The 56301-nt window shown below is 72.5% G+C and carries 50 protein-coding genes and 1 riboswitch (1 of these 51 cut by a window edge); of the genes, 13 read left to right on the top strand and 37 right to left on the bottom strand.

What is annotated here, in order from left to right; genetic code table 11:
- On the bottom strand, positions 1-716 hold the 5' portion of the coding sequence (locus tag ACZ6EG_RS18775; RefSeq protein ID WP_469605807.1) for a GNAT family N-acetyltransferase. The gene continues 268 nt to the left of window position 1, outside the view; the window shows 716 of its 984 coding nt (coding positions 1-716); it begins with the start codon at positions 714-716; its stop codon lies off the left edge, out of view.
- A gap of 102 nt (positions 717-818) precedes the next feature.
- On the opposite strand from ACZ6EG_RS18775, the gene ACZ6EG_RS18770 reads away from it, so the two are divergent.
- The gene (locus ACZ6EG_RS18770) at positions 819-1505 is read left to right on the top strand and encodes a TetR/AcrR family transcriptional regulator (protein WP_469605804.1); all 687 of its coding nucleotides are present in this window, start codon (positions 819-821) and stop codon (positions 1503-1505) included.
- A gap of 522 nt (positions 1506-2027) precedes the next feature.
- Here ACZ6EG_RS18770 and ACZ6EG_RS18765 read toward each other — a convergent pair.
- Positions 2028-3221 carry an MBL fold metallo-hydrolase gene (locus tag ACZ6EG_RS18765; RefSeq protein ID WP_469605801.1) on the bottom strand — a complete coding sequence of 398 codons (1194 nt, stop codon included), beginning with the start codon at positions 3219-3221 and terminating at the stop codon, positions 2028-2030.
- Positions 3222-3388: 167 nt separating this feature from the next.
- Here ACZ6EG_RS18765 and ACZ6EG_RS18760 point away from each other — a divergent pair, with 167 nt between their 5' ends.
- Positions 3389-3973, top strand: coding sequence for a carboxymuconolactone decarboxylase family protein (locus ACZ6EG_RS18760; RefSeq protein WP_391972815.1), 585 nt, complete (start codon positions 3389-3391; stop codon positions 3971-3973).
- A 55-nt stretch (positions 3974-4028) separates the two neighbouring features.
- Positions 4029-4688 (top strand): TetR/AcrR family transcriptional regulator, encoded by a 660-nt coding sequence (locus tag ACZ6EG_RS18755; RefSeq protein WP_391972816.1) that lies wholly within the window; start codon positions 4029-4031, stop codon positions 4686-4688.
- A 39-nt stretch (positions 4689-4727) separates the two neighbouring features.
- On the opposite strand, the gene ACZ6EG_RS18750 is transcribed toward ACZ6EG_RS18755, so the two are convergent.
- Both ACZ6EG_RS18750 and ACZ6EG_RS18745 read right to left on the bottom strand, forming a co-directional pair.
- Complete coding sequence (locus ACZ6EG_RS18750) at positions 4728-5513, bottom strand: SGNH/GDSL hydrolase family protein (protein WP_391972825.1); 786 nt, start codon at positions 5511-5513, stop codon at positions 4728-4730.
- Between the two features lie 249 nt (positions 5514-5762).
- Complete coding sequence (locus ACZ6EG_RS18745) at positions 5763-6731, bottom strand: M23 family metallopeptidase (RefSeq protein ID WP_469605796.1); 969 nt, start codon at positions 6729-6731, stop codon at positions 5763-5765.
- A 4-nt stretch (positions 6732-6735) separates the two neighbouring features.
- Positions 6736-6898: riboswitch (cyclic di-AMP (ydaO/yuaA leader) on the bottom strand.
- A gap of 419 nt (positions 6899-7317) precedes the next feature.
- Here ACZ6EG_RS18745 and ACZ6EG_RS18740 point away from each other — a divergent pair.
- Entirely contained in the window at positions 7318-8115 is a 798-nt protein-coding gene (locus tag ACZ6EG_RS18740; RefSeq protein ID WP_356611939.1) for a tyrosine-protein phosphatase, read from the top strand.
- Between the two features lie 8 nt (positions 8116-8123).
- Here ACZ6EG_RS18740 and ACZ6EG_RS18735 read toward each other — a convergent pair whose 3' ends face one another.
- The 20 genes from ACZ6EG_RS18735 to ACZ6EG_RS18640 all read right to left on the bottom strand — a co-directional run bounded on the left by ACZ6EG_RS18735 (position 8124) and on the right by ACZ6EG_RS18640 (position 29320).
- Positions 8124-8246, bottom strand: a complete 123-nt coding sequence (locus tag ACZ6EG_RS18735) for a DUF6126 family protein (RefSeq protein ID WP_356611941.1) — start codon at positions 8244-8246, stop codon at positions 8124-8126.
- The gene (locus tag ACZ6EG_RS18730; protein WP_391972818.1) at positions 8243-8881 is read right to left on the bottom strand and encodes a helix-turn-helix domain-containing protein; all 639 of its coding nucleotides are present in this window, start codon (positions 8879-8881) and stop codon (positions 8243-8245) included. Before ACZ6EG_RS18730 ends, ACZ6EG_RS18735 begins: the two co-directional genes overlap by 4 nt.
- A gap of 64 nt (positions 8882-8945) precedes the next feature.
- On the bottom strand, positions 8946-10331 hold the full coding sequence (locus ACZ6EG_RS18725; RefSeq protein WP_391972819.1) for an aspartate aminotransferase family protein: 1386 nt from the start codon (positions 10329-10331) through the stop codon (positions 8946-8948).
- The gene (dxs, locus tag ACZ6EG_RS18720) at positions 10332-12272 is read right to left on the bottom strand and encodes a 1-deoxy-D-xylulose-5-phosphate synthase (protein ID WP_469605790.1); all 1941 of its coding nucleotides are present in this window, start codon (positions 12270-12272) and stop codon (positions 10332-10334) included.
- Between the two features lie 27 nt (positions 12273-12299).
- On the bottom strand, positions 12300-13454 hold the full coding sequence (gene ispG, locus ACZ6EG_RS18715) for a flavodoxin-dependent (E)-4-hydroxy-3-methylbut-2-enyl-diphosphate synthase (protein ID WP_469605787.1): 1155 nt from the start codon (positions 13452-13454) through the stop codon (positions 12300-12302).
- Between the two features lie 4 nt (positions 13455-13458).
- Positions 13459-14481 (bottom strand): adenosyl-hopene transferase HpnH, encoded by a 1023-nt coding sequence (gene hpnH / locus ACZ6EG_RS18710; RefSeq protein WP_356612740.1) that lies wholly within the window; start codon positions 14479-14481, stop codon positions 13459-13461.
- Between the two features lie 6 nt (positions 14482-14487).
- A complete protein-coding gene (locus ACZ6EG_RS18705) occupies positions 14488-15132 on the bottom strand; it encodes a phosphorylase family protein (protein WP_391972368.1) in 645 nt (214 codons plus the stop codon).
- The gene (shc, locus tag ACZ6EG_RS18700) at positions 15132-17198 is read right to left on the bottom strand and encodes a squalene--hopene cyclase (protein WP_469605783.1); all 2067 of its coding nucleotides are present in this window, start codon (positions 17196-17198) and stop codon (positions 15132-15134) included. Before shc ends, ACZ6EG_RS18705 begins: the two co-directional genes overlap by 1 nt.
- Before the next feature lie 118 nt (positions 17199-17316).
- Positions 17317-18375: a polyprenyl synthetase family protein gene (locus tag ACZ6EG_RS18695; RefSeq protein WP_391972477.1), complete on the bottom strand. Its 1059-nt coding sequence runs from the start codon at positions 18373-18375 to the stop codon at positions 17317-17319.
- Between the two features lie 68 nt (positions 18376-18443).
- Entirely contained in the window at positions 18444-19880 is a 1437-nt protein-coding gene (gene hpnE, locus ACZ6EG_RS18690; protein WP_391972370.1) for a hydroxysqualene dehydroxylase HpnE, read from the bottom strand.
- Positions 19877-20035, bottom strand: a complete 159-nt coding sequence (locus tag ACZ6EG_RS18685; RefSeq protein WP_391972371.1) for a DUF6380 family protein — start codon at positions 20033-20035, stop codon at positions 19877-19879. Before ACZ6EG_RS18685 ends, hpnE begins: the two co-directional genes overlap by 4 nt.
- On the bottom strand, positions 20035-20985 hold the full coding sequence (hpnD, locus tag ACZ6EG_RS18680; RefSeq protein ID WP_356612732.1) for a presqualene diphosphate synthase HpnD: 951 nt from the start codon (positions 20983-20985) through the stop codon (positions 20035-20037). The genes ACZ6EG_RS18685 and hpnD overlap by 1 nt, the downstream gene beginning before the upstream one ends.
- Complete coding sequence (gene hpnC, locus ACZ6EG_RS18675) at positions 20982-21884, bottom strand: squalene synthase HpnC (protein ID WP_469605778.1); 903 nt, start codon at positions 21882-21884, stop codon at positions 20982-20984. The genes hpnD and hpnC overlap by 4 nt, the downstream gene beginning before the upstream one ends.
- 360 nt (positions 21885-22244) lie before the next feature.
- The gene (locus tag ACZ6EG_RS18670; protein ID WP_391972374.1) at positions 22245-23024 is read right to left on the bottom strand and encodes an ABC transporter ATP-binding protein; all 780 of its coding nucleotides are present in this window, start codon (positions 23022-23024) and stop codon (positions 22245-22247) included.
- Complete coding sequence (locus ACZ6EG_RS18665; protein ID WP_391972375.1) at positions 23017-23946, bottom strand: ABC transporter permease; 930 nt, start codon at positions 23944-23946, stop codon at positions 23017-23019. Before ACZ6EG_RS18665 ends, ACZ6EG_RS18670 begins: the two co-directional genes overlap by 8 nt.
- A gap of 96 nt (positions 23947-24042) precedes the next feature.
- Complete coding sequence (locus tag ACZ6EG_RS18660; protein WP_361018338.1) at positions 24043-24915, bottom strand: glycosyltransferase family 2 protein; 873 nt, start codon at positions 24913-24915, stop codon at positions 24043-24045.
- An 8-nt stretch (positions 24916-24923) separates the two neighbouring features.
- Positions 24924-25703, bottom strand: a complete 780-nt coding sequence (locus ACZ6EG_RS18655; protein WP_391972376.1) for a CDP-alcohol phosphatidyltransferase family protein — start codon at positions 25701-25703, stop codon at positions 24924-24926.
- The gene (locus ACZ6EG_RS18650) at positions 25681-26742 is read right to left on the bottom strand and encodes an iron-containing alcohol dehydrogenase family protein (protein ID WP_391972377.1); all 1062 of its coding nucleotides are present in this window, start codon (positions 26740-26742) and stop codon (positions 25681-25683) included. Before ACZ6EG_RS18650 ends, ACZ6EG_RS18655 begins: the two co-directional genes overlap by 23 nt.
- Positions 26730-27482 (bottom strand): phosphocholine cytidylyltransferase family protein, encoded by a 753-nt coding sequence (locus ACZ6EG_RS18645; RefSeq protein ID WP_391972378.1) that lies wholly within the window; start codon positions 27480-27482, stop codon positions 26730-26732. The genes ACZ6EG_RS18650 and ACZ6EG_RS18645 overlap by 13 nt, the downstream gene beginning before the upstream one ends.
- A complete protein-coding gene (locus ACZ6EG_RS18640) occupies positions 27479-29320 on the bottom strand; it encodes a DUF5941 domain-containing protein (RefSeq protein WP_469605770.1) in 1842 nt (613 codons plus the stop codon). Before ACZ6EG_RS18640 ends, ACZ6EG_RS18645 begins: the two co-directional genes overlap by 4 nt.
- Positions 29321-29785: 465 nt before the next feature.
- Here ACZ6EG_RS18640 and ACZ6EG_RS18635 point away from each other — a divergent pair, with 465 nt between their 5' ends.
- Positions 29786-30724 (top strand): cation diffusion facilitator family transporter, encoded by a 939-nt coding sequence (locus tag ACZ6EG_RS18635; protein WP_391972380.1) that lies wholly within the window; start codon positions 29786-29788, stop codon positions 30722-30724.
- A gap of 296 nt (positions 30725-31020) precedes the next feature.
- Positions 31021-31614: an isopentenyl-diphosphate Delta-isomerase gene (gene idi / locus ACZ6EG_RS18630; protein WP_391972381.1), complete on the top strand. Its 594-nt coding sequence runs from the start codon at positions 31021-31023 to the stop codon at positions 31612-31614.
- 18 nt (positions 31615-31632) lie between these two features.
- Here the strand turns inward: idi and ACZ6EG_RS18625 are convergent, their stop codons facing one another.
- Positions 31633-32085 carry an ATP-binding protein gene (locus ACZ6EG_RS18625; protein ID WP_391972478.1) on the bottom strand — a complete coding sequence of 151 codons (453 nt, stop codon included), beginning with the start codon at positions 32083-32085 and terminating at the stop codon, positions 31633-31635.
- A gap of 203 nt (positions 32086-32288) precedes the next feature.
- On the opposite strand from ACZ6EG_RS18625, the gene ACZ6EG_RS18620 reads away from it, so the two are divergent.
- The gene (locus ACZ6EG_RS18620; RefSeq protein WP_469605766.1) at positions 32289-33056 is read left to right on the top strand and encodes an enoyl-CoA hydratase/isomerase family protein; all 768 of its coding nucleotides are present in this window, start codon (positions 32289-32291) and stop codon (positions 33054-33056) included.
- Here the strand turns inward: ACZ6EG_RS18620 and ACZ6EG_RS18615 are convergent.
- Together ACZ6EG_RS18615 and ACZ6EG_RS18610 are read right to left on the bottom strand one after the other, a co-directional pair.
- The gene (locus tag ACZ6EG_RS18615; RefSeq protein ID WP_469605764.1) at positions 33043-33678 is read right to left on the bottom strand and encodes a DJ-1/PfpI family protein; all 636 of its coding nucleotides are present in this window, start codon (positions 33676-33678) and stop codon (positions 33043-33045) included. The two genes, ACZ6EG_RS18620 and ACZ6EG_RS18615, sit on opposite strands and share 14 nt — an antisense overlap.
- Before the next feature lie 117 nt (positions 33679-33795).
- A complete protein-coding gene (locus tag ACZ6EG_RS18610) occupies positions 33796-34824 on the bottom strand; it encodes a GlxA family transcriptional regulator (RefSeq protein ID WP_391972384.1) in 1029 nt (342 codons plus the stop codon).
- 136 nt (positions 34825-34960) lie between these two features.
- Between ACZ6EG_RS18610 and ACZ6EG_RS18605 the strand changes: the two genes are divergently transcribed.
- From ACZ6EG_RS18605 to ACZ6EG_RS18595, 3 genes are all read left to right on the top strand, one after another.
- Positions 34961-35830, top strand: coding sequence for an SCO6745 family protein (locus tag ACZ6EG_RS18605; protein ID WP_391972385.1), 870 nt, complete (start codon positions 34961-34963; stop codon positions 35828-35830).
- A 95-nt stretch (positions 35831-35925) separates the two neighbouring features.
- Positions 35926-36057, top strand: coding sequence for an LPFR motif small protein (locus ACZ6EG_RS18600; protein ID WP_252100479.1), 132 nt, complete (start codon positions 35926-35928; stop codon positions 36055-36057).
- 115 nt (positions 36058-36172) lie between these two features.
- A complete protein-coding gene (locus ACZ6EG_RS18595) occupies positions 36173-38533 on the top strand; it encodes a Tex family protein (protein ID WP_469605760.1) in 2361 nt (786 codons plus the stop codon).
- 31 nt (positions 38534-38564) lie between these two features.
- On the opposite strand, the gene ACZ6EG_RS18590 is transcribed toward ACZ6EG_RS18595, so the two are convergent.
- Both ACZ6EG_RS18590 and ACZ6EG_RS18585 read right to left on the bottom strand, forming a co-directional pair.
- The gene (locus tag ACZ6EG_RS18590; protein ID WP_469605758.1) at positions 38565-40208 is read right to left on the bottom strand and encodes an ABC-F family ATP-binding cassette domain-containing protein; all 1644 of its coding nucleotides are present in this window, start codon (positions 40206-40208) and stop codon (positions 38565-38567) included.
- A gap of 35 nt (positions 40209-40243) precedes the next feature.
- Positions 40244-41275, bottom strand: a complete 1032-nt coding sequence (locus ACZ6EG_RS18585; RefSeq protein WP_469605755.1) for an oxidoreductase — start codon at positions 41273-41275, stop codon at positions 40244-40246.
- Between the two features lie 66 nt (positions 41276-41341).
- Here ACZ6EG_RS18585 and ACZ6EG_RS18580 point away from each other — a divergent pair, with 66 nt between their 5' ends.
- Positions 41342-42295: an FAD-dependent oxidoreductase gene (locus ACZ6EG_RS18580; RefSeq protein ID WP_391972389.1), complete on the top strand. Its 954-nt coding sequence runs from the start codon at positions 41342-41344 to the stop codon at positions 42293-42295.
- Between the two features lie 92 nt (positions 42296-42387).
- Here the strand turns inward: ACZ6EG_RS18580 and ACZ6EG_RS18575 are convergent, their stop codons facing one another.
- The 4 genes from ACZ6EG_RS18575 to ACZ6EG_RS18560 form a co-directional block, all read right to left on the bottom strand.
- Complete coding sequence (locus tag ACZ6EG_RS18575; protein ID WP_391972390.1) at positions 42388-44118, bottom strand: BCCT family transporter; 1731 nt, start codon at positions 44116-44118, stop codon at positions 42388-42390.
- Between the two features lie 80 nt (positions 44119-44198).
- Positions 44199-45482: a M14 family metallopeptidase gene (locus ACZ6EG_RS18570; protein ID WP_469605752.1), complete on the bottom strand. Its 1284-nt coding sequence runs from the start codon at positions 45480-45482 to the stop codon at positions 44199-44201.
- Positions 45479-47437 (bottom strand): Xaa-Pro dipeptidyl-peptidase, encoded by a 1959-nt coding sequence (locus ACZ6EG_RS18565; protein WP_391972392.1) that lies wholly within the window; start codon positions 47435-47437, stop codon positions 45479-45481. Before ACZ6EG_RS18565 ends, ACZ6EG_RS18570 begins: the two co-directional genes overlap by 4 nt.
- 105 nt (positions 47438-47542) lie before the next feature.
- Positions 47543-49012, bottom strand: coding sequence for an amino acid permease (locus ACZ6EG_RS18560; RefSeq protein WP_391972393.1), 1470 nt, complete (start codon positions 49010-49012; stop codon positions 47543-47545).
- 232 nt (positions 49013-49244) lie between these two features.
- Between ACZ6EG_RS18560 and ACZ6EG_RS18555 the strand changes: the two genes are divergently transcribed.
- Positions 49245-50072 (top strand): MerR family transcriptional regulator, encoded by an 828-nt coding sequence (locus ACZ6EG_RS18555; RefSeq protein ID WP_469605747.1) that lies wholly within the window; start codon positions 49245-49247, stop codon positions 50070-50072.
- A gap of 9 nt (positions 50073-50081) precedes the next feature.
- Here the strand turns inward: ACZ6EG_RS18555 and ACZ6EG_RS18550 are convergent, their stop codons facing one another.
- Genes ACZ6EG_RS18550 through ACZ6EG_RS18540 form a run of 3 tightly spaced genes read right to left on the bottom strand, consistent with a single transcriptional unit; the run spans position 50082 to position 54723 of the window.
- The gene (locus ACZ6EG_RS18550) at positions 50082-52268 is read right to left on the bottom strand and encodes a 3-hydroxyacyl-CoA dehydrogenase NAD-binding domain-containing protein (protein WP_469605744.1); all 2187 of its coding nucleotides are present in this window, start codon (positions 52266-52268) and stop codon (positions 50082-50084) included.
- 47 nt (positions 52269-52315) lie between these two features.
- Positions 52316-53530, bottom strand: coding sequence for an acetyl-CoA C-acetyltransferase (locus tag ACZ6EG_RS18545; protein ID WP_391972396.1), 1215 nt, complete (start codon positions 53528-53530; stop codon positions 52316-52318).
- An 11-nt stretch (positions 53531-53541) separates the two neighbouring features.
- The gene (locus tag ACZ6EG_RS18540) at positions 53542-54723 is read right to left on the bottom strand and encodes a CaiB/BaiF CoA transferase family protein (RefSeq protein ID WP_469606190.1); all 1182 of its coding nucleotides are present in this window, start codon (positions 54721-54723) and stop codon (positions 53542-53544) included.
- Positions 54724-54928: 205 nt separating this feature from the next.
- Here ACZ6EG_RS18540 and ACZ6EG_RS18535 point away from each other — a divergent pair, with 205 nt between their 5' ends.
- Complete coding sequence (locus ACZ6EG_RS18535; protein ID WP_391972397.1) at positions 54929-56107, top strand: saccharopine dehydrogenase family protein; 1179 nt, start codon at positions 54929-54931, stop codon at positions 56105-56107.
- 34 nt (positions 56108-56141) lie between these two features.
- Here the strand turns inward: ACZ6EG_RS18535 and mmpA are convergent, their stop codons facing one another.
- Positions 56142-56291: a morphogenic membrane protein MmpA gene (gene mmpA / locus ACZ6EG_RS18530; RefSeq protein ID WP_356610817.1), complete on the bottom strand. Its 150-nt coding sequence runs from the start codon at positions 56289-56291 to the stop codon at positions 56142-56144.
- Between the last annotated feature and the right edge of the window lie 10 nt (positions 56292-56301).

The raw sequence follows: 56301 nt of genomic DNA, 5'->3' as shown, positions 1-56301 counted from the left end.
ATCACCGGGTCGTCTCCGATGTTCGAGATGATCCTCCCCTCCGGGACGAACAGTTCGCGGATCACCTGGAGATCAGGGTGCCTTCCACCGGTGTTGGTGAAGGAATCCATGAACACCCCCGTCAGCCGGTCGATCTCCGCCCGGTCGCCGGACGAGGGTGCGGACCGGTCCTCCGCCGGCGGCCACTCCTGGGCCAGGACGGACCACACCTCGCTGTCGTGCCGCAGTCCGCGGTACGGGTAACGCTGCCGGAGCACGCCGTCCCGGGTCATGCCGAGACGGCGCGCGGACGCGATGCTGCGGGTGTTGCCGGCGGCTACCCACCACTCGACCCTGCTCATCCCGCGCTCGGTGAAGGCCCAGTCGATCAGTGCCCTGCACGCTCGGGTCACGAGCCCGTGGCCCTGCCCGGCCTCCTCCAGCCAGCAGCCGAGCTCGCACACCCCCGAGGAGGTGTCGAAGCGGGTGAACATGACGCCGCCGACGAGCACTCCGTCCAGCCAGATCCCGTATATCCGCCCACTGTCGGTGGACGAGAGGTCGGCGTAGCGCTGGAGGGTGGCCGTGGCCGTGGCCAGGTCGGTGGTGAGCGACGCCCAGGGAATCCACGGGTCGACCAGCGGGCGGGCCCGGTCGATGTGCGCCAGGAACTCCGGTGCCTGCCAGGGCTCCAGGGGGCGGAGCTGCGCGTGGTCGTCGAGCGGGGCGGTGAACATGGGTGTTCCGCCTTCCAGGTTGAGCCGGCCGGAAGGCCGGCAGGGAGACTCGCATGCGGCCAGGAGGGTGCGTAACAAGCGTTTGGTACGTAGGCTAGCGCCATGCCGCCGCCCGCACCCGGAGATCACGAAGCCCGCCGCAAGGACGTGTCCGAGGCGGTGTGGCGCGTCCTCGCCGTCAAAGGGTTCGGTGGTCTGACACTGCGCGCCGTGGCCGCCGCGATGGGTGTCTCGACCGGCATGCTGACGCACTACTTCCCGAGCAAACGGGCCCTTGTCACGCATGCGCTGGACCTGCTGGAACAGGACACGGCGGGGCGCCCGCGCCGGACTCCTCCCGCCGACGGCCTGCCCACCGTGCGGGCCGCACTGCTCGACATCCTGCCGCTCACGCCGGCCGACACCGCCCGCAACCGCATCTGGGTCAGCTCCTGGGACCTGTCCCTCGCCGACGAGACGCTGGCCGCCCAACAGGGCGACCGGTACACGAGGTTGCGCGACCGTTTCCGCCCGCATCTCGAGACGGCACGCGGCCTCGGGCAGATCCCCTCGCACGCCGACACCGGCCAACTGGCCGCTGCCGCCGTCGCCTTCGTCCACGGGCTCGTCGTCCAGGCTCTCTTCGACCCCGGACGGTTTCCCGAGGACGTGCAGATCGCCCTGGTCGACGGCTTCGTCGCCCGGCTCGCCGGGCCGGGGCCCGGCACGGCCCCAGGCACCGTACGGGACACCTCGCCGGACGGTGATCGGCTGCAACCGTTCCCGACGCCTCCGCCGCCCGCCGCCTGAGGCGGGCGGTCGTGCCGAGCCCGTTCGGCAAGGTGGCCGCCGCACTGTACGACGTCGGCGGCATCGGTCCCGTCTCGGTTTCCGCTCCTGGCAACTCACCTGGTCCGACGGGCCCGGCGGCCGGGGGCTGCGCCGTCGCTGCGCGCGGCGTTCGCGGCGAACCCGCGGCGGACCCTGATCACGGGCCTCGGGCCGGCGGTGTACCAGACGGCCTGCCGCGCCTCCGTGCAGCGGGCCGGGCTGACCGTGGCCACGGTGGTGACCCTGGGCGCGGGTCCGGTACTGGTGGCTGTCGGAGCCCGGCTCACGTCGGGCGAGCACACCGGCGCCGCCGGAACCGCCGCGATGGCGAGCGGTCGCCGGTCTGGCGCTGCTGACGGGCGGTGCGGACGGGCGGTGCGGGCGGGAGCACCGGACCGGCTCCCCTACCGGGCAGCTGCTCCGCGCTGCTCTCCGCCACCGGCTACGCGGGCGTGGCGTTCTCGGGCCGCCTCTCCGGCCCGGAGAAGTCCCCGACCGGCCTCACCGCTCACCCGCGAGGTCCAGATCCCCCTTGCTCGTCCCGGGCATGCCCTCAGTGCTCCGGGAACTCCGCCACGGACGCGAGATCGGCGGCGACACCGCACGCCACCACGGCTCCCCCGGCAGCTCCCCCGCCGGCTCGAACGGCTCACCCGGCCGCGGGGACGCCACCGCCTGACCGACCTCCTCGGCCGCGTCCCTCGTCCACTCCCCCGGCTCCGCCCACGCGTGCGGTGCCAGGTTGAAGGTCCCCCAGTGGATGGGCAGCAGCACGCCGCCCTGCCCACCCCCCTGGAGGTCGAGGTGGGCCCGTACGCCTTCCTCGGGCGTCATGTGGATGTCCGGCCAGAAGTCGGAGTACGCACCCAGCTGGATCATCGTGGCGTCGAACGGGCCGTGGGCGGCGCCGATCTCCCGGAAGCCGTCGAAGTAGCCCGTGTCCCCGCTGTGGTAGATCCGGTGCTCCTCGCCGGCGACGACCCAGGAGGCCCAGAGGGTGTGCTGGGTGTTGCGCAGGCCGCGTCCGCAGAAGTGGCGGGCCGGGGTGGCGGTGAGGGTGAGTCCGCCGACGCGCGTCGACTCGTGCCAGTCCAGTTCGCGCAGCCGGTCGGCGGACACGCCCCAGCGTTCGAGGTGCGCGCCGACGCCGAGCGACACGGCGAAGAGGGTGCCCGTGCCCGCCAGCGCCTTGATCGTGGGCATGTCCAGGTGGTCGTAGTGGTCGTGGGAAATCACGACCACGTCGACCGGGCCCAGCGCGGCCAGGGGCACCGGGACCGGATGCAGTCGCTTGGGGCCGGCGAAGGGGAACGGGGAGCAGCGCTCGCCCCAGACGGGGTCGAAGAGCACCCGCTGCCCGTCGATCTCGGCGAGCACGCTGGAGTGCCCCATCCAGGTCAGCCGCAGTCCGGTGGCGGGCGGGCGGGCGAGGTCGGCCAGTGTGGTGGCGTGCACCGGGACCGTGCCCCGCGGGGCGCGGTTGCCCCGCGACTCCCGGTCGAAGTAGGTCTTCGCGAACTCGCGGGCCGATCCGGAGGGGCGGGTCCGGGCGGCGCCCCCGGGATTCTGGAAGACGCCGTCGCGAAAGTGCGGCGATCTGCGGATGCGCGCCATGCGCTCACCGCTCGGGTCCGCGCCGAAGGCGGCGGGCCGCGGTGCGCTGAGCCCGGAGCTCGGGGAACGGAAACCGGCCACGGTACCTCCAGGTGGAGTAGGTCAGGCCCTCATTATCGTCTCGTCCGACATCACCACGAACGCCGGATGTCACATCCGCGTTCCCTCCCTCCGTCGTACCGGTGAGGGCGCCCCGCCGGAGCGCCCGCCGCACAGCGGCACGACCGACGGTCAGGAAGGCGGCCCCCATGGCCCGCGTATCGCTCACCCCTCCCCGGACCCTCCTCCTGCGCTTCGCGGAGTGGTACTCCCGGCGCACCTACGGCAAGGTCCTCGACCCCGCCAGGGCGCTCGCCCACAACCCGCGCGTGCTCCTCGGCGACCTGCGCTTCGAGCAGTCCGTGGCCAAGTGGAACAAGCTGGACCCCGACCTCAAGGCGCTCGCGGTGATGGCCTCGGCGGCCTCGATCGGCTGCTCCTGGTGCATGGACTTCGGCCACTGGGAGAACGCCGAACGGGGCATGGACCGGCGCAAGCTCCACGACGTGCCGATGTGGCGGGAGAGCGACGCCTACACGCCGGCGGAGCGGGACGTCATGGAATACGCCGAGGCGATGACGGCGACCCCTCCCACCGTCGACGACGACCTCGCCGCGCGGCTGCGGACCCGGTTGGGCGAGCCCGCGTTCGTGGAGCTGACCGCGATGGTCGCCGTCGAGAACCTGCGCTCCCGGATCAACGCGGCGCTCGGCCTGACCAGCCAGGGCTTCAAGGACTCCTGCGACCTTCCCGAAGCGGGGCGCGGGGGCGTGGCCGGGGCCGCCGCCGGCTGACCGGCCGGGGCCGCGGCCCTCACCGCACGTCCGGGGCCTGTATAGGGTGACGGGCGTGGCGAGAGTCCGGTTGAGTGTGGCGGAGCGGCGCGAGGAGTTGCTGCGCGCGGCCATCGAGCAGATATCGGCGCGGGGGGTGGCGGCGCTGCGCATCGCCGACGTGGCCGCCGCGCTCGGCGTCAGCAACGCGCTGGTGCTCTACCACTTCTCCACCAAGGAGAAGCTGGTCGCCGCCGCGTTCACCCACGCCGCCGAGGACGATCTCGCCCATCTGCGCAGGCTGCTGGGCCGCCGCACGTCGGCACTGCGCCGGCTGCGGGCGGCCGTACGGTGGTACGCCCCCACCGGACAGGCCAAGGGCTGGCGGCTGTGGATCGAGGGCTGGGCGGTGGCGCTGCGCGATCCCGCGCTGCGGAGCGTCACGCTGGAACTCGACCGCCAGTGGAAGGCGGCGATCGCCGCGGTCATCGCCGAGGGCGTGGCCGCCGGGGAGTTCCGCTGCTCCGCGCCCGAAGCCGCCGCGCTGCGCCTGACCGCGCTGCTGGACGGACTGGCCGTGCAGCTGACCTCGTACGGGGGTGCGGTGTCGCGGGCCCGGGCCCAGGAGTGGATGGACGAGGCCCTCGCCCGGGAACTGGGTCTGGAGCGGGAGGCCTTGACGACGCCCCGGCGCCGGCCCGGCCCGTCCCCCGCCGGCGCGACCGGGACCCCGTAGCCCGCCGGACGCGGAACGCGAGACGCCGATCCTCCGCCGTCAGGCCACCGTCGCGATCCGCCCCCTGATGTCCTCCGCCGAGAGCGTCCCCTTGGCGATCACGTGGTCGCCCGAGGACTCGCCGCGCAGCCGGCGGCCGATCCACGGGACCAGGAACTCGCGGGCCCAGTGGACGTCGTCCCGGCGGACGTCCAGGGTGCCGCGCGGCGGCAGCGGCGGCCAGGGCTGGTCGGGGTCGGCCGGGACGGGCAGGCCGAGGATCTGGCCCGCGCGCAGCGCCACGCGCGTGTGGCCCTCCGGCGACAGGTGCAGCCGGTCGGCGTCCCACGCCCTGCGGTCCTGCACGGTCCGGAGCGACCACAGGTCGAGCACGGGGCAGCCGTACCGGTCGGCGATGGCCCGGACGTGCCCGTTGTACGTGGCGATCTTGCCGCGCAGGCGCCTGAGGACGGGCACCCCGCGGGTGTCGAAGCCGGTCGTCACCAGCACCGTGCCGGCCGCGGCGGTCAGCGCGGCCACCGCCCGCTCGAACCGCTCGGCCACCTCGTCGGGGTCGGTGCCGGGCCGGATGATGTCGTTGCCGCCCGCACAGAACGAGACCAGGTCGGGGGCGAGTTCGACGGCCCGCGGCACCTGCTCGGCCACGATCCGGTCGAGCAGCCTGCCGCGTACGGCGAGGTTCGTGTACGTGAAGTCGCCCTCGGGGCGCCGGTCCGCGAGCAGTACCGCGAACCGGTCGGCCCAGCCGACGAACGACCCGTCGGGGCCCCGGTCTCCGACGCCCTCGGTGAAGCTGTCCCCCACCGCCACGTACGACCCGATCACTGTTCCGTTGTCACTCTTCGAATCGTCTGCCACATCGGCCCATGATTCACCTTCGAATGTGACCTACGCGACCGTAGGAAGGGGTTGACGGGCGGTGAGAAAGACCACGCCTAAAGTGTTCGCCAATTCAGGAATACGCCCGGTCCGGATACACCGCGACCGGATACACCGCGACCGGATACACCGAAGGCCGGACCCGGGGATCGGGGTCCGGCCTTCGGTGGCGCGGGAGGGCGCGTCAGTTCCTCGTCAGAGGGAGACGCCGTGGGAGCGCAGGTACGCGACCGGGTCCACGTCCGAGCCGTAGTCCGGGGTGGTGCGGATCTCGAAGTGCAGGTGCGGGCCGGTCACGTTGCCGGTGGCACCCGAGAGGCCGACCTGCTGACCCGCCGTCACGGACTGACCGGCGGAGACGGAGAGGGAGGACAGGTGGGCGTACTGGGCGTAGTGGCCGTCGGCGAGCTGGATGACGACCTGGTTGCCGTACGCGCCGCCCCAGCCCGCGGAGACGACGGTGCCCGCGCCGACGGCCTTGAGGGAGGTGCCGGTCGGGACGACGAAGTCCGTGCCGGTGTGGTAGCCGCTGGACCACATGCTGCCGGTCTGGTGGTACGGGGTGCCCAGGGTGCCGCTCGGGACGGGCGAGACGAAGCCGCTGCCGGCGGACTGGGTGCTCGTGTCCGAGGAGTCCGAGGAGTCGGCGGAGCTCTTCGCGGCGTCCGAGGCCTTCTCGGCCGGCTCGGCCTTCGCGGGGGCCGGCTTCTCGGCCGCGGCGGGCTTCTCGGCGGCCGGCTTCTCCGACGGGGCGGAGGAGGACGGGGCCGAGGACTGGGCGGCCCGGCCGTCGACGGCGAGCTTCAGGCCGGGGTGGATCAGCGACGGGTCCGAACCGACGGCCTCGCGGTTGTCCGCGTAGAGCTTCTTCCAGCCGCCGTCGACGTCCTGCTCGTCGGCGATCTTCGAGAGGTAGTCACCGCTCTTCACGGTGTACGTCCGCGCGTCCCCGTTCTTCTCCGCGCCGGCGGCCTTCTTCGCCGGCGCGGAGACGGACTGCACGGACTGCACGGGCTTCTCGGAAGCGGACTGCGCGGGAGCGGCGTGGGCCCCGGCGGCGCCCATCAGCGGGAGCGCGAGCGCGGCGCCACCGGTTCCGGCGACGGCGATGGCGCGGGTCAGGCGCATGGCCCTGGTACGGCGGTGCTTACCCTTGGCGGGCATGGCGAATTCCTCTCCGGCGCCTGCGAGGTGAGCTGTCGGGTGCGAGCTGGAGATGCCCGGCCGCGTCGGGACGCGGCTTTACCCCAAGCCGTTCCGGGAACCGGAACAGGCAGTTCTACCTGTGGGTCCCCCGCTCCTGCCGTGTACGGGTAGGTCGATGAGTGCGGGCTCCGGTCGGCGGCAGGATTAGGCGTCCGTCCGGATCGGTGGTGAACGTAAGCGACCAGGACGCGCAGCGACAAGCGACGGGTTGCGTCGACCGGTGTTCCAAATGATCCTTTATGGGAATCGCCGGTCACCCTCCGTCGAAGCGCGCCACGTCGACTCGGGTAAAGGTCCTTGAAAACCGGCCGCATTACGTGGACATGACGGGCAACGCACCGTCACGGATATGACGCTGCTCACGCGCCGCACCTCCAGCCCCTTTTATTTCCGCGCCAGTTGGAACCAATGCGCCAATACGGACAGAAGGCGCAGATACTCCCCTGTCGGACGTCCCGGCCACCAAAGGCGCGGGACCGTGCCGTATCTTCGAGTGAAGCCCGGCGGCGAGCAGCGCCGACGGGGCGGAGTGGGAGGAGCCCCCGTGACGCAGCAGGTCCCGTCGACCGAACCCGAGCTGGCCGGTGTGCGCAACTTCCGTGACGTGGGCGGCCTGCCGACCGTGGACGGACGGCGGGTGCGACAGGGAGTGCTGTTCCGCAGCGGTCACCTGGCACACGCCACCGGAGGGGACGCCGCGTTCCTGGCCTCACTGGGCCTGCACACGATCTTCGACTTCCGCAACGCGGCCGACCAGAAGCTCGAAGGGCCGGACATCGAGCTGCCGGGCGTGCGCAATGTCAACCTGCCGCTGAGCGACCCGGCCGACGGTGCCGAGTTCTGGAAGATGGTCCGCGACGGCGACCTGGACCAGCTCCGCGAAATCCTGGCCGGCGACAAGGGCGCCGAGCGGATGATCGGCTCCTACCGCCTGATCATCAAGGAGCGCACGGCGGAGCACTCACGGGTGCTGCACGCGCTCGCCGAGGACAGCGTCCCGGCCCTGATGCACTGCGCGGCCGGCAAGGACCGCGCGGGGCTGTCGATCGCGATCACCCTCCTCGCCCTGGGCGTCGAGCGGGACGCCATCGTCGAGGACTACCTGAAGTCGAACGCCACGCACCGCCGCTACAAGGTGCGTCGCAGCAGCTCCGCCGCCTCCGCCTACTCCCCCGAGGTCATGGAGCTGCTCAGCCCCCTGTTCGACGCGCGCGCCGAGTACCTCGCGGCGGCCCTGGAGACTGTCGAGCAGACCTGGGGCGGAGTCGACGCCTACCTGGAGCAGGGCCTGCGGATCACTCCGGAGACCCGGGAGCGGCTGCGCGAGCGGATGCTGGACTGAGGGGTCGCTCACCGGCTGCCGGCCCCCACCTCGAAGAGCAGGTAGATGAAGGCCGCGAAGAGGTGCCCCACCACGAGGTAGATGAAGAGCCGCACCCACACGGCCCGCGGAAACCTGTCCTGCATCTTCATGGCATCTCTCCAGGGGTGGGGTGGGGCGGCGTGGTGGCCGGTCCCAGGCAGAGCGCCGCCGACGGGCTCTGCAGCAGCGTGTGGACGAAGAGCAGCTCGACCCCGTCGGCGTCCTGGGCGGCGATCCGGTGCGGGGTCAGCGAGTCGAAGTGCGCGCTGTCGCCCGGACCGAGCAGGTGCACGGTCTCCCCGAGGCGCAGCCGCAGCCTGCCCCGCAGCACGTGGAGCCACTCCTCACCGGGGTGCACCCGCACGATGTCGCCCTGCGACCCGTGCGGCACGCGGACCCGCAGGGCCTGCATACCCCGGCCGGACCCACCGGCCTGCCAGTACGTCCAGCCGCCGGCGGACGTCGGCTCCATCGCCTCGGCGCGCACGACGGCGTCCCGGTCCGCGGCCGTCTCGCCGAGCAGTTCCGAGACGGTCGTACCGTAGACACGGGCGAGGGAGAGCAGCATCGGCAGCGAGGGCTGACGCTGCCCGGTCTCCAGCCGGGAGAGGTGGGCGGGCGACAGCCCGGCGGCACGGGCCGCCGCCTCCAGGGTGAGGGCGGCCCGCCGCCGCAGCTCGCGCAGCCGGGGTGCGACGGCGGCGACCGATCCCTCGGCCGGGTCCGTCGCCTCGGAGGAGTTCATGCTCCCATTCAGCCCGACGATTGCCTCACGGACAAATTTGTTGCCTGTGAGGCAAAAACCGGGCTCAGCGGTTGGCCACCGCCTGCCGGACCAGGGTCTTGCCGAAGTCCCACATCAGGCCTCCGCCGTTGTGCGCGTCCTCCATCACCTCGGTGAAGGCGTCGACGAACCGGTCCGCGTCCGAGGTGTCGATGATCAGCGGCGGAATCAGCTTGATCACCTCCAGGTGGTCGCCGGACACCTGGGTGAGGATCCTGTGCCGCTGCAACAACGGCACCACCACCATCTGTGCGAACAGCCCCTTCCTGGCCGCCTGCAGCATCGTCCAGCGGCTGCGCAGCCTGAGTGACCTGGGACGGCCGAACTCGATGCCGATCATCAGCCCCCGGCCGCGCACGTCGGCGAGCAGCTCGTAGCGGTCCACCAGCTCCGTCAGCCGGGACTTCAGCCGCTCTCCCACGGCGGCGGCGTTCGCCACGATCTCCTCGTTCTCCATCACGGAGAGCACCGCGAGCCCGGCCGCCATGGCCTGCGCGTTGGACCCGAAACTCGCCGAGTGGACCTGCACCCGGTCCATCGAGGAGTAGACCTTCTGGAAGATCCAGTCCTTGCCCAGGGTGGCGCCCACCGGCACGTAGCCGCCCGACAGCGCCTTGGCCACGCACACCAGGTCGGGCTCGACGCCGTCCTCGTGCTGGAAGGCGTAGAACGTCCCGGTCCGGCCCAGGCCGGTCTGCACCTCGTCGGCGATCAGCAGTGCCTTGTGCCGGTGCAGCAGTTCCTGCGCGGCGCGCAGGTAGCCGGGGGGCGCCTCGTGCACGCCCTTGCCCTGGATCGGCTCCACGATGAGCGCGGCCACGTCCCCGCGCCGCAGCTCCCGTGCCAGGGCGTCCAGGTCGCCGAGCGGGACGGCGGTGTCGGGCAGCAGCGGCGCGAAGCCGTCGCGGAAGCCGCTCTCGCCGTTGACGGAGAGCGAGCCGGTGGTCAGCCCGTGGAAGGCGTGCGTGCAGTACAGGACCCTCGGCCTGCCGGTGGCGTACCGGGCGAACTTCAGCGCGGTCTCCACCGCCTCCGTGCCGCTGTTGCCGAAGAAGACCCGGTCCAGGTGCGGGCTGTAGGAGAGCAGCCGCTCGGCCAGCAGTCCGGGCAGCGGCGGGCAGTCGAAGCGGGTGAGGTCGGCCAGCGAGGCGTCGAGGACGTCGTGCAGCGCCTTGCGGACGACGGGGTGGTGGCGTCCGAGGCCCATCACCGCGAACCCGGCGAGCATGTCCAGGTAGTCGTTGCCGTCCGCGTCCCAGAAGTGCGCGCCCTCGGCCCGCTCGTAGACCTTGTCGAAGCCGATGGTGCGCAGCATGCGCGGCAGTTGGTGGTTGAGGTGCCTGGCGTGCAGTTCGTACCGCTCGGCTCCGCGCTCGGCCAAGAGCGCGGCGAGGTCGAACTCCTTGGTCATTCAGTTCTCTCCTTGCGCTGGCGGGACGGTCCGCCCGTCGCCGGCGGGCCCTTCGGCACGTTCTCCGGGCTCGGCCGCGACGGCCAGGCTCGCGCTGATCCGGCCGGCGATGTCGACCGGCGTCAGCCCGATGTCGGCGAGCACCTCGGCGCGCTTGGCGTGCGCGAGGAACTGCTCGGGGATGCCGAAGCGGCGTACGGGTACGTCGACGTCCGCGTCTCCCAGGGCCAGGGCCACCGCCGAACCGACCCCGGCCGCACGGCTGTTGTCCTCGACGACGGCCACCAGGCGGTGCCGGGCGGCGAGCGGCGCGAGCGCCGGGTCCACGGGCTTGACCCAGCGCGGATCCACGACCGTGCACCCGATGCCGCGGGCCTGGAGGAGGTCGGCGGCCCCCAGGCAGACGGGCGCCATCACACCGACGGACACCAGCAGCACCTCGGGCCGGTCCGGGGCGCGCAGCACGTCCATGGAGCCGGCCCGGCCGACGGCGGGGACGACCGGGCCGACGGACTCCTTCGGGAAGCGCACCAGGGTCGGCGCGTCGTCGACGGCGACCGCCTCGCGCAGCTGGGCCCGGAGCTGGTCGGCGTCGCGCGGCGCGGCGATGCGCAGTCCCGGGACGACCTGGAGGACGGACAGGTCCCACATGCCGTTGTGCGAGGCTCCGTCGACGCCGGTCACGCCGGCCCGGTCGAGGACGAAGGTGACCCCGCAACGGTGCAGGGCCACGTCCATCAGGAGCTGGTCGAAGGCCCGGTTGAGGAAGGTGGCGTAGACGGCGACGACCGGGTGCAGGCCGCCGGTGGCGAGGCCGGCGGCGGACACGGCGGCGTGCTGCTCGGCGATGCCGACGTCCCAGACCCGGTCGGGGAAGCGCTCGGCGAAGGCGGCGAGGCCGACGGGGTGCAGCATGGCCGCGGTGATCGCCACGACGTCGTCGCGCTCCTCGCCGATCCGGACGATCTCCTCGCCGAACACGGAGGTCCAGGAGGGCCCCGGGGAGGGTGTGAGCGGCGCGCAGGTGAGCGGGTCCATCGCACCGACGGTGTGGAAGTGGTCCTCCTCGTCGCGCAGCGCGGGCTCGTAGCCGCGGCCCTTCTCGGTGAGGCAGTGCACCAGCACCGGCCCGTGGAAGCGCGCCGCGCGCCGCAGCGCGGACTCGACGGCCCCGATGTCGTGCCCGTCGATCGGGCCCAGGTACTTCAGCCCCAGGTCCTCGAAGAGGCCCTGGGGGGCGAAGGCGTCCTTGAAGCCCTTCTTGGCGCCGTGCAGTGCCTCGTAGACGGTGTTGCCGACCACGGGGGTGCGCTGGAGCACGTCCTTGCCCCAGGCCAGCACCCGCTCGTAGCCGTCGGTCGTGCGGAGCGTCGCGAGGTGGTTGGCGAGGCCGCCGATGGTCGGCGCGTACGAGCGTTCGTTGTCGTTGACGACGATGATCAGCGGCCGGTCCCGGGCCGCCGCGATGTTGTTCAGGGCCTCCCAGGCCATGCCGCCGGTGAGCGCGCCGTCACCGATGACCGCGACGACGTGGCCCTCCCGGCCGAGGACCTGGTTGGCCTTGGCGAGGCCGTCGGCCCAGCCGAGGACGGTGGAGGCGTGGCTGTTCTCGATGACGTCGTGCTCGGACTCCTCGCGCGACGGGTAGCCGGACAGCCCGCCCTTGCCGCGCAGCTTCGAGAAGTCCTGACGCCCGGTCAGGAGCTTGTGCACGTAGGTCTGGTGGCCGGTGTCCCACAGGATGCGGTCGGCCGGTGACTCGAAGACCCGGTGCAGGGCGACGGTGAGCTCCACCACCCCCAGGTTGGGTCCCAGGTGACCACCGGTGCGGGCGACCGCGTGCACCAGGAAGTCCCTCGTCTCACGGGTCAGTTCGCCGAGTTCCCTCTCGGACAGTGCCTTCAGGTCGCGTGGTCCCCGGATGTTCTCCAGCATCGTCACGCTCGGGCCCCCTTCGGTTCCTGCTGTTCAGTTCACGGTGACGGCCGGCTCCCCCGACGCGCCGTCCTTCTCCATCTGCTCGGCGATCTTCATGGCCTCCTCGATGAGGGTCTCCACGATCTTGGACTCGGGGACGGTCTTGACGACCTCGCCCTTGACGAAGATCTGCCCCTTGCCGTTGCCCGAGGCGACACCGAGGTCGGCCTCGCGGGCCTCCCCCGGACCGTTGACCACACAGCCCATCACGGCCACCCGCAGCGGCACCTCCATGCCCTCCAGACCGGCGGTGACCTCCTCGGCCAGCTTGTAGACATCCACCTGCGCACGCCCGCACGAGGGACACGAGACGATCTCCAGGCCGCGCTGCCGCAGGTTCAGCGACTCCAGAATCTGGATACCGACCTTGATCTCCTCCACCGGCGGCGCGGAGAGCGAGACCCGGATGGTGTCACCGATGCCCTGCGACAGCAGCGCCCCGAAGGCGACCGCCGACTTGATCGTGCCCTGGAAGGCCGGACCCGCCTCGGTCACACCGAGGTGCAGGGGATAGTCGCACTGGGCGGCCAGCTGCCGGTAGGCCTCCACCATGACGACCGGGTCGTTGTGCTTCACCGAGATCTTGATGTCCCGGAAGTCGTGCTCCTCGAACAGCGAGGCCTCCCACAGCGCCGACTCCGCCAGCGCCTCCGGCGTCGCCTTCCCGTACTTCTGCAGCAGCCGCCGGTCCAGCGAACCCGCGTTCACCCCGATACGGATCGGCGTGCCGTGGTCCTTCGCCGCCTTCGCGATCTCCTTGACCTTGTCGTCGAACTGCTTGATGTTGCCCGGGTTCACCCGCACCGCCGCGCAGCCCGCCTCGATCGCCGCGAAGACGTACTTGGGCTGGAAGTGGATGTCCGCGATCACCGGGATCTGCGACTTCTTCGCGATCACCGGCAACGCGTCCGCGTCGTCCTGGGTGGGACAGGCCACCCGCACGATCTGACAGCCCGACGCCGTCAGCTCCGCGATCTGCTGCAACGTCGCACCGATGTCCGACGTACGGGTCGTGGTCATGGACTGGACCGACACGGGGGCCCCGCCCCCGACCGCCACCGGCCCGACCTGGATCCGCCGCGACACGCGTCGCTCGGCGAGTGGCCGGACCGGCACCTCGGGTACGCCCAGGGAGATGGCGGTCACGCCGTCACTCCCGGTTCGAGGAGACGGTCTCGCGCATCGCGCGCAGGGACTCCTTGAGCGAACCCATCGTGGCCAGGACGGCGGTGGGCTCGTAGCCGCAGTGCGCCATGCAGTTGGCGCAGCGCGGGTCCTTGCCGCGGCCGTACTTGTCCCAGTCGGTCTCCTCGACCAGCTCCCGATAGGTCGGGACGTAGCCGTCGCTCATCAGGTAGCAGGGGCGCTGCCAGCCGAACAGCGAGTAGTTCGGGATCGCCCACGCGGTGCACGGGAAGTCCACCTTGCCCTCGAGGAAGTCGAGGAACAGCGGGGAGTGGTTCAGCCGCCAGCGGGCGCGGTTGCCGCCGGAGAAGGCCTTCTTGAACAGCTCACGGGTCTGCTCCACCCCGAGGAAGTGCTCCTGGTCGGGTGCCTTCTCGTAGGCGTAGGCGGGCGAGATCATCATCTCGTCGACCTTGAGGTCGTCGTTGAGGTAGTTGAGGACCTCGACGATGGTCTGCGGGGTGTCGGTGTTGAAGAAGGTGGAGTTGGTGGTCACCCGGAAGCCGCGCCGCTTGGCCTCCTTGATGGCCTCCACCGCCTCGTCGAACACGCCCTCCTTGGCCACGGACTCGTCGTGCCGCTCGCGCAGACCGTCGATGTGCACGGCGAAGGCGAAGTAGGGCGAGGGCGTGAACCTGTCCATCTTCTTGCGCATGAGCAGGGCGTTGGTGCAGAGGAAGACGTACTTCCGTTTGGCCACCAACTGCCGGACGATCTCATCGATCTGAGGGTGCATCAGGGGCTCGCCCCCGGCGATGGAGACCATCGGCGCACCCGATTCGAGCACCGCCCCGACGGCCTGCGCGACCGGCATGCGCTGCTTGAGCACCCCCGCCGGGTGCTGGATCTTGCCGCATCCCTCGCACTTCAGGTTGCAGGCGAAGAGCGGCTCCAGCTCCACGATGAGCGGGAACTTGTCCCGCCGGCGGATCTTCTGTTCGGCCAGGTATGTAGCGACCTTGACGGACTGACGCAGCGGCATGGCCATCTGGGCTCACCTCCGGGGGAGCAGCAAAGAACGGTGCCATTCGAAGAATGCGGGAAGAACGGATCGGAGAACACGGAAAGCCGATATTCCACCGCGCACCGTGCCGATCCGGACCAGTTCGTGTTCTGGAGCGTCCACGACCACCCGGACGGCCGCAACCGGACGCGGGCCCGCCCGGACGGCGCTCAGGAGCGTGGCCGCGGATTCCATGTCGACGGCGATCGCGCCGGTCGCGAGCAGGTCGGCGCGCTCGGGACCGCGGACGACGTGGTCCGAGCCGGTGAGCGGACCGGTGTGGACGGTGCGCCGGGGCAAGGCCCGCCTGAGTTCCTTGACCAGCCGGTCGGTGCCGACGCACGCCACGGTGGAGCGCGGGTCCCGGGTCTCCTCGGCGACGACCAGGTCGCCGGGGTGCATGCCGGGGGCGAGCCCCGCACAGAAGCCCGTGGCCAGCACGGCGGCACCGCCGAGCGCCCTGTCCTCGGCCAGGACCCGGCTGACCGAGCGCTCGGCCGCCCTCGGTCCCATGCCGGTGCGCAGGACGGTGACCGGCCCGTCGGCGCCGCCCCGGTCGCCGGTGCGCAGGGCGAGGTGCTCGATGCCGAGCGCGCAGGCGATCAGCAGCGGGGACGGGCCGGTCTGCTCGTTCATCAGCTGCCCTTCACCCCGCCCGCGGACGTCTCGGCGGCGGACCGCTCGGCGGGTGCGGCGGCGTTCACCGCACCGTGCTTGTCGGCGAAGGGGTCTCCGTGCACGTACCGGCCGAGGGCGGTGAGCGGGAAGACCTGCCGGTAGAGGTGGTAGTTGATGGAGAAGTCCCAGGGGAAGCCGGTGCCGGTGAAATACGGCTCGTCCCAGGAACCGTCCTCGCGCTGGGTGGCGGCCAGCCAGGCGATACCGCGTTCCACCGCCTTCGACTCCCGCTCCCCCGCGGCCAGCAGCGCCATCAGCGCCCAGGCGGTCTGCGAGGCCGTGGAGGCACCCCGGCCGCTCCACTCCCGGACGTACCGGTAGGAGCGCAGGTCCTCGCCCCAGCCGCCGTCCTCGTTCTGGACGGACTCCAGCCAGGTCACCGCGCGGCGGATCGCGGGGTGCGAGACGGGGAATCCGGCGGCGGTCAGGGCGGGGACGACGGAGCCGGTGCCGTAGACGTAGTTGACGCCCCAGCGGCCGAACCACGAGCCGTCCGCCTCCTGTTCGGCCAGCAGCCACCGGATGCCCCGCCGGGTGCGCGGGTCGTGGGTGAGTCCCTCGACCGCGAGCATCTCGACCACGTGCGCGGTGACGTCCGCGGACGGCGGGTCGATGACCTCGCCGAAGTCGCAGAACGGCAGCCGGTTGGGGAAGGCGCTGGTGTTGTCGACGTCGAACGCGCCCCAGGCGCCGTTCTTCGACTGCATGCCGAGGTTCCAGCGGACCCCGCGACCGATGGCCTTCTCGACCCGCTCCGGGTCGTGGTGCCTGACCCGGCGCAGGGCGAGGACGACCTCGGCGGTGTCGTCGATGTCGGGGTAGTTGTCGTTGTGGAACTCGAACGCCCAGCCACCGGGCGGCAGTCCGGGACGCTTCACCGACCAGTCGCCGGGGCGCACGATCTGCTCGCCGAGCATCCAGTCGGCGGCCTTGACCAGTTGCGGGTGGTCGGCGGGCACTCCGGCGTCGGCCAGCGCGATGACGGCCAGGCAGGTGTCCCACACCGGGGACTGGCAGGCCTCGATCATCCGGGCACCGTCCTCGCGCCACACGGCGAAGCGGTCCAGCGACTCCAGTCCCGCGCGCATCACGGGGTGTTCGAGGTCGTAGCCGAGCAGGTACAGGGCGATGACCGAGTACACGGCCGGCGGCTGGATGCCTCCCCAGCAGCCGTCGTTCTCCTGCCGTTCGATGATCCAGCGGGCGGCGGTGTTCATCGCGGCTCGGCGCAGTCGGCGCGGGGCGAACCTGCGGTAGGCGTGCAGGGCCCTGTCGATGCGTTGGAAGGCGCCGTCCCAGCTCGCCGCCGGTGCCAGGGGCCGCGGCGGGTTGGGCAGGTGCGGGTCGGTGTGCAGCTCGTCCAGCGCGAAGGGGGCGGGGCGTACCGGCCGCTTGGCGGAGACGATGGTGAGCGGCACGATCGTCTGCCGGGCCCAGCAGCCGAAGTCGTAGATGTTGAGCGGCACCCAGGTGGGGAGGTAGATGATCTCGGGCGGCAGCTCGGGCAGGTCGTCCCACTTCCACCACCCGAAGAGCGCCAGCCAGATCCGGGTGAAGACGCGGGAGGCGGCGATGCCGCCCCGGGAGCGGACCCACTCGGCGGCCCGCGCCATGTGCGGCGCGTCGGGGGCGTCACCCGCCAGGCGCAGGGCGACGTAGGCCTCGACGGTGGCGGAGAGGTCGCCGGGGCCGCCGTGGAAGGTGGCCCAGGTGCCGTCCTCGCGCTGCTCACCGCGGACGAACAGGGCGGCGGCGCGGGCGGTCTCCTCGTCCAGGATGCCCAGGAACTGGCGCAGGAGGAGATCCTCGGCGTCCATCGTGACGTTCGTCTCGAGGTCGCCCTTCCACCAGCCCTCCGCGTCCTGGAGGGAGAGCAGGAAGTCCGTGGCGCGCCGGGTGGCGTGTGCGGCGGCCGCCGCCGTCCCGGGCGCCTCGGCGGGGATCGTGATGTCGTCGGTTTCGCTGGCCGCGGCTGCGAGGGGCTTCAGGGTGGCCCCGGTGCTTCCGTCGGTCGTCGCTGTCATGGCTTCCCCTTCGTGCAGTGTGCAAGCGGTGCTTCTGCTGTGGGTCCGCCGTCGGCCGGTGCTGGTCCTCCCTCGACACCGGCCGGCGACTACGCGAGGGCTATTCGACCGATAGTGATCATCTCTTTCGTACGACGACGAAGTCCGCGAGTGCCGTGAAACAGTCCCGCACCCGCTCGGGCATGTCCACGGCGTCGAGGGCCTCGATGGCGATGGTGTGCTGGCGGCGCGCCTCGTCGGCGGTCCACTCCCGGCCGCCCGCTTCCTCGATCAGGGCGGCGCGGGCCGCGAACTCCTCCTCGGAGAAGTTCGCGAAGTCGCTGGTCTTGGCGTCGGCGGCGAGGATCTCGCCGAGCCGCTCGGACGCGGGGCCGCCGGCCGCGAGCGCGGCCACGACCGGGAGGGACTTCTTGCGCTGGCGCAGGTCGCTCCACGTCTGCTTGCCGGTGGCCTCCGGGTCGCCCCAGATGCCGAGCAGGTCGTCGACGGCCTGGAAGGCGAGGCCCAGGTGGTAGCCGTACTTCTCCAGCGTGTCGGCGGTGAACTCGTCGGCGCCGCCGAGCACCGCGCCGATGGAGCTGGCGGAGGCGAGCAGGGCGCCGGTCTTGTTGCCCTCCATCTCCAGGCACTCCTCGACGCTGACCCGGTCGCGGTGCTCGTAGGAGATGTCCTGGGCCTGACCGTCGATCAGGGCGCGGGACGCCTTGGTGAGGCGGCGGGTGGCGCGGCCGGCCTCGACGGTGCCCAGCTCCAGCAGCACCTCGTTGGCGAGCGCGAACAGGGCGTCGCCGACCAGGATGGCCTGGGCGGGGCCGTGCACCTTCCAGACGGTGTCGCGGTGGCGGCGCTGCTCGTCGCCGTCCATCAGGTCGTCGTGCAGGAGGGAGAAGTTGTGCACCAGCTCCACGGCCACCGCGCCGGGGACGCCGACCTCGGGTGCGGCACCGGTCACCTCGGCCGAGAGCACCGCGAGCGCGGGGCGGACGGCCTTGCCGCCGTCGCCGTCCGCGGGCCTGCCCTGGGCGTCGATCCAGCCGAAGTGGTAGGCGGCGACGGTGTCCATGGGAGGTGCCAGACGGTCTACGGCCGCCCGCAGGACCGGCGTGGTCAGGGTCCGGCCACGCTCCAGGAGCGCGGTCACGTCCACCGCCTCGGCAGCCTTCGGGGCCGGGGGCACAGTGGGCACAGTCTTTCCTCCAGTTGCGGTACCGGGAGTGCGGGAGTCGGTCCCACGCGGATCGGTTCTCATGCCGCCTCCTCGAAGAAATCGGGAAGCAGGCCGCGGGACCGGCCCAGGGCGCCGAGCGCGGCGCCCGCCGCCCCGACACCGCTGCGAACCGCACTCTCCATGGTCGCGGGCCACCCGGTGGCGGTCCACGCTCCGGCCAGGTACAGGCCGGGTGCCTTGGTGCGGGCGCCGGGCCGGAGCCGGCCGACGCCGGGGGCGGGAGCGAAGGTCGCGGTGCGCTCCCTGGTCACGAAGAAGTCCCTCACCTCAGCGCCCCGGGCGCGGGGCAGCAGCCGCTCCAGCTCGGGCAGGTACCGCTCACGCAACGTGGCCACGGGCTCGTCGATCTCGTGCTGCGCGGTCGACTGCGACAGCGCCAGGTACTGACCCTCCTTCAGCCCGGAGGCCTCGGTACGGTCGAACACCCACTGCACGGGGGTGCCGAGAGCGGCGAGGAACGGCGCGGCGAGCACCTTGCGGTCGTAGACGACGTGGACGTTGAGGATCGGCGCCGTGCCGATCTCCAGCAGGTCCCCGGGGGCGTCGAGGGCGCCCGCGGGCAGCAGCTCGTGCGCCTCGCGCTGCGGTACGGCGAGGACGACCGCGTCCGCCTCCAGGGTCTCGCCCGGGACCTCGACGCTCCACCCGCCGTCCTCCTCGGCACGGACGGCGGTGACCCGGGTGCGGACCTCGGTCCGGACGCCCGCGGCGTCGAGCGCCTCGCGGGCCAGCCCGTCGTGCAGGTCGCCCAGCGGAACCCGGGCCCACCCGATGTCAGCGGCGCCCGGGTCGGAGAGCAGACCGGTCTTGAAGACCATCGCGGCGAGACCCAGCGAGGCGTCGCCGGCGACCGCGTTGAGGGTGGCGACGCCGACGAGGTCCCACAGCGCCTCGACGGCGCGGGCCGACTGGCCGTGCGCGGCCAGCCAGCTGCCGAAGTCCTGGTCGTCCAGCGCCGGATCGGCGAGGTCCAGCCCCTTGAGCGCGAGCGCGGCCCGTCCGACCCCGGCCCGCTCGGCGAGCGAGAGGTGCGGGTAGGTGGCGAGGCTCCGCCCCAGGTGCAGGGGTACGGGCAGCGCGTCGCGCCGCAGCCTGCCGAGCCGCCGCCCCGCGGGCCGGGCGAGGTCGACGACCGGCACGTCGAGACGTTTTTGCACCGGAGCGAGCGCCGTTCCTCCGATGCGGTCGAGGAACCAGCGGTAGGCGGTGCAGCAGCGCAGGTAGACGTGCTGGCCGTTGTCGACGGTGAGGTCGCCGCGCTGGAAGGAGAAGGCGAGCCCGCCCAGTCGGGGCCGGCCTTCGAGCAGGGTGACGCGCACCCCGGCATCGGCGAGCGTGAGGGCGGCGGTGACCCCGGCGAGTCCGCCACCGACCACGACGGCGTGTCCGCCGGGGCGCAGGGCGGAGACGTCCGCGAGCTGTCCGCCGTCCCGCGTGCCGTTGCCGTGCGTCATGGTGCGCCCTTCCCTGTCCGGTCGCCGCGGTGTTTGAACGGCGTACGGCCGACCGTCTCAGTCAGGGACGCCGACCGCCACCGGAGGGTTGCCCGCCGCTCCCCACCGGACGCGTCGCTCCGCTCCGGAGTGTCGAGTGTGCCGGGTGCGTCCATCAGGCGCGCCTCCGGACGGCCCGTCGGGTGACGTGCCGGGCGTCCAGCCCGGACAGACCGCGCACGGCGACGTACGCCTTCTCGCGTCCGGGGAGCGAGACCCGGCCGCGCAGGACGGCCTCCGGGTCCCGCTCGATGCGGTCCAGGAGGCGGCGGTAGATGCCGGCCATGGCGGCCACGCAGGCACCGCTGCGCCGGTCGAGCATGGGCAGCAGCCGGTAGCCCTCGGCGAACAGGGCACGGGCCCGCCGCACCTCGAAGTGGACCAGGCCCGCGAAGTCGGAGCCCGCGGGCGGCGTCGGCCCGCTGAACCCGGCGGAGCAGCCGAACTTGGCGAGGTCGTCGGCCGGCAGGTAGGTCCGCCCGCCCTCGGCGTCCTCGCGGACGTCCCGCAGGATGTTGGTGAGCTGGAGCGCGAGGCCGAGCGTGTCGGCGTACTCGGGCGCGCGTTCGGCGCCGCGCGCCCCCCGTTCGGTACCGAAGACGCCGAGCGAGAGGCGGCCGATGGCACCCGCCACGCAGCGGCAGTAGACCTTCAGGTCGTCCCAGGTCTCGTAGGTCTCGCCCCGCAGGTCCATCTGGACCCCGTCGATCAGCTCGTCGAGTCCGCCGAGGGGGATCGGGAAGACCCGCGCGGCGTGGGCGAGGGCGACGGCGACCGGGTCGGTGTCGTCCTCGTCCACCGCGCCCTGCTGGATCCGGGCGAGCACCGCCCGCGTCTCCTCCAGACGGGCGACCTTGACGTCGCCCGCCAGGTCGCCGTCGCCGATGTCGTCGACGCGGCGGGAGAACGCGTACAGCGCCGACATGGCGCGGCGCTCGGGCGTCGGCAGGAGCCGGATGCCGTAGGCGAAGTTGCGGGCCTGCTGTCCGGTGACGGCCTCGCAGTAGCTGTAGGCGGCGAGTACCGGTGCCGACGTGTGCGCTGACGACTCCACGGTCCCGATCACCCCTCTCCTCGCAGGGTCACGCCCACCTCGCGCAGCAACTGGAGCTTGCCGGGCTTGGGCGGGCCGGGAAGTACGTCGTGATCGGCGGCCTCGATCGCCCGGACGGCCGCCCTGCCCCCCGCCAGGAACCCCGCGAGCAGCAGGCGGAGCCTGCCGCGGACACTGCCCACCAGGGGGGCACCCTCGCTCAGCAGGTCGCGGGCGCGGCCGGTCTCGTGGGCGATCAGGGCGCGCACCGAGGCGCCGGCGGTGGGCGCGGCGAGGTCCGTCTCCTGGACGTGGAAGCGTTTCATGTCCTCGGCGGGCAGGTAGACACGGTCCCGGGCCAGGTCCTCGGCGACGTCCTGGAGGTGCTCGACGATCTGCAGGGCGGTACAGATCGCGTCGGACCGGCGGATCCGCTCCGGCGTCGAGGTGCCGGTGACGGCGAGAACGAGGTGACCGATCGGATTGGCGGACAGCTCGCAGTAGGCGAGCAGGTCGTCGTAGGTCTCGTACCTCCTCACCACCTGGTCCTGGCGGTTGGCGGCGATCAGGCCGAGGAAGGGCGCGGGGGTCAGCGAGCGGCGGCGCACGGTGGGCTGCAGGCGGCGCAGCAGCGGGTGGCGGGGGGTGCCGTCGAAGACCCTGCGCAGGTCGGCCTCGAAGGCGTCCAGCATCAGCAGCCGGTCGTCGGCGCGGTCGCCGGGGACACCGAGGAGGCGGGCGTCGGCGCCGCCGGGGGCCAGGTCGCCGTCGCCGATGTCGTCGACCAGACGGGCGAAGCCGTAGACGGCCATGAGGTCGGTGCGCCAGTCACGGGGGAGGAAGAAGGGGGCCACGGGGAAGTTCTCGTTCGCCGCCTTGGCGAGGGTGGCGTGCTCCGGGTCGACGGCGCGGGCCGTGTGGGCGGCCGTCATCGCGGGCAGCCCTGGGCGGGGACGGCGCACGCGTCGCGGAGGTGGGGAGTTTCCGTCGCCATTGCCGTCACATCTCCCGTTCTACACTGCCGACCCAATACACACTATTTCGGACACGCCGCCCGACCGCCCGCGCGGCGGGCCCGCTCGAGGGTGTCGGGCGTTATCGCCCCATGTGCCGCGTTTTTCGGGACCGGTCCAGCTTACGTTGTACGACTCAGCGCGGTCCGCAGGGGTCCTCCGAGCATCACGAGAACACTTCGGCCGTCCTCAACATTCCGGAGCACAGCGAGAGTTGACGCATTCTTTGCAGACGCGGGCCCCGCCGGAACAGTTCCGGCGGGGCCCCGGCGTGTCGTCCTACTTGCCCGTGAACTTCTCGTACTCCTTGAGCACCTCGTCGGTCGGGCCGTCCATCCGCAGCTCGCCGCGTTCCAGCCACAGGACGCGGTTGCAGGTGTCCCGGATGGACTTGTTGTTGTGGCTGACGAGGAAGACGGTGCCGGCTTCCTTCTTCAGCTCCCGGATGCGCTCCTCGGAGCGCGCCTGGAACTTGCGGTCGCCGGTGGCGAGGGCCTCGTCGATCATCAGGACGTCGTGGTCCTTGGCGGCGGCGATGGAGAACCGCAGGCGGGCCGCCATGCCGGAGGAGTAGGTGCGCATCGGCAGGGTGATGAAGTCGCCCTTCTCGTTGATCCCGGAGAAGTCGACGATGTCCTGGTAGCGCTCCTTGATCTGCTCGCGGGACATACCCATGGCCAGACCGCCGAGGATGACGTTGCGCTCGCCGGTGAGGTCGTTCATCAGGGCCGCGTTCACGCCGAGGAGCGAGGGCTGGCCGTCCGTGTAGACCTTGCCGCGCTCTGCGGGGAGCAGGCCGGCGATGGCCCGCAGCAGGGTCGACTTGCCCGACCCGTTGGAACCGATCAGGCCGATGGCCTCGCCCCGGTAGGCGGTGAAGGACACACCCCGTACGGCGTGCACCTTGCGCACGCCCCGGTCCTCGCCCCGCTTGATCATGCGGCTGAGAGCCGCGGTCGCGCTGCCCTTGCCGGTCCTGGCGCCGTTGACCCGGTAGACGATGTGCAGTTCGTCCGCGATGACCGTCGGCACCCGCTCGCCCTGCTGCTGCTCAGCCACGGCCGTACCTCTCCTCCGCCTTCCAGAAGTACACGAAGCCGCCCACGGCCAGGACCACGGCCCAGCCGAGCGCGACCGCCCAGACGTGCGGCGGCAGGTTCTCCGAGCCGTACCCGTCGATCAGCGCGAAGCGGATCAGGTCCATGTAGACGGCGGCCGGGTTCCACTGGAGGACGTCCGCCAGCCAGGTCGGCTTGTCCTCCAGCATGATCGGGATGGAGAACATGACGCCCGACGCGTACATCCACGTCCGCATGATGAACGGCATCAGCTGGGCCAGGTCCGGCGTCTTGGCGCCCATCCGGGCCACGATCAGCGCCAGGCCCATGTTGAAGAGGAACTGCAGGAGCAGCGCCGGGACGACCAGCAGCCAGGACAGGGTGGGGTAGCTGCCGAAGCCGATCACCACCGCGAACAGGACGATCATCGACGCCAGGAGCTGCTGGAGCTGCTGGAGGGCGAAGGAGATCGGGAGCGAGGCGCGCGGGAAGTGCAGCGCCCGCACCAGGCCGAGGTTGCCGGAGATCGCGCGCACGCCCGCCATCGCCGAGGACTGGGTGAAGGTGAAGACGAACACACCCGTCACCAGGAACGGGATGTACACGTCCTTCGGCATGCCCTTGCCGGCGTTCAGGATCAGACCGAAGATCGTGAAGTAGACGAACGCGTTCAGCAGGGGCGTGGCCACCTGCCACAGCTGGCCGAGCTTGGCCTGGCTGTACTGCGCGGTCAGCTTCGCCTGCGAGAAGGCGAGGATGAAGTGCCGTCGGCTCCAGAGCTGACGGACGTACTCCGGGAGGGACGGCCGGGCCCCGCTCACCGACAGTCCGTACTTGGCGGCGAGCCGGGCCGGTGTGAGGCCCTCGTCGGGCGACACGGGCTTGGTCAGGGCGACCGTGCCGTCGTGCGTTGTCTCACTCACTGGGGGAAACTTTCGTCTTCGGAGTGCTCGGCCGCGCGGGCCTGGCATGGACCTGTTGGCCCCGGGCGGACCGGGACGCTTCCGGACACGAGCTTGTCAGATCACGGGAGGCCGGCCCAGCCGGGTCAGCCGCCACACCGTACGCCACCTCATGGGCCGGCGGGGGCCGCAGGGGGTGGCCCAGCCCTCGCGGAAGCCGCCGAACCAGGCCTTCAGGGCCGGTCGCGAGGGTCGGCGCAGCAGGGTGAGCAGCATCCACACGCCGAGGTAGACCGGGACGAGCAGCGCGGGAAGGTTTCGGCGGGCGAGCCAGACGCGGTTGCGGGCGACCATGCGGTGGTAGACCGCGTGCCGCGACGGCGCGGTCGTGGGGTGGTTCAGCACCATGTCCGACCGGTAGTCGATCATCCAGCCGGCGTCGAGGGCCCGCCAGGCCAGGTCGGTCTCCTCGTGGGCGTAGAAGAACGCGTCCGGCAGGCCGCCGACCTGCGTGAGGACGCGGGTGCGTACGGCGTTGGCGCCGCCGAGGAAGGTGGTGACCCGGGAGGAGCGCATCGGGTCGGAGGCGCGCAGCCGCGGGACGTGCCGGCGCTGGGTCTCGCCGGTGTCCGGGTCGGCGATGCGGAAGCTGATGATGCCGAGCCGGTCGTCGGCCGCGAAGGCCTCGCGGCACAGCTCGGCGGTGTCGGTGCGGGCGAGCAGGCCGTCGTCGTCCAGGAAGAGCAGGATGTCGACGTCGCTGCCGCCCGGCCCGAAGGCCTCGATGCCGACGTTGCGGCCGCCGGGGATGCCCAGGTTCTCGGGCAGCTCGACGGTGCGCACGCCCTCGGGCACCTCCGGGACGGGCGAGCCGTTGCCGACGACGACCACCTCGACCGGGTCGCCGTCCTGCCCGGCGACCGAGTCGAGCAGGGCGCGCAGCTCCTCGGGGCGGTTGCCCATCGTGATGACGACGGCGCCGACCTTCATGGCCCCGCTCACTTCAGCCTGCTGGAGGCGAGGATGGACACCAGGTGCAGGAGGGTCTGCAGCAGCGCGATACCGGCGAGCACGGCGGTGCCGAGGCGGGTGAAGAACAGGTCGCCGCGGCTCTCGTCGACGATGGCGAGGACGAGGATCAGCAGCGACGCCTCGATGCCGAGGATCAGCCGGTGGAACTTGAGCGCCCCGGCGGCCCGGCGGGCCAGGGCCATGCCGGAGGAGCGCGGCTCGGACGCGGACTCCTGGACCGGCGCCTTCCCGGTCTGGTGCCGGGCCACGCCGACCAGGTCGGTCTCGGCCTTGATCAGGATGGCGCCGAGAGCGGCCAGGGTGCCCAGGAAGGCCCACAGCCAGTCGATGCGTCCGGTGCCCCAGATGTCGGCGGCGCGCAGGCCGAGGCCGACCAGGACCGCGGCATCCGTCAGGTAGGCGCCGACCCGGTCCAGGTAGACCCCGCCGAGCGAGTACTGCTTCTTCCAGCGGGCGACCTCGCCGTCGACGCAGTCCAGCAGCAGGTACAGCTGGACCGCCACGACGCCGAGCACGGCGCCCGTGATCCCCGGCACCAGCAGCGCCGGGGCCGCGAGCACGCCGCAGACGGTCATCAGGTACGTGAGCTGGTTGGGCGTCACCCTGGTGTTCACCAGGTAGCGGTCGATCCGCAGCGAGACCTCGCGCATGTAGAGGCGTCCCGCCCAGTGCTCACCGCTGCGCCGGTCCTTGACCCCGGCGGGGTGGACGACCGGACGTAGTTCAGCTACCGATGGCCTTGACATAGTCGGCGTACAGGTCCTTGATCTGGTCGGTGTTCAGGTCGAGGTGCTCGAGGATCGTGTAGCGGCCGGGCCGGGTCTGCGGGGCGTACTCCACGGCCCGGAAGAACTCCTCCGGGGTGAAGCCGATCTCCTCCGGCAGCACCGGAAGCCCGTGCCGGCGCAGCACCTCGGCCATGTGGGCGGACTCCTCGTGGGCCCCGCGCAGGTACATCGCGAAGGCCGCGCCCAGGCCGCACTGCTCGCCGTGGGCGGCCGCGCGCTGGGGGAAGAGCAGGTCGAAGGCGTGGTTGATCTCGTGGCAGGCGCCGGAGGCGGGCCGCGAGTCACCGGAGACCGACATGGCGATGCCGGTCAGGACCAGGCCCTCGGCGAGCACCTGGAGGAAGTCGTTGTCGCCGACGCCGCCCGGGTGGCGCAGGACGGCCTCGCCGGCCTGGCGGGCCATCGCGGCGGCCAGGCCGTCGATCCGCTCGCCCTTGACCCGGTTGGCCAGTTCCCAGTCCGCGATCGCGGAGATGTTGGAGACGGCGTCGCCGATACCGGCGCGCACGTACCGCACCGGGGCCTCGCGGATGACGTCCAGGTCGATCACGACGGCGATCGGGTTCGGGACGCCGTAGGAGCCGCGGCCCGCGTCGTTGTCCAGGGTGGCGACCGGCGAACACAGGCCGTCGTGCGCGAGGTTGGTCGGCACGGCGACCAGCGGGAGGCCGATGCGGGCGGCCGCGAACTTGGCGCAGTCGATGATCTTGCCGCCGCCGAGGCCGACGACCGCGTCGTAGTGACCGGCCTTCATGGCGCCGGCCAGCTTGATCGCGTCGTCCAGGGTGCCGCCGCCTACCTCGAACCAGTCGGCACCGGGGAGCGACGGGGCGACGCGCTCGCGCAGCCGGGCGCCCGAGCCGCCGCTGACGGCGACGGCGAGCTTGCCCGAGTGGGAGATGCGCTCGTCGGCGAGCACGCACCCCAGGTCGTCGAGGGCACCCGCGCGGATGTCCACGACGACCGGCGACGGGATGAGCCTCGTCAGTACTGGCACGCGATCTCCCTGCCCTTGGCGAGGTCGTCGTGGTTGTCGATCTCGACCCACTTGACCTCGCCGATCGGCGCCACGTCGACCTTGAAGCCGCGGTTGACCAGCTCCTGGTAGCCGTCCTCGTAGTACAGCTGCGGGTCGCGCTCGAAGGTCGTCTTCAGGGCGTCGGCCAGCTCCGCGGCGGCCTCGCCCTCGATGAGGGTGACGCCGATGTACTCGCCGGTCGCCTCGGAGGGGTCCATCAGCTTGGTGATGCGCTGGACGCCCTTGTCGGGGTCGACGACGACCTTCATCTCCTCCTCGGCGAGGTTCTTCACCGTGTCGAGGGCGAGGATGATCTTCTTGCCGTCGCCGCGGGCGGCGAGCAGCGTCTTCTCGACGGAGACCGGGTGCACGGTGTCGCCGTTGGCGAGGATCACGCCGTCCTTGAGGGCGTCACGGCCGCACCACAGGGAGTAGGCGTTGTTCCACTCCTCGGCCTTGTCGTTGTCGATCAGGGTGAGCTTGACGCCGTACTTCTGCTCCAGCGCTTCCTTGCGGTCGTACACGGCCTCCTTGCGGTAGCCGACGATGATCCCGACCTCGGTCAGGCCGACCTCGGCGAAGTTCGCGAGGGTCAGGTCCAGCACCGTGATGCTCTCCTCCGCCCCCTCGGGGCCGACCGGCACCAGTGCCTTGGGCAGGGTGTCGGTGTAGGGGCGCAGACGCCGGCCGGCGCCGGCCGCCAGCACGAGGCCGATCATGCGGGTTCTCCTTCGTCGTGTACGGCGGGTGCGCCGCCCTGGTGGGCGGCGACCCAGAAGCGGATGCTCTCGACGAGCACCACGAGTGCCACGGCCACGGCGAGGACCGTGAGCGCGACCTTGAACTGTGTGGCGGTGAGGAGCACGGCCAGCACGGTGATCACCAGCGTGCGGCCCTCGTGCCCCCCGATCGTCCGCACCAGCCACTGCGGCGGCGCGCCCGCGCCACCGCGGATGCGGTAGACCGTGTCGTAGTGATGGTAGGCGACTGCCGTAACCAGGCCGAAAGCCGCCGGAAGGGCCCCGTTCACGTCCGCTTTCGCCGCCAGCACCAGCACGGTGCCGTACTCGGCGGCGCGCAGGAACGGGGGGACCAGCCAGTCGAGGGCGCCCTTGAGGGGGCGGGCGACGGCGAGACCGGAGGTCAGGACGTAGGCGACGGCCGCGACGGCCGGCCAGGGGCCGCCGAAACCGGTGAGCGCCGCCGTGACGACGACGGCGAGGCCGCCGAGGAGGGCGACGGCGGGGGCGGTGAAGCCCGGCAGCCGGCGGACGGGCCTGCGCAGCCCCGCGGCGACGGCCTCGGCGAGCGGGCCGGAGTCGGCGAGGTCGGCCAGCGCCTTCGCGGCCCGGTCGGTGCGCGTCGCCTTCCGGGTCAGCGAGCGCAGGACCCGGCCGGCGGTGGTGTACGTGGCGGCGAAGGCGCAGCCGACGAGCAGTGCGTAGAAGGTGATGCGCGGGGTGGTGACCGCGGTCAGCACGGCGATCATGGCCCAGCGTTCCCCGATGGGCAGGACGATCATGCGGCGCACCCAGACCGTCCAGCCGACGCTGTCCAGCTTGTCGGAGAGGGCGGCGGTGGGGCTGGTGTTGGCCGCGGCGTCGTGATTGGCCTCGTTGAAGGAGAAGTCGACGACGTGCCGGCAGGTCTGGAGGACCATCGCGCCGAGGGCCAGGGCCCACACGTCGTCGCCGCCGCGGGCTGCGCCCAGGGCGAGGCCCGCGTAGTAGGCGTACTCCTTGGCCCGGTCGAAGGTGGCGTCCAGCCAGGCGCCGAGCGTGGAGTACTGGAGGGAGTAGCGGGCGAGCTGTCCGTCGGTGCAGTCGAGGACGAAGGAGGCGATGAGCAGGACGCCGGCGGCGACGAAGCCGCCGCGGGTGCCGGTCGCCGCGCAGCCCGCCGCTATCAGCGCGGTGATCAGCGAGGCGGTGGTGACCTGGTTGGGGGTCAGTCCGCGGCGCGCGCACCAGCGGGCGACATAGCGGGAGTAGGGACTGATGAAGAAGGTGGTGACGAAGCCGTCGCGGGCCTTCACGGCCGACCTCAGACGTACGGCCTCGTCGTCGACGGCGGCGACGGACTGCCGTGCCTCGTTGCGGGCCTGCGGGTCCGCGGGGACGGCGGCGACGAGGCTGCCCAGCTCGGGCCGGTACACGTCGGCACCGTCGGCGTCGAGGGCGGCGGTGATCCGGTCGGGGAGGCTCTCCGGAACCCCTTCGCCCGCCCTCACGTGCGCGGGAGCGGGGCCGCCGACGGCGAGGTTCTCGCGGGCCATCGCGCGGGTGAGGGCCTGGCGGGCCTCCGGCCGCGCGGTCACGGCGCCCGGGAGCGCGGCGAGCGGGAAGCGGGGGTCGGTGAGGCCCAGGCGCAGGGAGTGCAGGTGGCCGACGAAGCGGGCGTCGACCAGGGCGACCCGCTCTCCGGCGGACACCTGGGCGAGCAGCAGCTCGGCATCGGCCGCGCCGGAGGCGGCACGCACCTCGAAGCCCAGGGACCGCAGCTCGCTCTCGATCGACGAACCGGGGACCGGCTGACCGGTGAGGATGGCGGTCGGCAACCGAACTCACTCCCTGGTGCCGACGCCCGGGGCGCCGGTCCTGTGCATGGTGGGACGCCCGCGCCTGCGGCACCCGGGCGGCATGTCGGCAGAGGTTATCGGATGCCCCGAACGCCGTGTTCACCGCCCGTTTCACGGTCGGTCGGCACCCCGTGCACCCGTCTTTGCCGCGATCATCATCGTGGATGCGGGCCCCGCCCCACAAACCGCGCTCCCAGACCGGGCATCGCGGACATCGCGAAGCGTCCGAGGGCGGGTACGGAGGGTCATCGCGCCGGGTGGGCGGCGGTGCTCGACCGCGGCTCGGGCGACCCTCACCCGCACCTCGAAGGCTCTGACCTGCACAACGTTTCCGCAGGTCAGAGCAGATGACAACGGTGTTCAGTGCCGCGTTGCCCGATACCCCCCGCCCGTAGTTGACTGTGAGCCGGACACCGATGGCGAGGACACGGGAGGCGGCTTCTCATGGGGGCTGGGCACGATCACGGGCATGCGCACGGGGCGCGCGCCGGGGGCACGGCGACCGCCGCGTACCGGGGCAGGCTCCGGGTGGCGCTGGCGATCACGCTCTTCGTCATGGTGGTCCAGATCGTCGGCGGCATGCTCGCGGACTCCCTCGCCCTGGTCGCCGACGCCGCGCACATGGCGACCGACGCCCTGGGGCTCGGCATGGCGCTGCTCGCCGTCCACTTCGCGAGCCGGCCGCCGAGCGACCGGCGCACGTTCGGCTTCGCCCGGGCGGAGATCCTCGCGGCCCTGGCCAACTGCGTGCTGCTGCTCGGCGTCGGCGGCTACGTGCTGTTCGAGGCGATCGAGCGCTTCATCACACCCGCCGACACCGAGGGCGGGCTGACCGTCGTGTTCGGCGTGATCGGCCTGGTCGCCAACACGGTCTCGCTGACCCTGCTGATGCGGGGCCAGAAGGAGAGCCTGAACGTGCGGGGCGCCTTCCTGGAGGTGGCGGCCGACGCGCTGGGCTCGGTGACCGTGATCGTCTCGGCGCTGGTGATCCTGGCCACCGGCTGGCAGGCGGCGGACCCGATCGCCTCGCTGGTCATCGGCGTGATGATCGTGCCGCGGACCTGGCGCCTGCTCCGCGAGACCCTGGACGTGCTGCTGGAGGCCGCACCCAAGGGCGTGGACATCGCCGAGGTGCGCGCCCACATACTGGCGCTGGACGGGGTGGAGGACGTCCACGACCTGCATGCCTGGACGATCACCTCGGGCCTGCCGGTGCTCTCGGCACACGTGGTGGTGAACGGCGAGGCACTGAGCGCGATCGGCCACGAGAAGATGCTCCACGAGTTGCAGGGCTGCCTCGGCGACCACTTCGACGTGGAGCACTGCACCTTCCAGCTGGAGCCCGGCGGCCACGCGCAGCACGAGGCACGGTTGTGTCACTGAGCCGCGCCCCCCGGCAGGCTGCCGAAGGGGGCGCGCGCGTGAGGGAACGCGCCGGGCGGCGCAGCCGTCCGCCGGTCGACCGCTTCCTGTCTCCCGGGCACTCGGGCCGGTGACGCCCCCGCGCGGTTCCCGGCCCCGGCGGTCGGGAACGATCAACCTTCGGGCCCCCTCTCGGCGTCCGACCGGTCACGGCCGCGGCCCGCGCCGCAGCGGGACATGCGGAGTGCCGGGAAGTGCCGAGAGTGCCGGATTCGTACGGCACACTTGGGGCGCGAGGACCGATGTGAAGGATGGGTATGCCGATCACTCCTGCCACCGCGACGCACAACGCGTCGAACGGCACCGCAGACGCGATTTTGCTGGAACTGGTCGACGAGGACGGCGTGACGATCGGCACCGCGGAGAAGCTCTCCGCGCACCAGCCGCCCGGACGGCTGCACCGCGCGTTCTCCGTGTTCCTGTTCGACGAGCGGGGGCGGCTGCTGCTCCAGCAGCGGGCGCTCGGCAAGTACCACTCCCCCGGTGTGTGGTCCAACACCTGCTGCGGTCATCCCTATCCCGGTGAGGCGCCCTTCGCGGCGGCGGCCCGGCGGACGTACGAGGAGCTGGGGGTCTCCCCGTCGCTGCTGGCCGAGGCCGGCACGGTGCGCTACAACCACCCGGACCCGGCCTCGGGGCTGGTGGAGCAGGAGTACAACCACCTCTTCGTGGGTCTGGTGCAGGCGCCGCCGCGGCCCGACCCGGAGGAGGTGGCCGAGACGGCCCTGGTGTCTCCGGCCGAGCTGATCGAGCGGCACGGGAAGGACGCCTTCTCCGCGTGGTTCATGACGGTGCTGGACGCGGCCCGGCCCGCCGTCCGCGAGCTGACGGGACCGTCGGCCGGCTGGTGAGCCCGGTCCGGGGCCTGTCTAGCGCGGAGCGGGTTCGAGCGGCAGGGCGGCCCAGATCACCTTGCCGCCGCCCGCGGTGTGGGCGACGTCGCACGCCCCGCCCGCCTCGCGGGTGATCTCCCGGACCAGGAGCAGCCCGCGCCCGCCCGTCCGGCCGTGATCGGCCTCCAGGGCGGTCGGGCGGTAGGGATGGTCGTCCTCCACGGACACCCGGACCCACTCGGGCCCCACCGCGACCTCCACGGCGAGCACGGGCGAGAGCACCGCCGCGTGCCGGACGGCGTTGGTGACCAGCTCGGACACGATCAGGAGCAGGCCCTGGGTCACGTCGTCCGAGACCGGGACGCCCTGGCGCACCAGCAGGTCCCGCACGGCGTGCCGCGCCTGCGGGACCGACTCGTCCACGGTGGGGGCGGTGAACCGCCAGACGCCTTCGTACGGCAGCGGCCCGGCGGGCCCGGTCTCGTCCATCGTCCGGTCGCCACCCCTGGGCTCGATTGTCACCACACCCCTGAGTGTTGGTAACGCGTCCCTTCCTTCCGGGAAAGTGAACACAAGTCAGCGGGTATCGAGCGCTTCTGACCATCGGCGTATGACACGGTCAGGTGTGGGACCGTTCCTGTCCCACCCGCAACGTCCGTGCGGTCCCCCGGTCGGCGGATAGCATCCGGGCCATGGAGCCGCAGCTGCTGCACCGGGTCACCGACTCGGTCGCCACCGTAGTCGTCCACCATCCCGCCAAGCGCAACGCCATGACCGCCGCGATGTGGCGGGCGCTGCCTCCGCTGCTCGACGCCCTGGCGGGCGATCCGGCGGTGCGGGCGCTCGTACTCACCGGCGAGGGCGCGACGTTCTGCGCCGGGGCCGACATCTCGACGCTGCGGGAGTCCGCGGAGGAGGCGCAGGGACTGGCCGTCCGCGCCGAGGAGGCCCTCGCGTCCTTCCCCAAGCCGACGCTGGCCGCCGTCCGCGGTCACTGCGTGGGCGGTGGGGCGCAGTTGGCGGCCGCCTGCGATCTGCGGTTCGCCGAGGAGACCGCGCTGTTCGGGGTGACCCCGGCCAAACTGGGGGTGGTGTACCCGGCGTCGTCGACGCGGCGGCTGGTGTCGCTGACCGGACCGGCCACCACGAAGTACCTGCTGTTCTCCGGGGAGTTGATCGACGCGCAGCGGGCGCTGCGCACGGGGCTGGTCGACGAGGTGCTGCCGGAGGGCGGACTCGGCGAGCGGGTCGACCGGTTCGCCCGGCTGCTGGTGTCGCGCTCGCAGCTGACCCAGGCCGCGGCGAAGGAGTTCGCGAACGGGCGCACGGACCGGGACGCGTACTGGACCGCGCAGGCCCGCGGCAGCGGCGACACCGCCGAGGGGGTCGCCGCCTTCCTGGAGCGCAGGCAGCCGCGTTTCGACTGGACCGCGCCGACGGGCGTGACTACGTCAGGGTGAACCTGCTCTTGCCGCGGAACTCCTCCACGAGGTGGGCGGGCGCCTTCTGCGGCGACCCGGCGTCGTAGGGCGGCTGCGGGTCGTACTCGGTCAGCAGCTGGACCGCCCGGGCGTGGTCGTCGCCGGCGATCCGGCCGAGCAGGGTCAGGCCCATGTCGATGCCGGAGGAGACGCCCGCCGCGGTGACGTACTTGCCGTCGGTGACCACCCTCTCGCCGGTCGGTTCGGCGCCGAACCGTTCGAGGTGGGCCAGGGCCAGCCAGTGCGAGGTGGCGCGGCGGCCCTCCAGCAGGCCGGCGGCGGCGAGCAGCAGTGAGCCGGTGCAGACCGAGGTGGTCCAGGTGCTGGTGGCGTCGGCGGTGCGCAGCCAGTCCAGCAGGGTCTCGTTCTCCATCTGCGCCGTCTGGCCGGGACCGCCCGGCACGACGACGATGTCCGGGGCCGGCACCTCGGCCAGCGTCCGGTCGGCGGTGAGCGCGAGGTTCCCGGTGTCGGTGCGCACCGGGCCCGCCTGTTCGGCGACGAAGACCGTCTCCGCGTCCGGGAGGCGGCCGAGGGTCTCGTAGGGGCCGACGGCGTCCAGGGCGGTGAAGCGGTCGAAGAGGAGGATGGCTGTCTGCACGGGGTTCCTTCCGGTGGGCGGTCCCGGGCGGGCCGGGTGTCATGTGGTGCGGGGCGGGGGCGCGCTTCCGCCTTCCGGCTTCCGGTCCTGGTCACCGGTGCCGTGTGCGGGGCCGGGTCACCCGCCGGCCGAACGGTCCCGCGTCGCGGGGGTGCCGGTGGCCCCGGTGCCGGGGGCGGCGCGGGACGGGTCCGTGGGGGCGGGGCGGAAGCGGCGGCGGTACTCGGCCGGGGCCGTGCCGAGGGACCTGACGAAGGCGCGGCGCATCGCCTCCGGAGTGCCGTAGCCGCTGGCCCGGGAGACCTGGTCGACGCCCGCGCCGGTGTCCTCCAGGAGCCGGCGCGCGTGCTCGATCCTGACCCGGTCGACGTACCGGCCGGGTGTCGTGCCGGTCTCCGCCCTGAAGGCCCGGGCGAAGTGACGGGGCGAGAGGCCCGCGCGGGCGGCGAGGGACTCGACGCCCAGATCGGCGCCGGGGTGCTCGGTGATCCACCGCTGCACCTCCCGCAGGGGCTCGCGGCGTGCGGTCTGGGCGGCGAGCTGGGCGCTGAACTGGGCCTGGTTCCCGGGCCGGCGCAGGAACACGACCAGGTGGCGGGCGATGGTCAGGGCCGTCTCCCGGTCCAGGTCCTCCTCCACCAGGGCCAGGGCGAGATCGATGCCGGAGGTGACCCCGGCGGACGTGGCGACGTGGCCGTCGCGGACGTAGATCGGATCGGGGTCGACGTCCACGGCCGGGTGGTCGCGGGCGAGCCGGTCGCAGTAGGCCCAGTGGGTGGTGGCGCGGCGGCCGTCGAGCAGCCCCGCCCGGGCGAGCAGGATCGCCCCGGTGCAGACGGAGACCAGGCGCCGGGCGCGCGGCCCGTGTCCCCGCAGCCACGCGATCAGGCGCGGATCGGGATCCCGGGTCCCCTGGCCGCCGGGGACGATCAGGGTGTCCGGACCGGACGCCGCGGCGAGCGCCTGGTCGGGTACGACGGTCAGACCGCTGGACGTGCGCACCGGGGCTCCGTCCAGCGAGGCGGTGCGGATGCGGTAGGTCCCCGGCGCGTGCTTCTCTGCGCCCGCGAAGACCTCCACGGGGCCGGTGACATCGAGACTCTGGACGTCGTCGAACAGGACGAGGAGGACGGTTCGCTGCGCCATGCCCTCGATTGTTCGTCCGCACGGCGATGGCCGCAATGACGCGTTTCCCACCTTTCCTGCCATGCCCGTGCGGTCCTCGGAAGGGACTGCGCCCAGGGCCTGGAGGACGTACTGAGCGGTTGGTAACGTGCGTGGCATGACAACCGCCGTCCTCGACGCACGCGCCGGCCGCCGCTGCCACAACGCGCTCAACACGCTGCACTCGACGCACTACTTCTCGCCCGACCTGGGCCGGGAGCTGGGCGCCCTCGGGGTCACCGACCCCCGGGCCGTCAACTTCGCGGCGCGCGCCGCCGCGCTGGGTCCGGTCGGCGCCGGAGTCGTGACGGCGGCCTTCTACAACTACCGGCACGATCTCGTCGCCCGGCACGTGCCCGCCGTGTGGGAGACCGTCACGCCGGGGCAGGCCCTGGCCGCACGGGAGCGGGCCGTCGACGCGACCCTGCGCCGGCTGCTGGGCGAGGAGATCCTGACCTCCCCGCAGATGTCGGAGGCGGCCGGTCTGGCGCTGCGCGCCGCCGAGGGCTGCGCCCGCGGCGCCCGCCCCCTCTACGCGGCCCACGCCGACCTCCCGGTGCCCGAGGCACCGCACCTGGCGTACTGGCACGCGGCGACCCTGCTGCGCGAACACCGGGGCGACGGCCATGTCGCCGCGCTGGCGGCCGCGGGCCTGGACGGTCTGGAGGCGCTGGTGACGCACACCGCGACCGGCAAGGGCATGACACCGAAGTGGATCTTCAACACCCGGGGCTGGAGCCGGGAGGAGTGGGACGCGGCGACGGACCGGCTGCGCGGGCGCGGGCTGCTCGACGAGGCCGGTGAGCCGACCGGGGACGGTGTGGCGCTGCGCGACGAGATCGAGCGGGAGACGGACCGGCTGGACGCGGCCCCCTACGCGCACCTCGGTGCGGACGGCGTGGCCCGGCTCACCGAGCTGGCAACGGCCTTCGCCCGTACGGCGGTCGGCGCCGGCGCCTTCCCGGGGGACCTGCTCGGCAGGGCGTGATACCGGTCCGGGCCCGGCGAGGGGGCATGTCCGGCCGCTGACGAGGTACCCGTACTGTCCCGGCCGGAGGGGCCGGGAGAGGAAAGGGGCTTTTCGTGTTCCGTGCCATCGCAGACGTCCTGCGCCAGATCGGCGGCGCCGTCGCCACCGTCGTGACTCTTCCCTTCCGAGCCGTGGCCCGGCTGTTCGGCGGGGCCTCGTCCTCCACCCGCAGCCGCAGGGTGTGATCCCGGGCCCGGAAGCGACCGTCCCGACCCGGCCCAGGTGGCGCCCTGATCCCCGATCGGTGGCGCCACCTGCCACAATTGCCGCGCAACCTCTGTGAGAAGGCGGTACGGGATCGTGACGACACCCGGGTCCAGCGCGTCCATCGACGTGAGGTCCATCGAGAGCAGGATCGCCGAGGAGCTCGGCGTACGGGAGCGGCAGGTGCGGGCCGCGGTGGAGCTGCTCGACGGCGGCTCGACGGTGCCCTTCATCGCCCGCTACCGCAAGGAAGCGACCGAGATGCTCGACGACGCGCAGTTGCGCACGCTCGAGGAGCGGCTGCGCTACCTGCGGGAGCTGGAGGACCGGCGCGCGGCGATCCTCGACTCGGTGCGCGAGCAGGGCAGGCTCACCGAGGAACTCGAAGCGCGCATCCGCACGGCGGAGACCAAGGCGCGCCTGGAGGACATCTACCTTCCGTTCAAGCCCAAGCGGCGCACGAAGGCGCAGATCGCGCGCGAGGCCGGGCTGGAGCCGCTCGCCGACGGCCTGCTCGGCGACCCGTCGGTCGACCCGCTCGCCGCGGCGGCCGCGTTCGTCGACGCCGACAAGGGCGTGGCCGATCCGCAGGCCGCCCTGGACGGCGCGCGGTCGATCCTCACGGAGCGCTTCTCCGAGGACGCCGACCTGATCGGCGAGGTGCGCGAGCGGATGTGGGTGCGCGGGCGGCTCGCCGCCAAGGTGAAGGAGGGCAAGGAGGAGGCGGGCGCCAAGTTCGCCGACTACTTCGACTTCGCCGAGCCCTTCACCGAGCTGCCCTCGCACCGGATCCTCGCGATGCTGCGCGGTGAGAAGGAGGGCGTGCTCGATCTGGTCCTGGAGCCCGAGGAGGCCACCGACGGCCCGTCGTCCTACGAGAGGATCGTCGCGAGCCGCTTCGGCATCGCGGACCGCGGCCGGCCCGGGGACAAGTGGCTCGCGGACACCGTCCGCTGGGCCTGGCGCACCCGCATCCTCGTCCACCTGGGCATCGACCTCCGGCTGCGGCTGCGCACCGCCGCCGAGGACGAGGCCGTGAACGTCTTCGCCGCGAACCTGCGGGACCTGCTGCTGGCCGCGCCGGCCGGTACCCGCGCCACGCTCGGCCTGGACCCCGGCTTCCGTACCGGCGTGAAGGTCGCCGTGGTCGACGCGACCGGCAAGGTCGTGGCCACGGACGTGATCCACCCGCACGTCCCGGCCAACCGCTGGGACGAGGCGATCGCCAAGCTGGCCCGGCTCGCCGCTCAGCACGCCGTCGAGCTGGTGGCCATCGGCAACGGCACGGCGTCCCGCGAGACCGACAAGCTCGCCGGGGAACTCATCGCCAAGCACCCGGAGCTGAAGCTCACCAAGGTGATGGTCTCGGAGGCGGGCGCCTCCGTGTACTCGGCCTCGGCCTTCGCCTCCCAGGAACTGCCGGACATGGACGTCTCGCTGCGCGGCGCGGTGTCGATCGCCCGCCGCCTGCAGGACCCGCTGGCCGAGCTGGTGAAGATCGACCCGAAGTCCATCGGCGTCGGCCAGTACCAGCACGACCTGTCCGAGGTGAAGCTGTCCCGCTCGCTGGACGCGGTCGTCGAGGACTGCGTGAACGGCGTGGGCGTGGACGTCAACACCGCCTCGGCCCCCTTGCTCTCCCGGGTCTCCGGCATCACCTCGGGCCTCGCCGAGAACATCGTCGCGCACCGGGACACCAACGGGCCGTTCAGCTCGCGGACCGAGCTGAAGAAGGTGTCGCGGCTCGGGCCCAAGGCGTACGAGCAGTGCGCGGGCTTCCTGCGGATCCGGGGCGGCAGCGACCCGCTGGACGCGTCCAGCGTGCACCCCGAGGCGTATCCGGTGGTGCGCCGGATGGTGAAGGCCACCGGACAGGAGGTGGCCGGCCTGATCGGCAACACGTCCGTGCTGCGGTCGCTCAAGCCGGACCAGTTCGTGGACGAGGCGTTCGGTCTGCCGACGGTCACCGACATCCTCAGGGAGCTGGAGAAGCCCGGGCGCGACCCCCGGCCCGCCTTCAGGACGGCCACCTTCAAGGAAGGCGTGGAGAAGCTCTCCGACCTGTCCTCCGGGATGGTCCTGGAGGGTGTCGTGACGAACGTCGCGGCGTTCGGGGCGTTCGTGGACGTCGGCGTGCACCAGGACGGGCTGGTGCACGTGTCCGCGATGTCGAAGACGTTCGTGAAGGACCCGCGGGACGTGGTGAAGCCCGGTGACATCGTCCGGGTCAAGGTGATGGACGTCGACATCCCGCGCAAGCGGATCTCGCTGACGCTGCGGCTGGACGACGAAGCGGCTCCCCAGGGCGAGGAGAAGCGCGAACGCGGCGCACGGCCGCCCAAGCAGCGGGGGCAGCAGAAGCGGCAGCCCTCGGGCGGGAAGGGGCGGCCCGCGTCGGCGCCGGCTCCCGCCGACGGGGCGATGGCCGACGCGCTGCGGCGGGCCGGCCTGGCGTAGGCCCCCGGCAGGGTGCCGGGGCGCGACGCCGTTACGCGGACGCCTCCGTCACCCTGCCGTCGGACACCTCCAGACGGCGGGTCACGCGCACCGCGTCCAGCATGCGCCGGTCGTGGGTGATCAGCAGGAGCGTGCCCTCGTAGGCGTCCAGGGCCGATTCCAGCTGCTCGATGGCCGGCAGGTCCAGGTGGTTGGTCGGCTCGTCCAGCACGAGGAGGTTGACTCCTGTGCCCTGGAGCAGGGCCAGCGCGGCCCGCGTGCGTTCGCCGGGTGAGAGGGTCGACGCCGGGCGCACGACGTGGTCCGCCTTGAGCCCGAACTTGGCCAGGAGGGTGCGGATCTCGGCCGGCTCGGTGTCCGGGGTCGCCGTGCGGAAGGCGTCGAGCAGCGACTCGGGGCCGTGGAACAGCGCGCGGGCCTGGTCGACCTCGCCGAGCAGGACGCCGGAGCCGAGGGCCGCGTGGCCGGCGTCGAGCGGGACGCGGCCGAGGAGTGCGGCGAGGAGCGTGGACTTGCCCGCGCCGTTGGCCCCGGTGACCGCCACCCGGTCCGCCCAGTCGATCTGCAGGGAGACCGGGCCGAGGACGAAGTCGCCCCGCCGGACCTCGGCGTCGCGCAGGGTGGCGACCACCGCGCCCGAGCGGGGCGCCGAGGCGATCTCCATCCGCAGGTCCCACTCCTTGCGCGGTTCCTCGACGACCTCCAGGCGCTCGATCATGCGCTGGGTCTGGCGGGCCTTGGCGGCCTGCTTCTCGCTGGACTCGCTGCGGAACTTGCGGCCGATCTTGTCGTTGTCACCGGCCTTGCGCCGGGCGTTCTTGACGCCCTTGTCCATCCAGGAGCGCTGCGTCTGCGCCCGGTCCTGGAGGGCCGTCCGCCGGTCGGCGTACTCCTCGTAGTCGTCGCGGGCGTGTCGGCGGGCCACCTCGCGTTCCTCCAGGTAGGCCTCGTAGCCGCCGCCGTAGAGATTGATCTGCCCCTGGGCGAGGTCGAGTTCGAGGACCTTGGTGACGGTGCGGGTGAGGAACTCGCGGTCGTGACTGACGACGACGGTGCCGGCGCGCAGGCCGGTCACGAAGCGTTCGAGGCGTTCCAGGCCGTCCAGGTCGAGGTCGTTGGTCGGCTCGTCGAGCAGGAAGACGTCGTAGCGGGAGAGCAGCAGGGAGGCGAGGCCGGCCCGGGCCGCCTGGCCGCCGGAGAGCGCCGTCATCGGCTGGTCCAGGTCCACCGTCAGGCCCAGCGCGGCGGCGGTCTCCTCGGCGCGGTCGTCGAGATCGGCGCCGCCCAGGCCGAGCCACCGCTCCAGGGCGCCCGCGTAGGCGTCGTCGGCGCCCGGGGCTCCGTCGACCAGGGCCTGGGTGGCCTCGTCCATGGTGCGCTGGGCCTCGGTGACGCCGGTGCGGCGGGCGAGGAAGGCCCGGACCGTCTCGCCGGGCCGGCGCTCGGGCTCCTGCGGGAGGTGGCCGACGGTGGCGGCCGGCGGGGAGAGGCGCAGCTCGCCCTGTTCCGGCGCGGTCAGTCCGGCCAGCAGCCGCAGGAGGGTGGACTTGCCCGCGCCGTTGGCTCCGACGAGACCGATCACGTCGCCGGGGGCGACGACGAGGTCGAGCCCGGTGAACAGGGAGCGGTCGCCGTGGCCGGCGGCGAGGTTCTTGGCGACGAGGGTGGCAGTCATCAGACCGTGGATTTTACCGGCGCTCCGGGGCCCGCTCACCCGGGCGTCGGGTGCCTCACCGCCGTGACCAGGACGCTCCCCGGCGCCCGCGCCACCAGGTAGGCCTCCCCCTTCACCGCCCCGGCGTCCAGGGGGACGCGGTGGCCGCCCGGTTCGAGCACCCCGTCGAAGACCTCGTGGGTGCGGGTGCGGTGGAGACGGTCGAGGCGGTACGCGGTGAGCCGCACCCGGCAGGGCGAGGTGACCTCGACGTCCGCCGCGGCGCCGGTCGCCGTCAGTCGGGCCAGCCGGTGCCGGCCGGACGGGCCGCGGCCCAGGGCGTGTTCGACCTGGGCGACGAGCAGCGGAACGATCGGGGCCAGGGCGTTGACCTCGGCCACGTCCACCCCGGCGTCGGCGAAGGCCCGGCGTACGGCCGTGTGCTTCTCGTCCGGGACCGCGTCAGCGAAGACGACGGCGCCGTAGGCCCGCAGCTCCTCGGCGGGCACCGCGCCGGCGTCCTCGGTGATGTCGGCGCCGACGCCGATGGTGCGCAGCGCGGCGGCGAGCCGGGCGGGCAGGGCTGCGCGGGCGCCGATCAGCAGGACCCGGCGGGCGGGGCGCGCGGCGCCGTCGAGCAGGGCGGCGAGGGCCGCGCGGTACTCGGCGCCGGGGAAGCGGTACGGGCCGATGCCGTGGTAGCCGTCGCGTTCCAGGTCGGCGTGTTCGCCGGTCTGCCAGGCGAAGTCGCGCCAGACGAAGTCGTCGCCGTCGCGCAGGATCACGGCGGTCACCGCGCCGCAGGCCAGGTCCTCGCACTCGGGGCAGCCGTAGATGACGTACCGGCCGCCGGGCAGGGGCGCGCCGGTCTCCAGGAGCAGGCCGCGGACCTGCGCGGTGAAGATCGCGGGAGGGACGTCGGAGGCGAGCGGGGAGACGGCGTCCAGGTCGCAGAGGCGGAACAGCAGGGGACGTCCGTCGACGACGAAGTCCAGGAAATCGCGGTGGACCTGGTAGTCGCCGTCGGCGAGCACTCCCCCGGCCCGCATCGCCGGTGTCAGCCCGAAGGTCGCGTACTCGACAGCCATGCGGTGAGTCTTCCCAGGGCGGAGCCGCTCTGCGCACGGCATGACATGTTCCGCTAACGTCCCCGTGTGGACACCGGACGGGATGCCGAGATCGTCGTCGTCGGCGGCGGGGTGGTCGGGCTGACGACGGCCCTCGTCCTCGCCGAGCGGGGCAGGCGCGTGCGGTTGTGGACGCGGGAGCCCGCCGAGCAAACCACCTCCGCGGTCGCGGGCGCGCTCTGGTGGCCGTACCGCGTCGAGCCGGTCGCCCTGGCGCGCATGTGGGCGCTGCGGTCGCTGGACGTGTACGAGGACCTGGCGGCGCGGCCCGGGGAGACCGGCGTACGGCTGGTCGAGGGGGTGCTCGGCGAGACCGGACCGGACGAGGCGGACACCTGGGCGGCCGCGCGGCTGCCGGGGCTGCGCGCGGCGACCGCGCGGGAGTACGGCGGGTCGGGGCTGTGGGCGCGCCTGCCACTCATCGACATGTCGACTCATCTGCCGTGGCTGCGGAAGCGGTTGGTGGCCGCCGGCGGTGTGGTGGAGACCCGCGCGGTGACCGATCTGGCGGAGGCCGAGGCGCCCGTGGTCGTCAACTGCACGGGGCTGGGGGCCCGGGAGCTGGTCCCGGACCCGTCCGTGCGTCCGGTGCGCGGGCAGCTGGTCGTCGTGGCGAATCCCGGCATCCGGACCTGGACGGTCTCCACCGATCCCGTGTCCGGGGAGATGGCGTACTTCTTCCCGCAGCCCGGCCGGCTGGTCCTGGGCGGCACGGCCGAGGAGGGCACCTGGTCGGCGGAGCCGGACCCCGCGGTCGCGGAGGCGATCGTGCGGCGGTGCGCGGCGCTGCGGCCGGAGATCGCCGGGGCGCGGGTGCTCGGCCACCTGGTCGGGCTGCGCCCGGCGCGGGACGCGGTGCGGCTGGAGCGCGAGCCGCTCCCCGACGGGAGGCTGCTGGTGCACAACTACGGGCACGGCGGCGGGGGCGTCACCGTGGCCTGGGGCTGTGCGCGGGAGGCCGCCGATCTGGCCACCGGCTGACACGAGGGGCCGGCACGCGTGCGCGTGCCGGCCCCTCGCCGCTCCCCCGTTGCCGACCGGCTCCCGTCGCCGGGCCGGACACCGGGGTTTGCTCAGTGGTGCTTGCCGATGGGGTCGCCCTCCACGTCGGTGCCGGGCCCCGGACCGATGCGGATCTCGAAGTCGCCCTCGTACTGCTTGTGGCCCTCGATGACGGCCAGTTCCACGGCCTCGGAGGCCATCTCGCCGCGCACGATGAGGGGGTCGCGGCGCAGGTCGCGCATGAGGGCGACGCACATGAAGATCATCACGATGACGAAGGGCGCCGCCGCGAGGATCGTGAGGTTCTGCAATCCGGTCAGCGCGTCCCCCTCACCGCTGCCGACCAGGAGCATGATGGCGGCGACCGCTCCGGTCACCACGCCCCAGAACACCACCACCCAGCGGCTGGGTTCGAGCGCGCCCTTCTGCGAGAGGGTGCCCATCACGATGGAGGCCGCGTCGGCGCCCGAGACGAAGAAGATGCCGACGAGGATCATCACCAGCAGGCTGGTCACGGTGGCGATGGGGTACTCCTGGAGCACGGCGAAGAGCCGGCCCTCGGGGGTCGTCTCGTCGCCGAGCCGGTTCTGCTCCTGGAGCCGCATCGCCGAGCCGCCGAAGATCGCGAACCAGATGAGGCTGACGGTGCTGGGGACGAGGATGACGCCGCCGATGAACTGACGGATGGTCCGGCCGCGGCTGATGCGGGCGATGAACATGCCGACGAAGGGCGTCCAGGAGATCCACCAGGCCCAGTAGAAGACCGTCCAGCTGCTCAGCCAGTCCGCCACGCCCTCGCCGCCGCTGATCTCGGTGCGGCCGGCCATCTCGGGCAGGTCGCCGAGGTAGGTGAAGACCGAGGTCGGCAGCAGGTCCAGGATGAGGATGGTCGGACCCGCGACGAAGACGAACACCACGAGGAGCAGGGCCAGCACCATGTTGGTGTTGGACAGCCACTGGATGCCCTTCTCCACACCGGAGATCGCGGAGGCCACGAACGCCACGGTCAGCACCGCGATGATGCCGACCAGCAGTCCGGTACTGACCTTGTCCATCCAGTCGAGCTTCTCGACGCCGGAGCCGATCTGCAGGGCGCCGAGGCCCAGCGAGGCCGCCGAGCCGAAGACCGTCGCGATGATGGCCAGGATGTCGATGATCCGGCCGCTGACGCCGTTGGCGTGCCGCTCACCGATGAGGGGGGTGAAGACGGCGCTGATGGTCTGGCGGCGCCGCCTGCGGAACGTGCTGTAGGCGATGCCGAGGCCGACGACCGCGTAGATGGCCCACGGATGGAGGGTCCAGTGGAACAGGGTGGTCGCCATGGCCGTGGCCATGCGGTCGCCGGTGTCGGCGGGACTGGTCCCGGGCGGGGCGGTCTCGAAGTGCGCCAGCGGCTCGCTCACGCCCCAGAACATCAGACCAATGCCCATGCCCGCGCTGAACATCATCGCGACCCAGGACACCGTGCGGAACTCGGGCTCCTCGCCCTCGGCCCCGAGGTGGATGCGGCCGTAGCGGCTGGCCGCGAGCCAGAGCGCGAAGACGACGAACCCCGAGGCGGCCAGGACGAACGCCCAGCCGCCGTTGTGCATCAGGCCGCTCAGCATCGTGCCGGAGGCGTCCTCCAGCGAATCGGTGCCGGCGGCGCCCCAGATGACGAAGGCGAGGGTCAGAGCCGCTGTGACGCCGAAGACGATCCAGTCGGTACGGGGCTTGTGCTCCTGCCCCGGGAGGCCCGCTTCCGCACCCGGAAGCGTGCCTCTCTCGTGGTGTTCCTTGTCGCTCGGTCGGTCCTGCGTCACAGGTGGCACCTTTCACGTCGGTGAGGCTGAAAATAGTCCTCTGCTACGCCCTTACCACGTGCGACACGGAACTCACCTCTTCAGCAGGTGGTGTCGGGTTCACCCACCGTCAGGCGGTACGTCGCCCGCTCGTCCAGGAGCAGCGGCACCAGGGCCCGCAGGGGCTGGCGCAGAGGCACGTAGGCGCCCTCCTCCCCGGTCCGGTGCGCCCGTACACCGTGCAGGGCCAGTTCGTCCCGCACCTCCTGGTACTGGGCGGCGCCGAGCCGGTAGCCGCAGGGCGGGTCCTGGAGCACCTCCCCGGGTTCGGCCGGGTCGTTGTCCGCGCCGCCGAGGTACACGGGGCCGGTGTCGGTCAGGCCGGACCACCGGGCGGTCGCGGTGGCCGCCTCGACGTGTCCGCGCCGCCGGTCGGCGAAGCGGAACAGGCCGTCCAGGGCGGCGAGCTGGGAGTCGACCCGGCGCCGGTTGTTCAGGGCCGGGTCCGCGCGTTCGGCGTCGGTGAGCGGGTCGACGCGGCTCTCGATGAGCAGGCCGACCGCGTGCTTGACGCCGGACATGTTCCGCAGGATGCGTTCCTGGCCGTCGCCGGCGGTCTGCCGGATCGGGTCGCCGGTGACGGGGTCGGTCCAGATGCCGTAGGTGCCGGTCGTGTGTCCGTCCGCCTCGGCGGCGGGGCGGACGTACCCCCCGGACAGGCCGCGGGCCTCGTCGTGGACCCGGGGGTGGGTGTTGAGGTTGCGGGGCCAGAGGTCGAACAGGTCCCGGTCGTAGTAGGGGGGTGTGGCGCCGTACTCGTGCAGGTCGTAGAGGACGTCGGGGCGCCGGTCGCGGACGACGGCGGCCAGGGCGCGGGCCTCGGCCGTCCTCAGCGCGAGGTGGTCCCGGTTGACGTCGACGCCGTCGCCGTTGCCGCGGGTGTCGGCGGCCCGACCGTCGGGGTTGGCGGTGGGGACCACCAGCACGGTGGTGCGGTCCAGGAAGCGCCGGGTCCGCCCGTCCGTCGCGTACGCCAGGTCCCGGACGGTCGACAGGCAGGCCTCGCGGCCGGAGGGCTCGTCACCGTGCTGGCTGCACACGAGGAGCACCTTGTTCGGGGCGGTGGGCCGGCCGATGGTCACCAGCTGGAGCGGGCGGTCCTGCTTCGTGGTGCCGACGCGCTCGACGGTCACACGGTCGCTCGCCCGGTCGGCGGCCGCGAGCAGCGTCTGCTCCTCGGGCTGCGTGGTCCAGCGGGCGCCGTGCGTCTGCTCGAAGCCGGTGCGGGGCGGTCGGGGCGCGGTGTCGTCGGCGTGGACCGGCGCGGCCAGGAGGGACGCGGCGAGGGCCGCGCCGGTCACGGTGAGGGTGCGCAGGCGGTTCATCGGGCTCCCTTCGGGACGCGGTGCGTCGTGTGCGGCTCGCTCACGCCGTCGAGGGGCGTGGGTGCGGGAGCGGTGGCCGCCGTATGGGCGGTGGCCCTGGCGAACGCGGCGGTGCCGCCGACGAACGGTACGCGCGCGGACGTGCGGGAGAGGTCCAGCGTGAGGGTCGGCGTGTCGGCGGGCGGGTCGATGAGGTCCTTGTCGGTGCCCGCGACGATCAGCGCGAGGCGGTGACCGGCCGGGACGACGTGGTCGGTCGCCGCCAGGTCCAGGGTGAGGGTGTAGGCCTTGCCCGGGGTCAGCGGGCGGCCCTGCCACCGGGACGCGTGGTTGCCGAGGTCGGCCCAACCGCGGCTGACGACGGTGTACTCCACGTCGGTGGTCTTCGCCGCCGTCTCCAGGTAGCAGGAGCTGTCGCCCGGCGTGCTCGGGCCCCAGCAGGTGCGGTCGGTGAGGGTGGTGACGCCCTCGCCCCGGTCGCCGTAGTCGCGGATGGTGTCGGGACCGAGGTCGACGAGGACGGCGGAGAGGTGGGCCGTGGGGGTGCTGGAGCGGGCCGTGACGGTGACCTCGGAGGAGCCGGACAGGCGCAGGTCGCGGGTGAGCGGGCCGGTGACGAAGCCGGCCTTGCCCGGGGTGGGCTCGTCGATGTGCGCGGCCCAGTCGGTCTCGCTCAGGGCGGGGTCGTCGGTGAAGGTCTCGGTGCCGCGGCCCGGGCGCAGGCCGAGGGTGCCGACGCCGGGCCGCGCGCCGTCGGCGGGGCGCAGGGTGGTGGGGGCGGTGGAGCGCGGGGGCCAGGTGCCCGAGGTCTCCCACTGGCCGGGCCGGCGTTCGATGTCGGCCATGGGCTCGTCGTCGATGCCGTTGTCGTAGCCGAGGAGTTCGTGGTCGAACCAGCGGTGCAGGGTGTCGACCCACTCGGCGCGGCGGAAGTCGAAGGGGTCGACGTGGCCGGTCTGGGAGAGCCAGATCTTGCGGTCGACGCCGTTCTTCGCGAGGGCGTCCCACCACGGGCCGACGTGCTGCATGCGGACGTTGAGGTCCTGCATGCCGTGGACGAGGAAGACGCTGGCCTTCACCTTGCCGGCGGCCTTCACGTAGTCGCGTTCGGTCCAGAGCTTCGTCCAGTCGCCGGTGCGCGGGGCGCCGGCGACGAGTTTCTGCTGGACGGCGTCGCACCGCTCGCGGGCGTCGGGGCTGTTGACGTAGTCCGACAGCCAGTCGGGGCCGGAGCCGTAGAGCGGGGCGCCCTGGCTGAAGTAGTAGTCGTACCAGGAGGAGATGGCGGCGATCGGGACGATGGTCTCCAGGCCCTCGACGCCGGTGGCGGCGACACCGCCCGCGATCGTGCCGTCCCAGCTCTTGCCGATCATGCCGGTCCTGCCGTTGGTCCACGTCGCCTTGGCGCGCTCACCACCGGTGCGGCTGGTGTACGCCTTCGCGCGGCCGTTGAGCCAGTCGACGACCGCCTTCGCGGACCGGACGTCGGAGGGGCCGCCGACGTCGACGCAGCCGTCGGAGCGGTTGGTGCCGGCCAGGTCGACGCCGACGAAGGCGTAGCCGCGCGGCACGAAGTAGTTGTCGTAGTACAGGGGCATGCCGACGACGTCGCCGTCGGCGTCGTAGGTCTTCTTCTGGCTCTCGTTGCCGCGCCCGCAGCAGGAGTAGTACGGGCTGGCGTCCATGATGACGGGGACCTTCCGTCCCTGCCGGGCGGGTTCGCGGGGACGGACGATGTCGACGGCGACGCGGTCGTCCTCGCCGTCACCGTCCCCGTCGTGGCCGGTGTCCACCCAGACGGCCTCGCGGACGGCGTCGGCGTAGGAGTGGACGGGTTCGCTCTGTCGCGGTGCGGGGTGGGCGGTCGCGGCGGGCGTGAGGAAGGTTGCCATGAGAGCGGCCGTGGCCGCCGTCGCGAGCGGTCTCCAGATCGTGAAGCGCATGCGTATCGGCATGCGCGGGACGCTACAGCGGTCAACTCCCGTGCAGAAGAGGGCGTTCGGTGGCTCCTGAGGCCGGGGGCGCCTCCGCGTGCGGGGCGCCCCGAGGCCCTCGGTCCGCTACTTCGTCAGGCCCGACAGCTCCTGTTCGGCGTTGGCCGCCACCCGGCGGCGTACGCCGAACCAACCCGCCACCAGCATCACCGCGATCACCGGGACCAGGTACAGCGTCTTGCGGCCGACCTCGGGGTCGTTCCACATCAGGACGAGGACGGAGAGCAGGAAGACGATCGTGACGATCTCCGTGACCGGGCTGCCCGGCAACCGGAAGTGCGGCCGGGTGACCAGGCCCTCGCGAGCCCGGCGCACGAAGACCAGGTGGCAGATCATGATGATCACCCAGGTGCTGATGATGCCCAGGGAGGCGACGTTCAGCACGATCTCGAAGGCCTTGCTCGGCACCAGGAAGTTCAGGCCGACGCCGAGGACGCAGACCGCGCAGGTCAGCAGGATGCCGCCGTAGGGGACCTGGGTGCGGCTCATCACGCCGGTGAACTTGGGCGCGGAGCCCGCCATCGCCATGGAGCGCAGGATGCGGCCGGTGGAGTACAGGCCGGAGTTCAGGGAGGACATGGCGGCCGTGAGGACCACGAGGTTCATCACGTCGCCGGCCGCCGGGACACCGATCTTCGACAGGACGGTGACGAACGGGCTCTGGTCGCCCGAGTAGAGCGAACTCGGCAGCAGCAGGGCCAGCAGGACGACCGAGCCGACGTAGAAGAGGGCCACGCGCCACATGATCGAGTTCACCGCGCGCGGGACGACCTTCTCCGGCTCGGCGGTCTCGCCGGCGGCGACGCCGACCAGCTCCAGGGCCGCGTACGCGAAGATCACGCCCTGCATCACCAGGACGACGGGCATCACGCCGTGCGGGAGGATGCCGCCGTGGTCGGTGATCATGCTGACGCCCGGGGTGTGGCCTCCCACCTCGTGCTGGGTGGCCAGCAGGAAGATGCCGATCAGCATGAAGCCGACGAGGGTGGCGACCTTGACGATCGCGAACCAGAACTCCATCTCGCCGAAGATCTTCACCGAGATGAGGTTGACGGCCAGCACGACCGCGAGGGCGATCAGCGCGAGCACCCATTGCGGGATGCTCGTGAACATACTCCAGTAGTGCGTGTACAGGGCGATCGCCGTGATGTCGGCGATGCCGGTCGTCGACCAGTTGAGGAAGTACATCCAGCCGGCGACGTAGGCGCCCTTCTCGCCGAGGAACTCGCGCGCGTACGACACGAAGGACCCGGAGGAGGGCCGGTAGAGGACCAGTTCCCCGAGCGCCCTGACGACGAAGAAGGCGAAGACGCCGCAGACGAGGTAGGCGATCGCGAGGGCCGGGCCCGCGTCGCGCAGGCGCCCGCCGGCGCCGAGGAAGAGCCCGGTGCCGATCGCGCCACCGATGGCGATCATGTTGACGTGGCGGGCCTTGAGGCCCTTGCTGTAACCGGCGTCGCCCGCGTCCGCGGGGATGGTCCCGGTCGCCTGGGGGTGGGCGGCGACCTGTGCCGTGTCGACGGCGTCCTTGCTCACGGGTGGTTCCACTCTCTGGTGCGCCCGGGCGGGATACGCCCAGGTCGTCCGTACAGTGACGAGGCCCGCACCACCCTTCGCGGCACAGACCAAGGCAGCACCTTCCCACGACGCTGCGTCGTCATGCGGTGGCTCATGTCACACAGCGTGACTTCTCACAAGATCGGTCGGCGGTCTCCACCTGGTGCACAAGAGGTGTCACAGCGTTGGTGAGACAGCGATACTGCTGCACATGACGACGACCGACACCGGGGAGCCCGCCCTCACGATCGACGAGCTGGCGGCACGGGCCGGCGTCACGGTGCGCACGGTCCGCTTCTACGGCACCCGGGGGCTGCTGCCGCCACCCGCGATCGGCCCGCGCCGGGTGGGACGCTACGGCGGGGAGCACCTGGCCCGGCTGGCGCTGATCGAGGAGTTGCAGCACCAGGGCATGACGCTGGCCGCGATCGAGCGGTACCTGGGGCAGCTGCCGCCGGACCTGAGCCCGCACGACCTCGCGCTGCACCGGGCCGTGGTGGCCTCCTGGGCGCCGGAGGCGGTGGAGACGGTCACGCGGGAGGAGCTGGGCCGGCGGGCGGGCCGGCCGGTGACCGACGAGGAGGTGGGCCGGCTCGTGGCGATGGACGTCGCCGCGCCCGACGGCGACGGCTACCGCGTCGACGCCGGGCTGCTGCGGCTCGGCGTCGAGCTGCTCGACGTGCCCCTCTCCCCCGAGACGGTCCTCGCCGCCCGCACCGCCCTGCTCGAACACTCCCGCGCCGCCGCGCGGGACCTGTCGCGGCTGCTGCGCGACGCGGTCGCCGAACGCGACGCGCGGGACGTGCGGTCGCTCTCCGCCCACATGCACCCGCTGGTGGTGCAGGCGCTGCTGACCACGTTCCAGCGGTCGCTCCGCGAGGAGCTGCGGGAGTGGCTCGACAAGGACGGGGACGGCGACGGGGACGGGGGCGCCGATGCGGACGCCGGCGCGAAAGCCGGCGGCGACGCCTCCGGAGGTGTCGGCACCCCCGGCGGCACCGGCGCCGGCACGGACACCGGCCCGGGCGCCGCCGGGTGATCCGGCGGCTCAGCGGCCGTCGGTGAAGACCTCCCCCTTGTCCGCCTTCTCCACCAGCAGCGCGGGCGGCGTGAAGCGCTCGCCGTAGCGGTCGGCCAGCTCGCGCGCGCGGGCGACGAAGGCGGGCAGTCCGGCGCCGTCGTCGTAGCCGTTGATGTACTGGAGGACGCCGCCGGTCCAGCCGGGGAAGCCGATGCCGAGGATCGAGCCGATGTTGGCGTCGGCGACGGAGGTCAGCACGCCCTCCTCCAGCAGCCGCACCGTGTCGAGCGCCTCCGAGAAGAGCATGCGCTCCTGCATGTCCGCGAAGGGGATCTCGTGGCCCGGCTTCGTGAAGTGCTCGCGCAGGCCCGGCCACAGGCCCGCCCGCCTGCCGTCCTCGCCGTACTCGTAGAACCCGGCGCCGCCGCTGCGGCCGGGGCGCTCGAACTCGTCCACCATGCGGTCGATGACGGCCTCGGCGGGGTGCGCGGTCCAGGTGCCGCCCGCCTCCTCCACGGCCCGCTTCGTCTCCTGGCGGATCTTGCGCGGGAGGGTGAGCGTCAGCTCGTCCATCAGGGAGAGCACCTTGGCCGGGTAGCCCGCCTGGGCCGCCGCCTGCTCGACGGAGGCGGGCTCGACGCCCTCGCCGACCATCGCCACACCCTCGTTGATGAAGTGGCCGATGACCCGGGAGGTGAAGAAGCCGCGCGAGTCGTTGACGACGATCGGGGTCTTGCCGATCTGCCGGACCAGGTCGAAGGCGCGGGCCAGCGCCTCGTCGCCCGTGCGCTCGCCCTTGATGATCTCGACGAGCGGCATCTTGTCGACCGGCGAGAAGAAGTGCAGTCCGATGAAGTCGGCCTGCCGCTCGACCCCCTCGGCCAGCGCGGTGATGGGGAGCGTGGAGGTGTTGGAGCAGAGCAGCGCGTCGGCGCCGACGACGTCCTGGATCTCCTGGAACACCTTGTGCTTGAGCGAGGTGTCCTCGAAGACCGCCTCGATGACCGCGTCGCAGCCCGCGAGGTCGGCGGCCTCGGCGGTCGGCGTGATGCGGGCGAGCAGGGCGTCGGCCTTCTCCCGCGTGGTCCGGCCCTTGGCGACGGCCTTGGCGCACAGCTTCTCGGAGTAGCCCTTGCCCTTGAGGGCCGACTCCAGGGAGACGTCCTTGAGGACGACGTCGATGCCCGCGCGGGCGCACGAGTAGGCGATGCCGGCGCCCATCATGCCGGCGCCCAGGACGGCCACCCTGGTGACCTTGCGCGGCTCCACGCCCCGGGGGCGGTTGGCGCCGGAGTTGACCGCCTGGAGGTCGAAGAAGAACGCCTGGATCATGTTCTTCGCGGTCTGGCCGGCGGCCAGCTCGACGAAGTAGCGGGCCTCGATGACCTGCGCGGTCTCGAAGTCGACCTGGGAGCCCTCGACCGCGGCGGCCATGATGTTGCGCGGCGCCGGGTAGGGGGCGCCGGCGGTCTGCTTGCGCAGGTTGGCGGGGAAGGCGGGGAGGTTGGCCGCGAACTTCGGGTGGGACGGGGTGCCGCCGGGGATGCGGTAGCCCGGCCTGTCCCACGGCTGGGCGGACTCCGGGTGGGCGTCGATGAAGGCGCGGGCCTGGGCGATCAGGTCCTCGCGGCTGTCGGCGACCTCGTCGACCAGGCCGTTCTCCAGGGCGCGGCGCGGGTTGTACTGGGTGCCCTGGAGGAGGACCTTCAGCAGCGCGTCGGTGATGCCGAGCATGCGGACGGTGCGGACGACACCGCCGCCCCCGGGGAGCAGGCCGAGGGTGACCTCGGGGCAGCCGATCTTGGAGCCGGGCGCGTCGAGGGCGACGCGGTGGTGGCAGGCGAGGGCGATCTCGTAGCCGCCGCCGAGCGCCGCGCCGTTCATCGCGGCGACGACGGGCTTGCCGAGGGTCTCGATGCGGCGCAGGTTCCGCTTGATCGCCATGCCGCCGTCGAAGAGGTCCTGGGCGGTCTCCGGGGTGACGCGGATCAGGTCGCGCAGGTCGCCGCCGGCGAAGAAGGTCTTCTTGGCGGAGGTGACGATGACGCCGCGGATCGCGTCCTTCTCGGCCTCGAGGCGGTCGGTGACCACCGCGAGGGACTCGCGGAACGCCTGGTTCATGGTGTTCGCGGACTGGGCGGGGTCGTCGAGGACGAGGGTGACGACTCCGGTGTCGTCCTGTTCCCAGCGGATGGTGGTGCTCTCGGTCGTCATGACAGGGGTCTCCAGTGAGGTCTTTGTGGCCGCGGTTCCGCAGGGAGTCAGATGCGCTCGACGATGGTGGCGATGCCCATGCCGCCGCCCACGCAGAGGGTGGCGAGGCCGTAGCGCTTGTCCTGGCGCTCCAGTTCGTCGACGAGGGTTCCGAGGATCATCGCGCCGGTGGCGCCGAGGGGGTGGCCGAGCGCGATGGCCCCGCCGTTGACGTTGACCTTGTCCAGGGAGAGGCCCATGTCCTTCACGAAGCGGAGGACGACGGCCGCGAAGGCCTCGTTGATCTCGACGAGGTCGATGTCGTCGATGGTCAGCCCGGCCTTGGCGAGCGCCTTGCGGGTGGCGGGGGCGGGGCCGGTGAGCATGATGGTGGGCTCGGAGCCGGAGACGGCGGCGGAGACGATCCGGGCCCGCGGGGTGAGGCCGTACCGGTCGCCGACCTCCTTGGAGCCGATGGCGACCAGGGAGGCGCCGTCCACGATGCCGGAGGAGTTGCCCGCGTGGTGGACGTGGTCGATCTTCTCGACCCAGTGGTACTTCTGGAGCGCCACGGCGTCGAAGCCGCCGAGTTCGCCGATGTCGGCGAAGGACGGCTTGAGGCCCGCGAGGGAGTCGGCGGTGGTGCCGGGGCGCAGGTGCTCGTCGTGGTCGAGGACGGTGAGGCCGGCGCGGTCCCGGACGGGGACCACGGAGCGCTCGAAGCGGTTCTCCTTCCACGCCGTGGCCGCGCGCTCCTGGGAGAGGGCCGCGTACTCGTCGACGTCGCGGCGGGAGAAGCCCTCGATGGTGGCGATGAGGTCGGCGCCGATGCCCTGCGGCACGAAGTTGGTGGCGAGGTTGGTCATCGGGTCGTTGAACCAGGCGCCGCCGTCCGAGGCCATCGGCACCCGGGACATCGACTCGACACCGCCGGCGAGGACCAGGTCCTCCCAGCCGGAGCGGACCTTGGCGGCGGCCAGGTTGACGGCCTCCAGGCCCGAGGCGCAGAAGCGGTTCTCCTGCACGCCGGCCACGGTGTCGGGCAGTCCGGCGGCGATGGCGGCGATCCGGGCGATGTCGGAGCCCTGGTCGCCGACGGGGCCGACGACGCCGAGCACGATGTCGTCCACGGCGGCCGGGTCCAGGTCGGGGAAGCGGGCGCGGATCTCGTGGATGAGGCCGACGACCAGGTCGACGGGCTTCGTGCCGTGCAGGGCGCCGTTCGCCTTGCCGCGTCCGCGCGGGGTGCGGATCGCGTCGTACACGTACGCTTCGGTGGTCACTGGCAGGCCTTTCACAGAGGGTTGGGTGCGAGGTTCGGGACGGTGTCCGGGCGTCGGGGCAGGTCCCAGTCGCGGGCCACGGCCTCGGCGTCGGCGCCCGGCAGGGCGGGGCCGGTGCGGACGGCGGTGGGGGTCGCGGAGAAGCGGGGCGCGGGGGCGGGCTGGGTGATGCCGCCGTGGTCGGTGAAGGTGCCGCGGGCGGCCAGGTGCGGGTGGTGCGGGGCCTCGCGGAGCGACAGGACGGGCGCCACGCAGGCGTCGGAGTCCGCGAAGACGGCCGTCCACTCGTCCCGGGTACGGGTCGCGAACCGGGCGGCGATGGCGTCGCGCAGCTCGGCCCAGCGGGCCGGGTCGTCGCGGGCGGGTGCCCGGTCGGGGATGCCGAGCAGCTCCATGAACTGCGCGTAGAACCGGGGTTCCAGGGCGCCGACCGCCATGTGGCGGCCGTCGGCGGTGGCGTAGGTGCCGTAGAAGGGGCAGCCGCCGTCGAGGAGGTTGGCGCCCCTGCGGTCCTGCCAGGCGCCGGCGGCGAGCATGCCGTGGATCATCGAGGAGAGGTGGGCCGTACCGTCGACGATGGCGGCGTCGACGACCTGTCCGGCGCCGCTCGCACGGGCGTGGTGCAGGGCGGCGAGGATCCCGACGACCAGGTAGAGGGAGCCGCCCGCGTAGTCGCCCACCAGGTTGGCCGGGACGGCCGGGGGCTCGTCCGGGGCGCCGATCATGCCGAGGGCCCCGGTGAGCGCGATGTACCCGATGTCGTGTCCGGCGCGGTCGGCGAGCGGGCCGTGCTGGCCCCAGCCGGTCATGCGGCCGTAGACCAGGCGCGGGTTGCGGGCGTGGCAGTCGTCCGGTCCGACGCCGAGCCGTTCGGCGACGCCGGGGCGGTAGCCCTCGATCAGCACGTCGGCGCGTTCGGCGAGGTCCAGGACCCTGGCCGGGCCGTCCGGCGCCTTGAGGTCGACGATCACCGAACGCTTGTTGCGGTTGGTGACGTCGCGGGCGGGGTCGATCCCGAGGCCGGCGCCGCCCGGCCGGTCGACGCGGACCACGTCGGCCCCCAGGTCGGCCAGGAGCATGGCGGCGAAGGGGCCGGGGCCGATACCGGCCAGCTCGACCACGCGCACCCCGCCGAGCGGGCCCGCACCGGGTTCCGGTCCCGGCTCTCGCCCCGGCGTCCTCGCTCCCGACATGGAGCCCCCAGTCATGTGACACAGTTGCTGTAACACCAGTGATGCTAGGAACGTGTTCCATCGGACACAAGACCCGGACGAGCAAGCGCTTAGCCAATTATGGCCGGGCCCCTCTCCGGGTCGGCAGTCCTCACGCTAGCCTCGGCCACCGGCGACGGCGCGTGCTGCGGGTCCAGGGGTCGCCGAAGGGTGACGAAGGGATGTCATGAGCAGGCTGAACAAGGCCGACCGGCCGTACGACGTCGTGCTCTTCGGGGCGACGGGTTTCGTCGGTGGACTCACCGCGGAGTACCTCGCCGCGCACGCGCCCGACGGGCTGCGCTGGGCGATCGCCGGGCGCAGCGAGGAGAAGCTGCGGCGGCTGCGGGAGCGGCTGCCGGGCGCGTCGGAGGTCGGCGTCCTGCGCGCCGACGTGAGCGACCCCGCCTCGCTGCGCGAACTGGCCGGACGGGCGCGCGTGGTGGCCACGACGGTGGGTCCCTACGTCCGGTACGGCGACGAGCTGGTCGCCGCCTGCGCGGAGACCGGCACGGACTATCTCGACCTCACCGGTGAGCCCGAGTTCGTGGACCTGACGTACGTGCGCCACGACGCACGCGCGCGGGAGACCGGCGCGCGGCTGGTGCATGCCTGCGGCTTCGACTCGGTACCGCACGACCTCGGCGTGCACTTCACCGTGCGGCAGCTGCCGGAGGGCGTGCCGCTCACCGTGGACGGCTTCGTCAGCGTCGACGCCGCCTTCTCGGGCGGTACCTTCGCCTCCGCGCTGGGGCAGTTGGCGCGCGGCCGGCAGCTGCGGGCCGCCGCGCGGGAACGCCGGCGGCACGAGCCGCGGCTGGTGGGCCGCCGTGCGGTGACACCGACGGGCGCGCCGCGGTTCGCCGGGGAGGTCGGCGCCTGGGCGCTGCCGCTGCCGACCATCGACGCGCAGATCGTACGGCGGTCCGCGAAGGCCCTGGACCGCTACGGCCCCGACTTCCGCTACCGCCACTACGCGGCTGTCCGGCACCTGCCCGTCGCCGTCGGCGGAGCGGCGGCGGTGGGCGCGCTGGCGGTGGCGGCCCAGGTACCGCGGGCGCGGCACTGGCTGTCCGACCGGCTCAAGCCGGGCGACGGGCCCAGCGCCGAGAAGCGGGCGCGGAGCCGGTTCTCGGTCCGTTTCGTCGGCGAGGGCGGTGGCCGGAAGGTGTTCACCGAGGTCACGGGCGGAGACCCGGGGTACGACGAGACGGCGAAGATGTTCGCCGAGGCGGCGCTCTCGCTCGCCCTCGACGAACTGCCGCCGGTGGCCGGGCAGGTCACCACGGCCGTGGCGATGGGGGACGCCCTGACCGGGCGTCTGCGGGCGGCGGGCATCGGCTTCCGGGTGGCCGCGACCCGCTGACGGACGGTTCAGGTCCGGTGCGACGGACCGGACCCTAACCCGACCATCCGGCGATCGTGTAGATCATCCCGCCGATCCACGCGACCCCGGCCGCCATGGCGAGCACCAGGCCGGCGACCACCGCCCGCTCGACCGGCCGGCCGGGTCGGTGGGCGGACTGCCGGGGTGCGCGGTGTGTCGTCATGGGCCCAGCC

It is taken from the genome of Streptomyces sp. NPDC041968 (assembly GCF_055589025.1).
This window is presented reverse-complemented; position numbering and strand designations above follow the sequence as displayed.

Excerpts from the sequence above, each read along its gene's own strand:
- ACZ6EG_RS18760 (WP_391972815.1), top strand. The coding sequence starts at position 3,389 with ATGGCCCGCGTATCGCTCACCCCTCCCCGGACCCTCCTCCTGCGCTTC.
- ACZ6EG_RS18555 (WP_469605747.1), top strand. The coding sequence starts at position 49,245 with ATGACGACGACCGACACCGGGGAGCCCGCCCTCACGATCGACGAGCTG.
- ACZ6EG_RS18585 (WP_469605755.1), bottom strand. The coding sequence starts at position 41,275 with ATGGCTGTCGAGTACGCGACCTTCGGGCTGACACCGGCGATGCGGGCC.
- ACZ6EG_RS18745 (WP_469605796.1), bottom strand. The coding sequence starts at position 6,731 with ATGCCCGCCAAGGGTAAGCACCGCCGTACCAGGGCCATGCGCCTGACC.
- ACZ6EG_RS18660 (WP_361018338.1), bottom strand. The coding sequence starts at position 24,915 with ATGAAGGTCGGCGCCGTCGTCATCACGATGGGCAACCGCCCCGAGGAG.
- ACZ6EG_RS18730 (WP_391972818.1), bottom strand. The coding sequence starts at position 8,881 with ATGAACTCCTCCGAGGCGACGGACCCGGCCGAGGGATCGGTCGCCGCC.
- ACZ6EG_RS18590 (WP_469605758.1), bottom strand. The coding sequence starts at position 40,208 with ATGACTGCCACCCTCGTCGCCAAGAACCTCGCCGCCGGCCACGGCGAC.
- ACZ6EG_RS18705 (WP_391972368.1), bottom strand. The coding sequence starts at position 15,132 with ATGAACGAGCAGACCGGCCCGTCCCCGCTGCTGATCGCCTGCGCGCTC.
- hpnE (WP_391972370.1), bottom strand. The coding sequence starts at position 19,880 with ATGACGCACGGCAACGGCACGCGGGACGGCGGACAGCTCGCGGACGTC.
- ACZ6EG_RS18610 (WP_391972384.1), bottom strand. The coding sequence starts at position 34,824 with ATGGCGCAGCGAACCGTCCTCCTCGTCCTGTTCGACGACGTCCAGAGT.
- ACZ6EG_RS18620 (WP_469605766.1), top strand. The coding sequence starts at position 32,289 with ATGGAGCCGCAGCTGCTGCACCGGGTCACCGACTCGGTCGCCACCGTA.
- ACZ6EG_RS18605 (WP_391972385.1), top strand. The coding sequence starts at position 34,961 with ATGACAACCGCCGTCCTCGACGCACGCGCCGGCCGCCGCTGCCACAAC.
- ACZ6EG_RS18725 (WP_391972819.1), bottom strand. The coding sequence starts at position 10,331 with ATGACCAAGGAGTTCGACCTCGCCGCGCTCTTGGCCGAGCGCGGAGCC.
- ACZ6EG_RS18535 (WP_391972397.1), top strand. The coding sequence starts at position 54,929 with ATGAGCAGGCTGAACAAGGCCGACCGGCCGTACGACGTCGTGCTCTTC.
- ACZ6EG_RS18655 (WP_391972376.1), bottom strand. The coding sequence starts at position 25,703 with ATGTCAAGGCCATCGGTAGCTGAACTACGTCCGGTCGTCCACCCCGCC.
- ACZ6EG_RS18540 (WP_469606190.1), bottom strand. The coding sequence starts at position 54,723 with ATGTCGGGAGCGAGGACGCCGGGGCGAGAGCCGGGACCGGAACCCGGT.
- hpnH (WP_356612740.1), bottom strand. The coding sequence starts at position 14,481 with ATGGCCATGCCGCTGCGTCAGTCCGTCAAGGTCGCTACATACCTGGCC.
- shc (WP_469605783.1), bottom strand. The coding sequence starts at position 17,198 with ATGACAGCGACGACCGACGGAAGCACCGGGGCCACCCTGAAGCCCCTC.
- idi (WP_391972381.1), top strand. The coding sequence starts at position 31,021 with ATGCCGATCACTCCTGCCACCGCGACGCACAACGCGTCGAACGGCACC.
- ACZ6EG_RS18570 (WP_469605752.1), bottom strand. The coding sequence starts at position 45,482 with ATGAACCGCCTGCGCACCCTCACCGTGACCGGCGCGGCCCTCGCCGCG.
- ACZ6EG_RS18685 (WP_391972371.1), bottom strand. The coding sequence starts at position 20,035 with ATGGACGCACCCGGCACACTCGACACTCCGGAGCGGAGCGACGCGTCC.
- ACZ6EG_RS18565 (WP_391972392.1), bottom strand. The coding sequence starts at position 47,437 with ATGCCGATACGCATGCGCTTCACGATCTGGAGACCGCTCGCGACGGCG.
- ACZ6EG_RS18645 (WP_391972378.1), bottom strand. The coding sequence starts at position 27,482 with ATGATCGGCCTCGTGCTGGCGGCCGGCGCCGGCCGGCGTCTGCGCCCC.
- mmpA (WP_356610817.1), bottom strand. The coding sequence starts at position 56,291 with ATGACGACACACCGCGCACCCCGGCAGTCCGCCCACCGACCCGGCCGG.
- ACZ6EG_RS18735 (WP_356611941.1), bottom strand. The coding sequence starts at position 8,246 with ATGAAGATGCAGGACAGGTTTCCGCGGGCCGTGTGGGTGCGGCTCTTC.
- hpnC (WP_469605778.1), bottom strand. The coding sequence starts at position 21,884 with ATGACGGCCGCCCACACGGCCCGCGCCGTCGACCCGGAGCACGCCACC.
- ACZ6EG_RS18625 (WP_391972478.1), bottom strand. The coding sequence starts at position 32,085 with ATGGACGAGACCGGGCCCGCCGGGCCGCTGCCGTACGAAGGCGTCTGG.
- ACZ6EG_RS18770 (WP_469605804.1), top strand. The coding sequence starts at position 819 with ATGCCGCCGCCCGCACCCGGAGATCACGAAGCCCGCCGCAAGGACGTG.
- ACZ6EG_RS18550 (WP_469605744.1), bottom strand. The coding sequence starts at position 52,268 with ATGACGACCGAGAGCACCACCATCCGCTGGGAACAGGACGACACCGGA.
- ACZ6EG_RS18635 (WP_391972380.1), top strand. The coding sequence starts at position 29,786 with ATGGGGGCTGGGCACGATCACGGGCATGCGCACGGGGCGCGCGCCGGG.